This window comes from Arenibacter sp. P308M17, assembly GCF_003426735.1.
Lineage (GTDB): Bacteria > Bacteroidota > Bacteroidia > Flavobacteriales > Flavobacteriaceae > Arenibacter.
On the sequence record NZ_QVON01000006.1, the window covers coordinates 1 to 57,671 of the forward strand.

Annotated in this window: 44 protein-coding genes (1 of these 44 running past the window's edge); 29 read left to right on the forward strand and 15 right to left on the reverse strand. The window is 39.5% G+C overall.

Annotated elements, in window-relative coordinates; genetic code table 11:
• Positions 1-822 precede the first annotated feature (822 nt).
• The 7 genes from D0S24_RS14425 to D0S24_RS14455 all read left to right on the forward strand — a co-directional run bounded on the left by D0S24_RS14425 (position 823) and on the right by D0S24_RS14455 (position 9,743).
• A complete protein-coding gene (locus D0S24_RS14425; RefSeq protein ID WP_117020592.1) occupies positions 823-2,493 on the forward strand; it encodes a SulP family inorganic anion transporter in 1,671 nt (556 codons plus the stop codon).
• Between the two features lie 586 nt (positions 2,494-3,079).
• Complete coding sequence (locus D0S24_RS14430; RefSeq protein ID WP_117020593.1) at positions 3,080-3,967, forward strand: DUF4261 domain-containing protein; 888 nt, start codon at positions 3,080-3,082, stop codon at positions 3,965-3,967.
• Between the two features lie 448 nt (positions 3,968-4,415).
• Entirely contained in the window at positions 4,416-5,180 is a 765-nt protein-coding gene (locus D0S24_RS14435) for a hypothetical protein (RefSeq protein WP_117020594.1), read from the forward strand.
• A gap of 270 nt (positions 5,181-5,450) precedes the next feature.
• Positions 5,451-5,633, forward strand: coding sequence for a hypothetical protein (locus D0S24_RS14440; protein WP_117020595.1), 183 nt, complete (start codon positions 5,451-5,453; stop codon positions 5,631-5,633).
• A gap of 7 nt (positions 5,634-5,640) precedes the next feature.
• On the forward strand, positions 5,641-6,009 hold the full coding sequence (locus D0S24_RS14445; RefSeq protein WP_117020596.1) for a hypothetical protein: 369 nt from the start codon (positions 5,641-5,643) through the stop codon (positions 6,007-6,009).
• A gap of 261 nt (positions 6,010-6,270) precedes the next feature.
• Complete coding sequence (locus D0S24_RS14450; protein ID WP_117020597.1) at positions 6,271-6,744, forward strand: hypothetical protein; 474 nt, start codon at positions 6,271-6,273, stop codon at positions 6,742-6,744.
• Between the two features lie 266 nt (positions 6,745-7,010).
• A complete protein-coding gene (locus D0S24_RS14455) occupies positions 7,011-9,743 on the forward strand; it encodes a hypothetical protein (protein WP_117020598.1) in 2,733 nt (910 codons plus the stop codon).
• Positions 9,744-9,872: 129 nt separating this feature from the next.
• Here D0S24_RS14455 and D0S24_RS14460 read toward each other — a convergent pair whose 3' ends face one another.
• Complete coding sequence (locus D0S24_RS14460) at positions 9,873-10,160, reverse strand: hypothetical protein (RefSeq protein WP_147321465.1); 288 nt, start codon at positions 10,158-10,160, stop codon at positions 9,873-9,875.
• A gap of 1,301 nt (positions 10,161-11,461) precedes the next feature.
• Between D0S24_RS14460 and D0S24_RS14475 the strand changes: the two genes are divergently transcribed.
• From D0S24_RS14475 to D0S24_RS14485, 3 genes are all read left to right on the forward strand, one after another.
• On the forward strand, positions 11,462-14,365 hold the full coding sequence (locus tag D0S24_RS14475; protein ID WP_251795795.1) for a SusC/RagA family TonB-linked outer membrane protein: 2,904 nt from the start codon (positions 11,462-11,464) through the stop codon (positions 14,363-14,365).
• Between the two features lie 10 nt (positions 14,366-14,375).
• The gene (locus tag D0S24_RS14480) at positions 14,376-15,791 is read left to right on the forward strand and encodes a RagB/SusD family nutrient uptake outer membrane protein (RefSeq protein ID WP_117020603.1); all 1,416 of its coding nucleotides are present in this window, start codon (positions 14,376-14,378) and stop codon (positions 15,789-15,791) included.
• A gap of 70 nt (positions 15,792-15,861) precedes the next feature.
• Complete coding sequence (locus D0S24_RS14485) at positions 15,862-18,753, forward strand: M16 family metallopeptidase (RefSeq protein ID WP_181938109.1); 2,892 nt, start codon at positions 15,862-15,864, stop codon at positions 18,751-18,753.
• An 88-nt stretch (positions 18,754-18,841) separates the two neighbouring features.
• On the opposite strand, the gene D0S24_RS14490 is transcribed toward D0S24_RS14485, so the two are convergent.
• From D0S24_RS14490 to D0S24_RS14505, 4 genes are all read right to left on the reverse strand, one after another.
• Positions 18,842-19,126 (reverse strand): DUF6520 family protein, encoded by a 285-nt coding sequence (locus D0S24_RS14490; RefSeq protein ID WP_117020605.1) that lies wholly within the window; start codon positions 19,124-19,126, stop codon positions 18,842-18,844.
• A gap of 129 nt (positions 19,127-19,255) precedes the next feature.
• A complete protein-coding gene (locus tag D0S24_RS14495; RefSeq protein ID WP_117020606.1) occupies positions 19,256-19,720 on the reverse strand; it encodes a MauE/DoxX family redox-associated membrane protein in 465 nt (154 codons plus the stop codon).
• 81 nt (positions 19,721-19,801) lie between these two features.
• On the reverse strand, positions 19,802-20,773 hold the full coding sequence (locus D0S24_RS14500; RefSeq protein ID WP_117020607.1) for a helix-turn-helix domain-containing protein: 972 nt from the start codon (positions 20,771-20,773) through the stop codon (positions 19,802-19,804).
• Positions 20,774-20,828: 55 nt separating this feature from the next.
• The gene (locus tag D0S24_RS14505) at positions 20,829-21,230 is read right to left on the reverse strand and encodes a hypothetical protein (RefSeq protein WP_117020608.1); all 402 of its coding nucleotides are present in this window, start codon (positions 21,228-21,230) and stop codon (positions 20,829-20,831) included.
• 168 nt (positions 21,231-21,398) lie between these two features.
• Here D0S24_RS14505 and D0S24_RS14510 point away from each other — a divergent pair, with 168 nt between their 5' ends.
• From D0S24_RS14510 to D0S24_RS14565, 12 genes are all read left to right on the forward strand, one after another.
• Entirely contained in the window at positions 21,399-23,828 is a 2,430-nt protein-coding gene (locus D0S24_RS14510; RefSeq protein ID WP_251795796.1) for an aminotransferase class I/II-fold pyridoxal phosphate-dependent enzyme, read from the forward strand.
• A 23-nt stretch (positions 23,829-23,851) separates the two neighbouring features.
• Positions 23,852-24,691, forward strand: a complete 840-nt coding sequence (locus tag D0S24_RS14515; RefSeq protein WP_117020609.1) for an RteC domain-containing protein — start codon at positions 23,852-23,854, stop codon at positions 24,689-24,691.
• Positions 24,692-24,977: 286 nt separating this feature from the next.
• Positions 24,978-25,265: a helix-turn-helix domain-containing protein gene (locus tag D0S24_RS14520; RefSeq protein WP_117020854.1), complete on the forward strand. Its 288-nt coding sequence runs from the start codon at positions 24,978-24,980 to the stop codon at positions 25,263-25,265.
• The gene (locus tag D0S24_RS14525) at positions 25,265-25,939 is read left to right on the forward strand and encodes a hypothetical protein (protein ID WP_181938110.1); all 675 of its coding nucleotides are present in this window, start codon (positions 25,265-25,267) and stop codon (positions 25,937-25,939) included. Before D0S24_RS14520 ends, D0S24_RS14525 begins: the two co-directional genes overlap by 1 nt.
• Positions 25,923-26,606 (forward strand): ATPase, encoded by a 684-nt coding sequence (locus D0S24_RS14530; protein ID WP_251795797.1) that lies wholly within the window; start codon positions 25,923-25,925, stop codon positions 26,604-26,606. Before D0S24_RS14525 ends, D0S24_RS14530 begins: the two co-directional genes overlap by 17 nt.
• Before the next feature lie 10 nt (positions 26,607-26,616).
• Entirely contained in the window at positions 26,617-27,729 is a 1,113-nt protein-coding gene (locus D0S24_RS14535) for an endonuclease/exonuclease/phosphatase family protein (RefSeq protein ID WP_117020610.1), read from the forward strand.
• 533 nt (positions 27,730-28,262) lie between these two features.
• Positions 28,263-28,421 carry a hypothetical protein gene (locus tag D0S24_RS21145; protein WP_180994035.1) on the forward strand — a complete coding sequence of 53 codons (159 nt, stop codon included), beginning with the start codon at positions 28,263-28,265 and terminating at the stop codon, positions 28,419-28,421.
• Positions 28,418-28,756 (forward strand): single-stranded DNA-binding protein, encoded by a 339-nt coding sequence (locus tag D0S24_RS14545; RefSeq protein WP_117020611.1) that lies wholly within the window; start codon positions 28,418-28,420, stop codon positions 28,754-28,756. Before D0S24_RS21145 ends, D0S24_RS14545 begins: the two co-directional genes overlap by 4 nt.
• 94 nt (positions 28,757-28,850) lie before the next feature.
• Complete coding sequence (locus D0S24_RS14550) at positions 28,851-29,231, forward strand: DUF6876 family protein (protein WP_117020612.1); 381 nt, start codon at positions 28,851-28,853, stop codon at positions 29,229-29,231.
• A 394-nt stretch (positions 29,232-29,625) separates the two neighbouring features.
• On the forward strand, positions 29,626-30,180 hold the full coding sequence (locus D0S24_RS14555) for a BfmA/BtgA family mobilization protein (protein WP_181938111.1): 555 nt from the start codon (positions 29,626-29,628) through the stop codon (positions 30,178-30,180).
• 4 nt (positions 30,181-30,184) lie between these two features.
• Positions 30,185-31,210, forward strand: coding sequence for a MobB family relaxase (mobB, locus tag D0S24_RS14560; RefSeq protein ID WP_117020613.1), 1,026 nt, complete (start codon positions 30,185-30,187; stop codon positions 31,208-31,210).
• A 50-nt stretch (positions 31,211-31,260) separates the two neighbouring features.
• Complete coding sequence (locus D0S24_RS14565; RefSeq protein ID WP_117020855.1) at positions 31,261-32,859, forward strand: type IV secretory system conjugative DNA transfer family protein; 1,599 nt, start codon at positions 31,261-31,263, stop codon at positions 32,857-32,859.
• Between the two features lie 496 nt (positions 32,860-33,355).
• On the opposite strand, the gene D0S24_RS14575 is transcribed toward D0S24_RS14565, so the two are convergent.
• The 6 genes from D0S24_RS14575 to D0S24_RS14600 form a co-directional block, all read right to left on the reverse strand.
• Positions 33,356-34,339, reverse strand: coding sequence for a phosphatase PAP2 family protein (locus D0S24_RS14575; protein WP_083260551.1), 984 nt, complete (start codon positions 34,337-34,339; stop codon positions 33,356-33,358).
• 166 nt (positions 34,340-34,505) lie between these two features.
• A complete protein-coding gene (locus D0S24_RS14580) occupies positions 34,506-35,075 on the reverse strand; it encodes a phosphatase PAP2 family protein (RefSeq protein WP_251795798.1) in 570 nt (189 codons plus the stop codon).
• Positions 35,076-35,319: 244 nt separating this feature from the next.
• Entirely contained in the window at positions 35,320-35,922 is a 603-nt protein-coding gene (locus tag D0S24_RS14585; RefSeq protein WP_117020614.1) for an HD domain-containing protein, read from the reverse strand.
• 104 nt (positions 35,923-36,026) lie between these two features.
• A complete protein-coding gene (locus tag D0S24_RS14590) occupies positions 36,027-36,602 on the reverse strand; it encodes a phosphatase PAP2 family protein (protein ID WP_117020615.1) in 576 nt (191 codons plus the stop codon).
• Between the two features lie 117 nt (positions 36,603-36,719).
• Positions 36,720-37,622, reverse strand: a complete 903-nt coding sequence (locus D0S24_RS14595) for a diacylglycerol kinase family protein (RefSeq protein ID WP_117020616.1) — start codon at positions 37,620-37,622, stop codon at positions 36,720-36,722.
• Positions 37,622-39,025 carry an LTA synthase family protein gene (locus D0S24_RS14600; protein ID WP_309545100.1) on the reverse strand — a complete coding sequence of 468 codons (1,404 nt, stop codon included), beginning with the start codon at positions 39,023-39,025 and terminating at the stop codon, positions 37,622-37,624. The genes D0S24_RS14595 and D0S24_RS14600 overlap by 1 nt, the downstream gene beginning before the upstream one ends.
• A gap of 731 nt (positions 39,026-39,756) precedes the next feature.
• Between D0S24_RS14600 and D0S24_RS14605 the strand changes: the two genes are divergently transcribed.
• The 3 genes from D0S24_RS14605 to D0S24_RS14615 all read left to right on the forward strand — a co-directional run bounded on the left by D0S24_RS14605 (position 39,757) and on the right by D0S24_RS14615 (position 42,489).
• Positions 39,757-40,497, forward strand: coding sequence for a phosphatase PAP2 family protein (locus tag D0S24_RS14605; protein ID WP_117020618.1), 741 nt, complete (start codon positions 39,757-39,759; stop codon positions 40,495-40,497).
• Positions 40,498-40,766: 269 nt separating this feature from the next.
• The gene (locus tag D0S24_RS14610; protein ID WP_147321467.1) at positions 40,767-41,486 is read left to right on the forward strand and encodes a hypothetical protein; all 720 of its coding nucleotides are present in this window, start codon (positions 40,767-40,769) and stop codon (positions 41,484-41,486) included.
• A gap of 208 nt (positions 41,487-41,694) precedes the next feature.
• Positions 41,695-42,489, forward strand: coding sequence for a PepSY-like domain-containing protein (locus D0S24_RS14615; protein WP_117020620.1), 795 nt, complete (start codon positions 41,695-41,697; stop codon positions 42,487-42,489).
• An 87-nt stretch (positions 42,490-42,576) separates the two neighbouring features.
• Here D0S24_RS14615 and D0S24_RS14620 read toward each other — a convergent pair whose 3' ends face one another.
• Positions 42,577-43,044, reverse strand: a complete 468-nt coding sequence (locus tag D0S24_RS14620; RefSeq protein WP_117020621.1) for a PepSY-like domain-containing protein — start codon at positions 43,042-43,044, stop codon at positions 42,577-42,579.
• 516 nt (positions 43,045-43,560) lie between these two features.
• Here D0S24_RS14620 and D0S24_RS21415 point away from each other — a divergent pair.
• Positions 43,561-45,492, forward strand: coding sequence for a glycosyltransferase (locus tag D0S24_RS21415; protein ID WP_069858026.1), 1,932 nt, complete (start codon positions 43,561-43,563; stop codon positions 45,490-45,492).
• A gap of 817 nt (positions 45,493-46,309) precedes the next feature.
• Here D0S24_RS21415 and D0S24_RS14630 read toward each other — a convergent pair.
• Together D0S24_RS14630 and D0S24_RS14635 are read right to left on the reverse strand one after the other, a co-directional pair.
• Positions 46,310-46,762, reverse strand: a complete 453-nt coding sequence (locus tag D0S24_RS14630; RefSeq protein ID WP_069858024.1) for a PepSY-like domain-containing protein — start codon at positions 46,760-46,762, stop codon at positions 46,310-46,312.
• A 194-nt stretch (positions 46,763-46,956) separates the two neighbouring features.
• On the reverse strand, positions 46,957-49,374 hold the full coding sequence (locus tag D0S24_RS14635; protein ID WP_117020622.1) for a TonB-dependent receptor domain-containing protein: 2,418 nt from the start codon (positions 49,372-49,374) through the stop codon (positions 46,957-46,959).
• 985 nt (positions 49,375-50,359) lie between these two features.
• Between D0S24_RS14635 and D0S24_RS14640 the strand changes: the two genes are divergently transcribed.
• From D0S24_RS14640 to D0S24_RS14650, 3 genes are read left to right on the forward strand one after another with little or no spacing between them, the layout of a single operon-like run.
• Entirely contained in the window at positions 50,360-51,442 is a 1,083-nt protein-coding gene (locus tag D0S24_RS14640) for an efflux RND transporter periplasmic adaptor subunit (protein WP_117020623.1), read from the forward strand.
• A 24-nt stretch (positions 51,443-51,466) separates the two neighbouring features.
• Entirely contained in the window at positions 51,467-54,712 is a 3,246-nt protein-coding gene (locus D0S24_RS14645) for an efflux RND transporter permease subunit (RefSeq protein WP_069858020.1), read from the forward strand.
• Positions 54,702-56,153, forward strand: a complete 1,452-nt coding sequence (locus tag D0S24_RS14650) for a TolC family protein (protein ID WP_117020624.1) — start codon at positions 54,702-54,704, stop codon at positions 56,151-56,153. The genes D0S24_RS14645 and D0S24_RS14650 overlap by 11 nt, the downstream gene beginning before the upstream one ends.
• An 846-nt stretch (positions 56,154-56,999) precedes the next feature.
• On the opposite strand, the gene D0S24_RS14660 is transcribed toward D0S24_RS14650, so the two are convergent.
• Positions 57,000-57,671, reverse strand: partial view of a cell wall metabolism sensor histidine kinase WalK gene (locus D0S24_RS14660; RefSeq protein ID WP_251795799.1) — the 3' portion only. It continues 585 nt past the right edge of the window; only the last 672 of its 1,257 coding nucleotides appear in the window; the start codon falls outside the window, past its right edge — the gene reads right to left on this strand; the stop codon is at positions 57,000-57,002.

Genomic DNA, 57,671 nt, shown 5'->3' on the forward strand with positions numbered 1-57,671 from the left:
TTTTTTATACATTACATTGTTTTTTAAGATTGCATAAATTTAAGTAAAACGTATTTTGAACACGACAAAGCTTCCGACCGGTAGGGAGGATTCGTTCAACAATGTGTATAATTCATTGCTAGTTATAGCTTACTTACGAAAGTCCTCGCGGACTTTCTATCTGTGATTTATTTGCTAACTTTAGTGCTTAAACACGCAACGAAATCATACACTAGACCGTTAGCGGTAACTTGCCTTAAATAAAGAGCAGCTCCGGGACTTCCCCACTTTTTTGCTGCCTACCCCATAGTTTTACAAAACAGTGTTCAAACGGTACGTTTATCAATGCAGCAAAAAACCCACGGTCTGCATAATCTTGGGCCTGGGCTTTCCTGTTGTTGGGGATTAAAAAAACAAGAGCAGCTTTCGGGACATTCCCTTTTGCCGCCAGTACGCAAGGGGTGCGCAAGCAGTTCGCAGTTTGACCTTGGCCCGCCACTATCCGCTAGGGTTTTACAGAAGATCAAATTTTATTTATGTCCGCCAAGGTCTGCGATGGATTGAAAATGCAGCAAAACCCCGCGGATCGTTCCATTGGCTTGTCCGTTGGATCAAGGTCTGCGCTGCAAGCAACCGCTAACAGGGCCTATAATTCAGTCTTGCCTTTTTCAAATGAGAAAATTCCTTACTTTTAATCCGGCACGATTCCGAACTGAAAAATCCCAAGGGATTTCCCAGACCGAAATCATAGCCTTAACGTTGTAGCCAATGGCAAAAAAACGACAGACATCAATGAGTTAATTAATAACCGACCTTGGAACAGGAGAAATCGAAATCATACAATTGAAAAACAAAGAATTTACACCCAAGTTTATAACTCTGATCAAGGAAGGAATTAGCAGAAAACAACTTACCAAAGACGTTCTATCGGGAATTATTGTCGGTATTGTGGCTTTACCTCTAGCAATAGCCTTTGCCATTGCATCGGGTGTGTCTCCAGAAAAAGGATTGATTACCGCTATTATTGCAGGATTTGTCATTTCAATACTTAGTGGTAGCCGAGTGCAAATAGGTGGCCCTACGGGAGCATTCATCATCATTGTATTTGGCATTGTACAAGAGCATGGTGTTAGCGGATTAACCATAGCCACTTTTATGGCAGGCTTCCTGATTATTGGTCTAGGAGTTCTGAAACTTGGCAATTACCTGAAATTTATTCCATACCCTTTGATTGTAGGTTTTACAAGCGGAATAGCAGTCGTCATCTTTTCAACACAGATTAAAGATTTTTTAGGGATGGATATCGACAACATTCCTGCTGACTTTGTTGAGAAGTGGCTCGTTTACTTCCAACATCTTGACAGCATCAATTGGATGGCTTTTACTATAGCAATAGGAACTGTTTTAATTGCACTTTATTTTTATCGTATTACGACTAAAATACCAGGTTCTTTAGTGGCCATTTTACTTGCTACGTTGCTTGTTTACTTCTTTGAATTACCTGTGGAAACCATCGAAAGCAAATTTGGTGAAATTCCTAACAAGATAGCCTTGCCACAAATACCAAACATAAACTTTAAGATAATTCAACAGCTCATTGAACCTGCCATTGCGATTGCCTTATTGGGAGCTATTGAATCGCTACTCTCGGCTGTTGTTGCAGATGGTATGATTGGCGGAAAGCATCGCTCAAATATGGAACTTGTTGCACAAGGTGTTGGAAATATTTTTTCAGGACTTTTTGGAGGTATTCCAGCAACGGGAGCTATTGCTCGAACAGCCACCAATGTAAAAAATGGCGGAAGAACTCCAATTGCAGGTATTGTCCATGCCATTTTCCTGCTGCTCATTATGCTACTTTTCGCACCTATAGCCAAACTTATTCCGCTCTCTTGTTTGGCAGGAATATTAGTCGTAGTTGCTTACCACATGAGCGAATGGCGACATTTTAAAGATTTGTTGAAAAGCAATCGAATGGATATCATCGTTCTATTGACAACCTTTTTTCTTACCGTATTTTTCGATTTGATTTTGGCGATTGAAATAGGGTTGATTTTATCAAGTTTCATTTTTATGAAACGTATGAGCGAAGCAACAACTATAAATAATGCAGAAAATCTTTTCGGAGCAGCAGAATCTAATGGAGAAAAATTATTTGAAGAAGAACTGCCCTACATTCCAAAGAACACCATGCTATATGAAATAAACGGTCCGTTGTTTTTTGGAGCATCCCAGAAATTTCAAGAATTTTTGACAGACTTAAAGCAAGAACCCAAAGTTCTTATTCTAAGAATGAGAAATGTTCCGTTTATTGATGCAACTGCTGTCAATAGGTTAAAGGAATTTCATCAAAAATTGAAATCTTGTGGGACAACTATCATCATTTCAGGTGCTAATAGACAAGTAAAAGAAGAATTATTTAAATCTGAATTTTATTCACTCATTGGAAAAAACAATATTCTCGACAACATTAACCAAGCGATTGAAAGAGCAGAAAAAATAAACAAAGAATGAAAAACCACAGGCTACAACATAGGTAACCGTTGCCCAAGTCCCTAATTTCTAGAAAATCCAGTTAATTTCCCTCGGTTTTCAGTACCTCACATTCCGTTTTAATCTGTGCCACTTTTTAATGAAAACAAGAAAAAAAATTCTGGTTGGCGCGAGCGTCACGCTCGTGCCATCCTTTAACTTGCTCAGCCAAATACCGTTCCTTTCCCACCACTTTGCATACATTAACCAAAAATCCCTAAATTGGTAAGAAATAAAATAGTAATCCCCATAGTTAGTGTCCAGTCAAGCCTAAACCTACGGGTAATTTAATGTGTCTCTTGAGTCGCTCCTGCGTTGCAAAAATCCTTACGTAGCTACGGCTATGTGCGTTTTTTGCGCCTTGGCCCAACTCAAGATCCATCATTCCTTACCCGTTATTTAAACGTTGACTTGACACTAGGATAGCGCAAAACCGAGACCAACACAGTCATTCCCTCCAGGCTTTGTAAAATAGGTGACGTACAAATCCGGCTATAGTAAAGCAGCAAAATTTACTTGTTACTATATCCGTACGTTGGCCAACATTATAAAAAACCAATAGAACTGAATGAACCTATTCAAAAAAATATTCGGAAATAAACCAAAACCTGAAAACGGAGCAGATGCCCAAGAGAATGAACAGTTAGAAAACCCGACTGAATTATTTATGGTAAAACTTTTCTTTGAAGCTAAACCTATCCTTAACGATGAGCTTATTGAAAAAGAGCTGAATAACAGGTTTAAAATAATAAAATTTCCGGAAACCTCGGATAAAGCTGAAAATTCACGACATTACTTTTTCAATGATTACGAAGTGAAATTTGCTGAGGGAAATATTCCGGCTCAAGCAATTATATTTATACCTGACGAAAACAAAATTGAATATTCTGAACTGAACAATTCTTTCGGACAATCTTGGAATTGGAAACATGCAGAAGAGACAGTTAAAAAATGCTCTTACGAAATCTTATTGACAGACTTAATGTCAAGGAATTTAGATTATAAAGAACGAGTCGAATATTTTCAAAAATTTGTAGCAGGTATAGTTTCTGCAATGAGGCCAAATGCTGTATGGATTCGAAATAGTGAAGTTATTTTAGAGCCAAACGATTTTATAGAAAAGAGCAGTCATAATAACTATCAGAATGTAAATGCTTTTATGAATGTTCGCTTGTTCAATATTCAAGAAGAGGAGAGCGAAATGATTATGGATACTCTAGGTTTAAATTCACTTGGACTTCCAGATTTTGAATTTCGGTTTACGGATTATGACCCTCAACAAATAGCTGGACTTTTATTCAATTATGGTAATTATATCTTTGAAAACGGAGCTGTAATTGAGCACGGTGATACGATTGAGGGAATTAAAGAAAATGAAAAGTTGAAGTTCTGCTTGAATGATTCTCAACTTGAACCGAAAAGAATCGTTATTGAAATAATCGTGGCTAACAACTAAGTCTTCGTGTGTTCGGTACTGCCTGTCCCGCAAATAATGCGGGAGCCCAACATGAAGACCGTGTTGACTGAACCCGGATTCCATTTTCCCCTTACCATATGGCCTGCCAATTCATAATATTTCCCGGTGGTTAGTGCCACCCATTCCGTTTTAAATTGTGCCACTTTTTAACGAAATCAAGAAAAAATCCCCGTTGGCGCGGGCGTCACGCCTGTGCCTCTGCTTAACCTGGCAGGCCAACTAAACATTTGGCAGTCTCAAATACTACTCCTGTTCCAATGCTTTACATATATTAACCAAAAATCCCTAAATTGGTTAGGAATAAAAAGGATTAAAACTAATAGCAAGGTTAGCGCAAAACCGACACCGCAGAGTTAAACAGAGAACCCCGAAAAACTGCGCCATTGGTTTAGAGGTTTTAATCCTAATATGTTTTTGAATTTAAAAAATGATTAATCCATATAAAAAATACCTAGATAACTTCTTCGAAACTATAACTGATTTTAAACACACATCAAAACGCCTTAACACAGTACTTATTAATGATGTAAAAAAATATACCACAGAAGGAGCACAATATTTCTCAGGGACTTCTTTAGTTATAGGTGATTGGTCTGGACCAACCGACAACGGATGGAAACTAAATTTTCATACTGGAATTCAAAAATCAACATTCAAAGAAAACTATTCAAACGAAATTGAAAAAGTCCTATCTCGAGAATTCGGATTGGCTTATTCTCAATGTTTTGAAGCTTTTGAGACCCTTCTAAAAGACTTTATTTCAGTAAAAATATTATCTGACCAAAAGTTCAGAGAGGGTTTGCCTGCAAATAAGGATTATTCAAGAGAACGTTTAAGAGGTGGTGATGATATTTTCAAACTAGTTAAAAAAGCAGGAGGAAAAAGATTTAAAAATTATTCAAATAAAAATAATAATAACTTCAGATTCGGCGAGACCTTTAAAGTGTTCTCTGAAATCAGACACGCTATTACTCACTCACAGGGTACTCTTAATTCATCAAAAATTCCACAGGATAAATATTATCAGGCTCTTTTTGAACATTTATTGCCATCAAATAAACTTGACGAAGATACAATACAACTAAAATTTGATTATAAAACTCTTGACCGACTTCTAATCTACTTATCAGAATTTGGTTATCAAGTATTCAAAATATTGAGTGAAGAAGGCAAGTATGAATGGAAAATATAAAATACTACACACAAAACTTAAACGAATTGCGGGGCTTTTGGCTTGATCGAAAGGTCTGTGTATATTTATAAAGTCGCTAAATCTTATGGATTTAGCTTTGGACAAGAAAAAAATAAAACTAAACCCGCCCGTACCGAACGTCACGTTCGGGCGAGCAATAAGCTTTAGCTTTTTGCGTAGACGGAAACTGGCTAGCGTGCCCACTCGACCACTGCTGTCGCAGATGCCGTAGCTCCGCACTACGCTTAGCTAAACAGTTGGCAATATAAAATGAGCCTCGAAGAAATTTACCAAAAAGCAGAAAAATACGATTTAAAAGGTTCAACTGTAAATGAAAGCCTTTACATTTCTAGTCTTTTAAACGAGTTTGACAAGGCAATGATGATTGACAAACCAAAAGCAAGGGAAATATTAAAAGCTCTTAAAGTGGACGAAAACTCAATTGAAAAATAGTCACTTAATGAAATATAGCATTCCAGATAAAAGAGAATTGACAAAATCCGAGATTGAATTTCTAACTTTTCTGTTTGAAAAAGAAAAATCGGAATGGACTAATTTAATCAGAAATCTGAAAGTTATTGCAAGATGTGGTTGCGGAAAATGTCCCACTATAATATTGGGAAAAACATTTGACTCGGAAATTCAAAAAGGGAATTTAATAATTGATTACGTTGGAAAAAGTAAAAGTGGAGAATTGATTGGAATATCTGTTTTTGGAACTGAGCAAATGCCAACTGAATTGGAATTTTACTCAATAGATGGAGAATCTGAAATTTTAGAAAGGCCGGAAATTGAAACCCTGAAATCTATAACGGAAAATCTAACTTAATAAAAAATACTATTGCCAATAACTAAGCATTCCACCCGCTAATAGCGTTTTAAATTGTGCCACTTAAGGAAAGCAAGAAAAAATTCTCCCTGCACAAAACAAAAATCCCTAAATTGGAAGAAATAAAAAGGACCCAAATTAAATAGCCAGGATAGCGCAATACCGACACCGCACAGTTCAACGGCCAAACAAAATAACTGTGTTCTTGGCTTACTGATTTAATCTCATAATGTTGACAACAATTATCAAGCACAATTCTAAATGAAAAATTGGAATAATATTGGAAAAATAAAGAGTCTTGTGATTTTTATTCTCTGTATTTTATCAATAATAATTAAGGATTTTGAGAAAAAATCGGAAACAAATTATGATTTTTATATCGGAATTATTATAGTTATTTTTTTATTTAATATTTTATTTTTTCCCTTAATTACAAAGTTTTGGAGTTTGTTCGGCAATGCATTTGATAAACCGAATTGGAATGAAAATCCTATTACTTTTAAATCATCAAAAAGTTTTAATTTTTTTCAATTCATTGCTTTTTGGTTTATGAGCGCAGGATTAATTAATGTTTTATTATTTGGAATAATTAATCAACAATTTGACGGAGAAAATGCTTTATTATTTTTTGGTGGTCTCAGTTTATTTATCGGAATGAAAATTAGTGTGAAATGGTTGAATAAAGGTGCAAAGGAGAAATCAAAAACGCTGCCATTAACCAAATCCCAGAAGTGAAATAATTAATGGCTTTGTAGGCTCCCCCTTTTTTAGGGAAACCTACAGTTCTATTTAAGGAAGAACAGAAAATTTTCCCCTACACAAACCAAAAATCCCTACATTGGTAAGAAATAAAAAAGATCAAACCCAAATTACAAGGGTAGCAAAAAACTGACACCGCATAGTTCAAAAGTGAACCCAAATAAACTGTACACTTGGCTTACATGATTTAATCCTTTAATGTTGTGTGTCATGTACAAAACCGACTAAATAAAAGATAAAATATGAATAAAATACTTTCCTCTGAAATAATTTCACTTGTACATCATGTCAAACTAAATGAAAGTGGTTGGTGGGAAAAATCTATTCAAAATATTATAATCTCAACTTTTGGAGTAAATAAAAATTCACCTCAAAATGAAAGTGATATTTTTAAAAATCTAAAATCAGAACTAAATGGCAGTTTTGATAAAAACAGAATTTCAACACAAATAGAAAGCTTAAAAAGTAAAAAGCAAATAATACCTGTTTCTGAAGATTTATTTATTTTATCAGAGGAAGTATATTCTGAATTTCAAGCCTCTTTTATAAAACAAAAAGAGATTGAATTCGAAGCAGAAAAAAGGTTTAATGAACTATGCTATAAACTTTACCCAGAAACATCAGCAAAGAAACTATGGGATGATTTGAATCAGTACTTAATTATACCTCTTATTCGAGAAATAGGAGCAAAAACATACGAGCTAATTAGTGGGAAAGATACTATTTCAATTGAGCAATATGGTCAATTTCAAAAATTTGTAAGTAGATATAACGGAAATAAATCATTAGTTCATGCTTTACTTTTAAACTATTTCGATTTTAAAAATATCTATGTAAAAAATTATATTTTACACCAATTAAATGCCTATTTTTTTATTGAATCTGCAAACTTAAATACATCTGCTGTCGAAGAAATATATGCATTATCCAAATCACAAATTAATCTAAAAATATTTGTTGACACAAATTTTTTACTCACTTTACTTGATTTACACGACAACCCTTCCAATGAAGCTGCTTTTTCACTTATAGAATTAATCAACGAAATTAAGAACAAGGTAAAAGTGAAATTCTATATTCTACCAGTAACAATTTTTGAATTTCAGAATTTAATAAAACGATTTAAAGATTATTTAAAAAGAACAAAACCATCCCTAAACCAAGCAATTGCAGCTGAAAGCACTGATGATTTTTCGGGTATAATTAAAAGATACTTCCAAAAATGTCATGAAAAGCAAACAATGCTCAATATAGATGACTATTTCGACCCATATCTTGATAATTTTACTGTTAATATCAGAAAAAAAGGTCTTGAGATTCAGCAAGACAACATGGAAAACTATTCAACTGACCAAAGAGTAGTTGATGATTTGCTTGAACAAGTAGAATATCGATTTGAACGTAATGATAAAGCAGATAGATATAAAGGACTTTCTAATGAGGAGAAGGAAACAAACAAAAAAAAGATATACGATAAATTCAATCACGATTGTCAATTATGGCATTACGTAAAAGACAAAAGACCAACTTACATAGATTCACCCAAAGATGTCAAGAATTGGATTTTAACGTTAGATTTTAGCTTTCTTGAATATGACAAATTCAAACAATATAATGACTTAAACACAAAAATAAGTGTTTGTCTTCACCCTAATGAATTTATTTCAATGCTTCAATTTTGGATTCCTAGAACAGAAAAATTTGAAAATGCGATTCTTGGGAATTTTAGATTACCTTTTCTATTCAGAGAAATTGATGGAGACTCTGAGAAAATAAGTATGGAAATTTTAAGGGCTATGTCGCAGTATGAAGACAGTGAGAAATTTAATAGTGAACTAGTAACTGAAATTTTAACAAATAAAGCATTAAGACAAAAAATTAAAGTAAGTAACACAATTGAGGAAAATGCTGAATTAATTAAAGAAGAGTTATTTAAAAAATATGAGATTGCTAAAAAGCTACTATCAGAAGAAACTGAGAAAAAAGAAAGCTTATCAGGAGAGTTAAATTTAGTTAAGGATGAAATAAGTGCTTTAACAAAGAAAATTGAGGAGTTTAGAGAAGAAACTAACAACAAAATTGTAAAAGAATTTGAGTTAGTAAGAAAAAATAAAATCCAAGAGATTAAACGAAGGCAAGAATCCTTAAAAGCTAAAAAAGACCAACTCAAAAATCGTATGGATGATTTTAAGGAACAAATCAATAAGGCCGAAATAGAATTTAAACAGAGCTCAAAAACCTTTGGCTCATTTTTAAAATCGGCATATATAGGTAAAACTAAATACTTAAATGAATTACAAGTTCAAATTAGCAATAAGTACTACAACCCTTCCAAATATCAGGAAGTAAAAGAACTAGAAAGGTTAAATGTACCAGAAGTAAATGAAAAAATAATTATTTATTGTGAAAATCAAAATTCTGTTTTTTTTAACAACTTAAACTTTGATAATATTCATTTTATAGCTGAAAACAATAGCAATAGTGTTTTTATTAAGGTTTTAGCAAATCAAATTCATTTTGGAATCAGAGACAGAGATTTTTTAACAGATACTGAGATTAAAAAAATTCAAAATTCATATACCAACTACATAATTCTTGAATATTACTGTTTTGAAAATTATTTATATCATCCAGATAACATTGAGGAACTGAACAAGGAAGGATTTAATAAAGAAAGTTATATTGAAGAACTTATAAAACAGAAAAATTCAAAATATGATTCAATTCTTATAAAATTAAGGAATTCGAGAAATGGTTATCAAGAATTTAAAGTTCCCGATAATAAATTTAGAGAGAGTGATGAAATAGTTTGTAAATATTTGAAATCTGATGAAATCGAAGAATTTCTTAAATCCTTTAGTTTAAAAACCGAATTTGATAGAACAATTATATCAAAACTTCAATTGGAACAGAAGGATCTTTCTTCAACTGATTGGTTTAGAAAAAAAATGGAGAATTTACTATCATTTGGATAAAACACGAACACACTCTACTTTTCTAAGAGACTTTTATTGTTTCGCGGTCAATTTTTGGGGAAGCCTACATTTCCTCTAGGTTCTGTGTAAGCTTTCCTTAAACCGAATCGATTAAAAGTAAAAAAACAGTTATTTCCTTTTTGAATTTTTATTTTTGGAAATACCGTCCAAATTAGCATAATAATCTTCAAAATCAAACATGATTTCGAAGATATGTTTTGGATGTACTCGCAACCCTGTTGCAATTTCAATTAAAGAGGATAATTGACAGTCTGTTTTATTATTCGCGACATTACTTATCTTACCTGGGTATATATTACATTTTTTTGCAATATTGGTATAAGACGTTTCGCCTTTTAACTCTTTTATTCTTTGTGCAATTAATTCCTTAATTTTTTCGGTCTTATATTCATTCATAAATTGCAAGCTTTTATGCAATATGAATGTTCTATAAAATAAATTCATTACCGAATACGGTAACGAACGAATATTTTTATTATATTGCATCGAATTAGTATTTTTGCGATTCTTCTATAAAAAAATTAGAAGCATTCGCTTTGAATCTCGCTTTTGAAAACTGGTAATTTTTAAATGGGAACGAGATGATAAGTAAGATGCTCACGTCTATATCGGCGTGGGCTCACTTATTGTTCCCACGGTATACCAGTACCTCAAAGGCAGTAAGCTGAGTTCCGCGCCTTTTATATTTTTGGCTTTTACTCACTGTATTCTTAGCGTTGCTTTTTAGGAGCATGACAAAACCAACTTAAAACGTTAAGAGCGTTATGGAACACGGTTTTTGTACACCAATGGGGTACCGCATAGGGCAACATTTTAGCATGTTGGCCCTTACCGTGTTCGATATCCTCTTTGCCAAAAAACCAAAGAACCCTATATAGGCTTAAACCTATTACTTATTATGGGATTGGTGTTGACCCTTTTTTTCCGGAATACGAAAAATAATGTTGTCCCATAATCCACGATCCACACACTTTTGGCATCCGGCCAAATAACGACAAAGCAGCCTAAGCCCTTTGGGACCTGCCCTTATGTCCGTTCCGCCTTGTGCACACCGCGGAAAGGAAAGGGCGAAGCCCTTATTATGTATGGATCCAAGATTTTGAGATGTCACAAATCTTTTTGACCCTATTGATCAAAAATATCATTTCAACTGGCGAAGCCAAAGATCCTTATCCGCAGAATAGTGAACGAAAGCTCCGGAGCAGGAGCTGAGTTACGAAGCGACGCGGAGTTTCGATCACGGTTTTTCGACCTTGTTGTCGAAAAAATTCCTCGGAAAAGGCGCCTTTTTCTTTGTTTCGTTTCTTTTGGGCGAGCAAAAGAAATGAAAAAGGAAGGTTGATATGGAAATAATATACATTTCATCAATGAACATCAAAAGGTCAACGGATTCATTATAAACACTTATGTAATTCAAAGGGAATTATAAAATTCCCTTGATGAACCAAAATGCCTATGACATAAAAAAGCACATAAAAAAACAACCTCCCAAACCCTGTTGACGCAAACGTTTGGAAGGCATTCAAGAATTCATAGATAAAAAACCAAGTTTCATCCAATATTTCAAAATTATGCAAAATAATCTGGAGTACAGGGGCATGCTACGCCTTTGTCTAATCTTTCTTTTCAGTTTTTTTCCCCCACCTTACTTTGCCCATTTCCCCCATGGGCATTGTTTTAAGGTTTCAACTATACTAATGACCCAACAGCAGCAAATTTCCGGCACCGTTACGGACCCCTATGGCCCCATGCCGGGGGTGCACGTCCTTATCAAAGGTACAAATAAAGGCACCTTTACGGACCAGGAGGGACAATACTCCCTTTTAGTAAACAACAAGGACACCCTGGTCTTTAGCTATCTGGGCTACCACAGCCGGGAACTGCCCGTTTTGGGCCGTACCACCCTGGACATAGAGATGCAGTCCGAGATTACGGAACTGCAGGAAGTGGAGATCAATGCCGGGTATTATACGGTAAAGGAAAGGGAGCGGACGGGGAGTATTAGTAGGGTCACCGCCAAAGAGATAGAACTGCAGCCCATAGTAAGTCCGTTAGAGGCCCTTCAGGGCCACATGGCGGGGGTAGAGGTGGTGCAAAATAACGGAATTCCGGGAAATGCCCCACTCATAAGGATCAGGGGACAGAACAGCCTGCGGGATGACGGGAATTTCCCCTTATATATTATTGATGGAATGCCCATAAATTCTACTCCGATAGATGGGGGCAATAATTTTTATTTGAGCGGAATAGATCCATTGAGCACCCTTAACCTGTCCAATATTGAGAGTATTGAAGTATTGAAGGATGCGGATGCTACGGCTATCTATGGTTCGCGAGGTGCCAACGGAGTGGTACTGGTTACTACAAAAAAAGGGACTTATAGGCAAAAAACGGAAATAGAAGCAAGGTGGTACTCCGGAATGGGACAAGTATCCAATAAAGAAGACCTTTTAAGCACGGAACAATATTTGGCTATAAGAAAAACGGCATTGCAAAATGATGGCAGGCAACCCGATGAATTTTCAGATTATGATCTGTTGTTATGGGATCAACACCGCTATACGGATTGGCAGGAAGTATTGTTTGGCGGTACCTCCCAAATTACGGATTTAAATATCGCCGCATCCGGGGGCAATGGGACTACTTCCTTTAGGTTGGGAGGATCGTACCATAATGAAGGATTGGTATTTCCGGGAGACAATAGCTACCACAAAGTTACTGCAGGGTTACAACTAGACCATATTTCCGAAAACAATAAATTGCAAATGAATTTTTCCGCCAATTATGGTATTGACCAAAGTGATGTTCCCGCATATGACAATAGCTTTGTTGCAACGGCGCTCATACTTCCTCCCAATGCGCCCAGGATAAAAAACGAAGATGGCAGCCTGCATTGGGAGGAATGGCAATATTCGCAATGGGACAATCCCTATGCCGCCATTTTATATAGAAATTCCTCGGATGTAGGCCATAATCTAATAGTCAATTTAGGACTGTCCTATCAATTGTTCCATAACCTGACATTCAAGGCCAATATGGGATATAACAATATGGCCAGAGATTATAAAGCATCCTTTTCCAAGGAGCAATATAGCCCTGAAATAAGGGAAGATCAAAACCATAGTTCAAGGGAAAGACATGCCGATAGGAAATCTTGGATCATAGAGCCCCAATTTACATACCGGGCCAAAATGGGAAAGGGAACTCTAGATGGTTTGATCGGGGCCACTTTTCAGCAAAACGATTCCAAGAACCTGATCGTTACCGGGGAAGGGTTCGTATCCACTGCCTTAATTGGGGATTTGGCCGCAGCACAGAACGTTAATATCATCAACAATGAAATAAAAAGATATAAGTACAACGCGGTCTTTGCCCGTTTAGGTTATAACCACGAACAGAAGTATTTCATTAATCTTACCGGACGCCGGGATGGTTCCTCGCGTTTTGGACCCAATAAGCGCTTTGCCAATTTTTGGGCCATTGGAGGGGCCTGGATATTTTCTGGGGAGAATTTTGTAAAGCAGAACCTTCCCTTTATTAGTTTTGGGAAGTTTAGGGGGAGCTATGGCATAACAGGTAGCGACCAAATAGGGGACTATGGATATTTGGACGCCTATGAGGCCACAGCGGGGCCTAATGGTATATACCCCACCCAACTTACCAATCCCAATTATTCCTGGGAAGAAAACAAAAAACTGGAGACGGCACTGGAACTGGGCTTTCTAAATGACAGGATAACCCTAGGGGCCAGTTGGTACCGGAATCGTTCTTCCAATCAATTGGTAGGATATCCGCTGCCATCCATCACAGGGTTTAGTTCGGTGCAGGCCAATTTGCCCGCTACGGTTCAGAATACAGGATGGGAATTTGAACTTGCCACCATGAATATACGTTCCAAGAATTTTAGTTGGCAGACATTTATAAACCTGACCGTTCCAAAGAACAAACTTTTAAGTTTCCCGGATATTGAACAGACTTCCTATGCCAATATTTATAGAATAGGGCATCCGTTGAATATCCGTTTGTTGTACGAATACGAGGGTGTGGATCCAGGGACAGGCCTATACCGGGTGAAGGATGTGAACCAAGATGGGCAGTACGACTTTAACGATGCCATTGTGGTAAAAAAGTTGGGCAGGGAGTACTTTGGGGGATTGACCAATAAATTCTCCTACAAAGGCATGGAGCTACGGTTTTTATGGGAATTTGTTAAACAATCGGCGCCTGAACGGGAGACAAGTTTGCCCGGCTATAAGGCCATGCAGACCGCACAATTTTTCGGTGATTGGCAATATGGGCAAAATAACAATGTTCAGACCGTTTCAGAGTCATTTGAAGCCGGTACCGCCTATTATAATGCGCAATTAAGTGAAAGGTTTTTCAGTGATGCATCCTTTTTAAGATTGCGAACGCTAAGCCTTAGTTATGACCTGCCCACTCTACCTTTAAAGGAAATTGGATTGAAAGGCTGTAGCCTCTTTTTACAGGCCCAAAATCTTTTTACCATCACGAATTACAACAGCCTAAACGTAGAAAACCCAGGGAATGCAACACTTCCCGCGCTCAAAACCCTGACCCTAGGGGTACAAATTAACCTTTAAAAACAAAAATATGTTGAACAAAAGATATGTAAAACCCATTATACTGTGCCTTGGTTATCTGTTGACTGTTTCCTGTGAGGATTTCGTGGATTTGGAACCTCCAAATTATAAAATGGTCACGGAAACCGTTTTTGAGAATGATGATACCGCAATGGCCGCAATAACCGGTATTTATAACGAGCTCTTTTCCTCTGCGAGTTTCTCCAATGGACATATAAGCTCCGTGACCATCTTGGCAGGAATGTCTTCTGACATTTTTGAAACAACCAGTGCTACGGATACAAGATATGGCCCATTTCAACAAAACCAGATTTCATCTAGGGGGACACCTGATGCCAGTGCCAATTATGAGCTTTGGTCCAGTGCCTATAATATAGTCTATATGGCCAATAGCGTTTTGGAAGGATTATCGAATTCCGAACAATTATCCGAGGAAACACTTTCTATGGCCGAAGGGCAAGCAAGGTTCATAAGGGCCTTTACCTATTTTTATTTGGTAAACCTTTATGGTGATGTGCCATTGGTACTGACAACGGACTATGGTAAGAACGCCGTGGCCCCAAAAGTTTCGGCAGCCAAAGTATATGAACAGATAGCTACCGATCTAGACTTGGCACTATCCCTTTTGGAGGAAACGGGGGAGTACGAACATTTGGAACGCACCCACGTAAATCGCTTCGTTGTGATGGCCTTAAGGGCAAGAATTTATCTATACCAACAAAATTGGGAGAAAGCGGAAGAGTGGAGCAGTAAGGTTATTGATCAAACGGCTATCTATGAAATCCTAGAGGATTTGGACCAAGTGTTCCTAAAGAACAGTAGGGAAGCCATATGGCAAATATCCCCTGTTCCGGTAGGAAGGCGACAGACCACATATACCAGGGAGGGGTATTTTTTTAGGGGAATAAACAGCTCACGGGTGGTTCTTTCGAATGATTTTGTGGCGGCCATAAATCTGGAAGATAAAAGGTTGGCACATTGGGTGGGTTATAATGCAAGCAGGGAGTTTTATTTTCCGCAAAAATACAAAGATGGAAGCAGCAGTGGCAATATTACCGAATATTCAATGGTATTGCGGCTTGCAGAACAGTATCTGATACGTGCAGAGGCACGTGCCATGCAAGGAAATTTGCCGGGAGCCATATCAGATTTGGACAAATTACGTAATCGGGCCAATCTAGAGCTCATCGCCAATACCTTACCCGGAATCCCACAAGAGGATTTACTGGAAGAAATAATGGAAGAACGTAAACGGGAACTGTTTTCCGAATGGGGACACCGCTGGTTGGACCTAAAACGCCTCCAAAAAACAGCTGAGGTATTAAAGCCGATAAAACCACAATGGCAGGACACGGATATTTTCTATCCCATACCCGAAGAGGAACGTGAAAAAAATCCAAATATTGAACAAAATGAGGGTTATTGAGCTTTTACTTAAAGTACTGACTGTTAAAGGGGTATCTGGCTCCATTTTATTATGCAAACAACCACTTAATATGTATAAGATAACCGAAAAAATAAAGGGATATAAATACGTACTCCAAATATTTCTTTTTGTTGTAATTACCGCTATGAACGGACAAGAAGGCAATGTGCTTGATAATGGTGCTCCACTGTCATTGGACCCTTCAATCCGTTATGGGCGTTTAGGGAACGGGTTTACGTATTATATTAAGCGTGTGGAAAATGGTCCCAAGAAGATAAACATGCGATTTTATGTCAAGGTTGGGAATAACTATCAACAAGCCGAAGAATTGGATTATGCACATGCCATTGAACACCTGGCTTTTAAATGTGCCAAAGATTTTCCGGTCAACCTATTAAACGACCCTGCACTTCTGAATAGTTTGGGCATGGGCAAAAGTGATCTTTTTGCACAAACTTGGAATTATTCCACATGGTATAGGTTTGATATTCCTTCAAATAGTGAAAATGCTTTCAATACGGGCCTTAGGTGGTTTACAAACATTACGGACCTGGATCTGACCGAGGAAGCTATTATAAAGGAGAAGGGACCCTTGCTCCAAGAAATTGTTTTTCGTCAAGGCGATAACCTTCAAAAGTTTTTTGTTAAAACAAAATTGAAATCACTCTTAATCCCTTGTAGCAATGATTACTCCGATTTTTTTAAACTTAATAAGGAATATACGCCCGGGACACTTATAGATTTTTATAAAAAATGGTACCAACCAGATCGCATGGCCATAGTTCTGGTGGGGGATATTAAGAACATCGATAAAATTGAAAAGAAGGTAATCGATAATTTTTCATCCATGAACAGGGTGAAAACACCAAACAAATGGTTGGACTGTGTTCAAGAATACTTGACAGGAGAGAAACATTTTGCCTACATGGAATTGGATTCATCATATCCTGGGGGTAGTGAAGAAGTGGAGTTCTTTCTTTACCATAGGAAACCGGAGATAATCGAGAATCTTGAGAACGAGCAGAAAATCAAAGAAAGGCTGTATTGGAAATTACTTTATAAACTGATCAATCACCGATTAAATGAGTTAGAGAAAACATATGGCAATCACTTTACTTCTTCGTTTTTTACTCCCGGTCCATATTTGCCTGCAATGGAGTTAAGGATTAGGTCCAATGTGAATACGATTGGGAAAGGATTGAATAAAGTACTTTTAACATTACGACAATTAAAAAAGTTTGGACTTGAACAAAATGAATGGGACGAATTAAGAAATAATTATATCCTACTCATGGACAAGGAAGAAACTGACCGATCAGCGTATTGGTTGGAACGCATTCAGGAACACTTTGTTTATGGGGAAGCATTACCGGGGAACAATGCTATTGCCTTAAAAAAATGGCTGTCCAAACTAAGTCTCAATGAGTTTAATGCGGCGCTTGGCCGCCTTATAAGCGATGATCCGGACGATATTGGGATTATGGCACCCAAGGGGACCAAGTTTACCGAAAACCAGGTACGGGGTTGGATACAGCAGGCCCTATTACAGAGCGTAGAGCCATTTATCCGCCACGAAGTACCAAGGGAATTATTAAGTGAAGACCAAAAATCTACTTTAAAATTAAGGGGTTACAAGGTTATAGGTACTGCTTCTTCAGGGGCCGAAGAGATTGTGTTGGACAATGGAATGAAAGTAATATTGGATACTTTGACAAATAGCAAGGATAGATTTTATCTACACGGGTTCAGTCCAAATGGTGCATCATGCTTTCCTGAAAAGGCTTATTTTTCTGCTATAAATGCCCCCTACATTGTTCAAAATTCCGGAGCAGGGTCACTGAATAAATTTCAAATCAATAGCTATTTAAAGGAGCATAGCAAAGGATTGTGGATCCGACCTTATATTAATTACAACGAAACGGGTATCAAAGGAAACGCTGCCATTGATGATCTGGAAACGATGCTTCAATTGGTATACCTGTATTTTGTACACCCCAGAAAAGATGAAAATGCGTTTACGGATTGGAAAATTCAAGAAGAAAATCGCCACTTGTATCCTACATATGGTATTAGCAACCAAGATTTTGTTGTAAGGATTCGGGAGTTTTTAAAGGATCGCTCAAAAGTACCGGAAGGGACAAGGCGTTTGCATGGAATTCGTCAAACGGAGATGGGAGCGGCCTATGAAATCTATAGAGAACTCCATGGTGACGCCGAAGATTTTACTTTTATTATTAGCGGTAGTTTTTCAGTGGAGGAAGTTTTGCCATTATTGCAAAAGTATCTGGGGAATCTTCCTGTAAGGTCCAATTCTATTTTGGATGAAACTTGGTCCACCAAAGAGGTGACGCTTCCAGCAAGCCCATTATATAAAAAATTCAATCCCCATGGGATTGGAGCAGGATACAAGATGAAAAATATTTTTTATTACAGAAAGTACCTGTCCAAAGTGGATAAACCAATGCATTGGAAGGAACTAATAGACATTGAAGTGTTGGGTTATATGTTGAATTCCAAAATATTGGATTTACGCTTTTCCGTTGAGGCGGGGTTATATGATATGATAGCATTTGGTACAATTAACAAGGAGTCCTCATTTTATGATATAGGAATTTTACTGAATGTTATCCCGAGTGAATTGGAGATGTTGCGAAAGGCCTGCAAATCGCTGGTAAAAGAACTGCGTGATAAAGTTGTTGACAGAGAAGTTTTTAAGGATGTAATGCTCAATAAAGTTTATCCAAAATATAGGGTAAGTAGACAACACGATCCTGCTAGAAGAGTTGAAAAATTATATGATCATTATCGATTTAACGAAAAATGGGCAAGCCCGGTTGAAATTGAGGAATATGTAAAATCACTGATGCCCGAGGATATTATGAGATCGGCACGGAAATACCTTAGGGAAGACCATCTGATGGAATTTACATTTGAGGATGAAAATGGCAATTCCAGAAAATAGTTTCTAGAAATATTTTGTTTGAATAAAATAAGTATAACATCGGATAAGATCAATCCGATGTTATACTTGTTGTAATTAGTCCAATAATTTAAAGCCTAGGATCATCGATTGTTTGAATCGGGGCATTACTTTTTAATGGTTCATCGGTATCGGAATCATAAACTATAAACGTACCCGACAAATTTTCAATACGTACTTTACAATCTGCAGTGGATTGCGAATTACAATTGGCTTCAACATCATATGGCTGACCTTCAATAATTACATATCCGGTAGCGTAAAAATCATCGGCCGTTGCGTTCACAAATGCAAAGGACAGTGTAATGGCAAAAACAAATGCCAACATCGGTAAAATCAATTTTAAATTTTTCATGATAATATAATTTTGATTAATAATAAGTGCCTACTCTCTTGTACAGGTTTTCGGTCTTCCCCCTGCTCTTGTTGCGCAACAAAATATCTTCATCATTTTACTTTATATTATATATGGTCCCATGGCCATTTAAGGGCCTTGGTGGATATTGTTTATGGGTATATTTTTATGTTTGCGGGAGAGCAATATGACCAGTAGGGCCAATAGGAGCAATCCCATATTGAGCACCAAATGCTGTTCCCAGGACAAGAGGGAGATAATGCCCCCGCAAGAACAGGGCCTATAAGGGGCAAAAAACACAATGGCCACGGTGTAGCCGGTAAATAACAGCATAAGGCCCATTGCTCCGTAAAGACCTAACAACCGTGTCCTGGACCGGACCAATAACAGGGCTACGGCCAGCTCGGCCAAGGGAACCATCCAGGAGGCCAAAGATGCCATGGTCTCCCCACCAAGGATGGGCGAGTTCCTGATATTGTCATAGAACCTATGGCCTTCCAAGAATTTGGTGAGTCCAGCATAGGCAAAAAGGATAATGAACAGCAAACAGGCCATTTGTACAATTGTCTCCCTAAATATTTGTTGCCGTTTCATATCATTTGTATTGATATGGTAAAGTTCGGGAGTTAAAATTGCTTGTAAGGGATAAATACTTATCCCAGAGGGATTTATGTATTATATCTCTCCGGAATCGGCTTTTTTTCTGAAGATTTTAGGGGAATATCCGTACTGCTCGCTGAACGCCCTACTGAAATGGGGAACGCTTTTGAAACCAACCATCTTGGCAATGGACTTGAAGTTCAGCCGGGTATATTGTACCATGGTCTTGGCCTTTCGCAGCCTTTCCTGTACCAAATATTTAAACACCGTGGTTCCATAAAGTTCCTTAAAACCATATTTCAACTTGTACTCATTGGTGCCCAATTGGTGGGCCAGGTCCTTAAGGTTGGGCAGGTCCATCTGCAGGTTGTTGAGGATCATATCCCGTCCCTCCCTTATTTTTCGGATATCCTCATAACTCAGTCTGACCTTTGGTCTGGTTACTTTTTTTTGGGAAATTTTGCCATTGGGGTCCGGATTAATGACAGTTTGGTTCCTTTCCTTGCCATAGGTCCTGCCCGTAACGGTATGGACTACCGTGATAAGAACGTTCTGGGAACCGTCCGTTTCGGATCTGATGGATGTGATATGGCAGCGGTTGGGAACGACCAGATCTTCATTGGTCAAAAAATTAAGGAGTAGGGACATATCATAAAAACGCTTCTTGCGAAGGGTCTTCCATTTCTGTTCCCAATCTGTTTTGGAGGCTTCCGTCAATAGGTCCGAAAATGGTTTCTTGACTATATTACCGTGCAATTTGGAAAGGATGGTACAGGCCTTTTGGTTGGCCATTTGGACAATACCGTTCCCATCCAGTAAAAAACAGATCTGTACCAAATGCTCGGTGGTACTCTTGGAACTCACATATCCCTGATGGTAGAAGGATTCCTGGATCTCTTCGGCCAGCATGTTGAGCACTATGGCCAGGGCCTCCACATTGTCGTTCGTGTCCGAGGTCTCCAGGCGGTAAAAGAAATTACCTCCGGCCATTTCCAGGAGCATTTGCTGGATCTGTTGCATTCTGTGTTCGGTTCTTACGGGGGACATTACTATAGGATTGTTTGATTATGGTCAATGTTCATTATTCTGCGTATTGAATTGTTTAAAATATGGACAAGCCCATAACCATACCTATGAACCGGCCCAGATAGGCCAGTGCCTTGGAAATTTCCCGAAAGGAGGCCGTGGGGATGTCCGGATGGTTCGTCATCAGATAGAACCGTGTCATGACATCGCTCACGGGAGGTTCAATGATAAAGGCCAGGGCCTTTATCAGCAGGGACCCTTCCAGGGCCAGATAGTCCCTGGCGGCCTTGTCCACCTTGCGGAGCTGTCGGATGTCACAGATGACGGGGTAGGCCCGCTCTTCCTGGAACATCAACCGATCCCTGACGATCCGTTTAGACGCTTGGAGATCGATAAATACCCCCTTTTTGTAAATGATATGTACAATGTTGTCCACAAGCATGTACTGTGTGAAATCGTTTTCAAAATAATTTTGCATGGCATTTAAAGAAAACTGGTAAATGATATTAAATTTACATAAATATAATGATTGTGATTTTTAAAACCTTCTTTAAGCCTTATATAAAGGGAGTTTTTCTTATCCCAGAGGGATTATAACTTATCTGAGAGGGATGAATTTTGTGTTGGGTAGTACAAAATCCTACAAATGCCACTACATTTTAGGGACCAAACACAAATGACCATGGCAAAGATCAAGCACAATAATTTTTTGGACACCGTCAACGAGGTGATAACCGATGCCGCCAAACAGCGTGTTCTACACCTGTATGCGGAAGGGGAGGACTTTACGGGAAGGACCATTGGGGTCGGGGGAAATGCGCTCTATCATTTTGGGACCACAGGATATTTGGGACTGGAACAGGATCCTAGATTAAAGGTTGCCGCAGTCGGTGCCATCCAAAAGTACGGTACGCAGTTTCCCCTATCCAAATCCTATATCTCCCATCCTTTGTACAACGCCCTGGAAGAAAAAATAGGGCAAATGTACGGGCAGCCCATCATTATCACGAAGAACAGTACCCTTGGGCATCTAGGGGCCATACCCAGTGCCGTGGACGATAGGGATGCCGTTATACTGGACCACCAGGTACACTGGAGCGTTCAGAATGCCTGCAAGTTGCTAAAGAACCGAAGTATTCCTGTGGACATGGTCCGCCACAACCATTTGGACATGCTGGAGGACAAAATAAAATACTATTCCAGTAAACGGAACCGTATATGGTACATGGCCGATGGTATATATTCCATGTACGGGGACAGTGCACCGCTGCACCAACTAATGGCCCTTTCGGAAAAGTATTCCCAATTGCACTTCTATATAGATGATGTTCACGGTATGAGCTGGGCGGGGAGACATGGTACCGGTTTTGTCATGGACCAGCTAAAGGAACTTCCGGACAATATGCTGCTTTTTGGGACCTTGAGCAAGACTTTTGGGGCAAGCGGGGCGATATTGGTATGTCCTGATAAAAAGATGCACCATAGGATAAGGACCTTTGGAGGGCCCTTGACCTTTTCGGCCCAACTTGAGCCGGCATCCGTCGCAGCAGCCTCGGCTTCGGCGGACATACATCTTTCCCCGGAAATCTATGGTCTCCAGAGCGAACTGAAAGAGCGTATCCAATATTTCAACGGCCTGCTTTCAAAAACGGACCTGCCCTTGGTGGATAGGAACGATTCCCCAGTGTTCTATATTGGAACGGGGATGCCCAAAACAGGTTACAATTTTGTAAACCGATTGATGGAGGAAGGATTCTATGTCAATCTAGGATTGTTCCCAGCGGTACCCGTAAAGAACACAGGAGTACGCATTACTATTTCCAGACATAACCAAAAGAAGGAGATAACTGCCTTGGTGGAGGCCATGGCCCATCATTATCCAAAAGCCCTGGAGGAGACCGGGACCGACCTGGGCAGGGTGCGCCGTGCCTTTGCCATGGCCGTCCCTAAAACAGGGCCAAAAGTTGTGCATGGTGATCTCAATATCCAATTGGAAAATTCTATAACCGAGGTGGATAAGGAAATGTGGAACAATGTAATGGGGGCCCATGGGGTCATGGACTGGGACGGACTGTTGTTTTTGGAGAAAAGTTTTCAGGGGAACGCTCTCAAGGAACACAATTGGGAGTTCCGATACCTGATCGTAAGGGAGGACAAAGGGAATCCGATATTGGCCACGTTCATGACCGCCGGACTTTGGAAGGACGATATGCTGGCCAAGGAAAGTATATCAAAAACCTTGGAAAACATAAGAAAGTACGATCCCTATCATTTGACTTCCAGGGCAATTTCCTTAGGTTCCCTTTTCACAGAGGGGAATCACCTGTACCTGGACCGGAAGCATTCATTGAAGGATAGGGCCCTAAACGCGTTGATGTGGACCCTGGAAACCTTGGGACATAAAATGGGGTGTAAAATGACCGTTCTCCGGGATTTTGGACCGGATGAGAATCTGGGGGAATTTTTTAAAGACCAGGGATTTGTACGTATACAAATGCCTAATTCTTGTACCGTGGACCTTCGGGACCGCATGGATGTCGAAACCTATTTCTCCCGGCTTTCCGTCCGAAACCGCCGTCATTTCCGAAAAGAAATATTGGCTTTTGAACCAGAATTCGAAGTGGACATCCTGGCATCATGCCAAAAGGAACAACTGCAACAGCTTATTGCGCTTTACGGCAATGTCCATAGGAACAATCTTGGTCTGAATACCTTTTCATTTCCGCAACGGCTTTTTGAGGCCATGTCCGACAATCCACATTGGGAGTTTATCGTGCTTACGTTAAAGAAGGGCCAACAAAAACCCATCGGGGCAATGTTCTGTTATAAAAACCAGGACAAAACTTACGTCCCGGCCTTTGTAGGACTGGATTACACCTATGTGACGAGCCATTTTACCTATCGCCAATTATTGTACCAGACCATCAAAAGGGCCATCGCCCTTGGCGCTTCCCATATCGATTTTGGACTTACCGCTTCCTTTGAAAAACGTAAGCTGGGTGCAGAGGTCAACGAACGGTATGCTTTTGTACAGACTTCTGATAACTATGTTCTGGAACTTTTGGGCACCATGTAACATGAGGGATAAACCGAAAGGGGATGAAGTATCAAAGACTGGTATCGGAATTCAAGACCCAATTGGATAAGCTGGAAAACGGAAACGGCGATATTCTATTTAGGGCGGAGTCGGGCATCACCATGGTAGAACGCTACATAAAACGGCTCCAGGCCCAAATTGATAAGAAGACCTTTGATTCCCAAGTGGAGGAAATCAATTTTTTTAAGCATATCAAACCCCAGTTCTATAGCAAACTCATTTATTATGGAAGGTTGTTCAACATTGAGAGCAGAAGGCCGCGGGGCAGCAATGCCGCACAGGTGAAATACTTAAAGAACCAGATCGATAAGCTACAGATCTTCTTTAATGACAACCTGGAATTCTATAACTATTATCGCCGTGGGGCCATTTCCTTGGACGAACAGTATTTTGTAAGGGGCAATATGGACCTACGGCTGCCCCTGGAATCCTTTCATTTTATGATCGACGATCAGTTCTCCACCTGTCAGGACGGTACGGTGGCCACCATAATGGCCTATGACATGCTCATCGTATATCTACAAAGGGAGATCGATACCTTGACGACCAACATGGACGACTTAAAAGACAAACCTATGGAACGACCTTCAAAACTTTTTTGGACCGGAAGCAAGACGGACCTGATCGAGCTCCTTTATGCCCTCCACTCCATTAAATGTATAAACAGTGGGACCGCGGACATTAAAGAGCTGGCGGCCCATTTCGAACATTTCTACAATGTGGACCTTGGCAACTACTACCATACCTTTATCGAGATCAGGTCCAGGAAGACCGGTAGGACCAAGTTTCTGGACAGGCTTATCGAGATGCTGCAACAAAGGATGGAGGGTCTGGACGACTGACCCAAAATCCCCCACCTTGGGATAGAGGTGGGGGATTTCCATTTTTTACCCTTCAACATAAAATTTGGATGCTTTTTAAGGTGGACGGTGAGGTATTGATACGGCAAATCACTACAAATGCCCCTAAAAAAAAGTTCCAAAAAAATATCTCCCACCTCTATCATAGCTATGGAATTTTAACCAAAATGCCACTGCAATTTTGTAGGACGAAAATCAAATCCGGTCAGGGGCCGTCAAATTAGTTGACAGCAATGCGATGGCCCCTTTCCTTAAAAACCGTTCTACAATGTCAGCAACAATCATTACAACAGAAGATTTAAAGGAATTCAAATTGGAACTTCTCGAAGAGATCCGGGAAATGTTCAACGAAAATCGGGCCATGGTCATGAAAAAGGAGTGGCTCAAAAGCACCCAGGTCATGGATATGCTCAATATCAGCCCAGGGACCTTACAGAAATTTAGGCACAACGGCACCCTGGCCTATACCAAAATAGGAGGGCTCATTTTTTATGAGGCCGGACAGATCGAAAAGATGCTATCGGACAACCTGGTCAATAACGAAAAACTCAAATAATGAACTATATAAAGCACCTAAATGGGGTCTTTGAGCAATTTTCAAAAGATTCAAGGCTCAATCCCTCACATGTAAGCCTATATATGGCCCTGTTCCAATGTTGGAACCAGAACAGGTTTCCCGAGAGTTTTCAAGTGGACAGGGAAGAGACGATGTCCCTTGCCAAAATAGGATCCAGGACCACCTACCACCGATGCTTGACCAATTTGAGCGATTGGAACTACATCGCCTATCTGCCCTCCCATAGCCGGTTCCAGGGAAGCCGAATCATGATGCCCATTTTTGGGACAACTGCTGGACAACCCCTGGACCACCCTGAAACTAGTGGTGGACCAGCGGTGGTATCAAATATAAACATTAACAAACATAATAAAACATTAAATAAACACTCTAGAGAGTGCCGCCCAAAAAATGAACATGATGTTATTGAATTTTTCAAAATGAACAAGTGGCCGCTTACCGAGGGTTCCAAATTTTACAACCACTACCAGGGAGTGGGATGGAAGGTAGGCGGAAAATCCATGATAGAGGACTGGATGGCCATGGCCAAAAATTGGATGCTACGGGCCAAGGAACTGAAAAAAGTTGGTGCTTTTGGCGGTAGGTCCAACAAAAAGTTGAGTGCAGATTATCTGGATATCCAAACAAATAAAAACTATGGGGAACCCTTGTAATGATATGGCCGATCCACGCCCACATATCCTTGTTGTAGGGGGCACCGAATATTGCCTGGGCAGTTTTGACGGCAAGCGTATCGAATACGACTTCTCCAAGGTGCTCGCCTATCTGGATGCCAAGGGCAGGTCCCTGTTCGGGGAAAGCTTTAAGATCCGTGAAGGGGACAAGGGCACTTTTCTAAAGCTCTGTAGTTATATGGTAAAGGATATCGAGAGTTGCCGGAAAATGGAAATGGATACGGGCAAAGGTATTTTGTTGACCGGGCCGGTGGGATGTGGCAAGACGAGCATGATGCGGCTGGTACGTCACCTTGTCCCCCATAAAAGAAACTACGAAATTATTCCTTCCCGCAACATCACATTTGCCTTCAACCATATCGGGTATAAGATCATCGAGGATTATGGGAACGGCCGATTTTACTGTTTTGACGATCTCGGAGTAGAACCCATGGGCAGGTACTTTGGGGACGATTGCAATGTGATGGGCGAAGTGCTGGTCTCCCGGCACGAACTGTTCCAACGGACGAAGATCCCTACCCATATCACCACGAACCTGAATGCCGAAGAATTGGAGGAACGCTACGGAAAACGCGTCCGAAGCCGTATGCGCCAAATGTTCAATCTGATCTCTTTTGACAAGGACACCAAAGACAAACGAATCTAATACTATAAATATGAAAATAGCCAGTTTCAACATCGAAAATATATATCACCGGGACAAGGGCCTTGTACGGCCTAAGTTGAACAAATGTGTTTCCGATTGGGTATCGGAGCTCGATAGCCTAATGAACAGAATGCAAAAAAACGCAAATGATATGGATCGGATCAGGGAACTCACTTTCTTGTTGGGATTCGAAAAAACGGACCATCGACCTTTCGGGGTCCTGCGAAAAAGGCAGGGGGAACTCTTTCTGAAACCGAACGGATCCGCCCATGAGGCCAAGGCCTCGCGGCTTACCGATTGGAACGGGTGGGTGGCCCTGCAGACAATGGCCGTTCCCTATAGTTCCACCCTCAACAAGGCCAGGCTCATTGCAGCTACGGATGCGGATGTGCTCGTCCTCCAGGAAGTGGAGGATAGGGCCTCCCTGATGGATTTTAACCGTGGACTTTTAAGGGAATTTGATATGGAAGCCTACGATCAGGTGATGCATTTGGAGGGGAACGATGGCCGTGGCCTGGGAATGGCGATAATGGCGAAGAACGGTTACCGGCTGGACACACTAAAAAGCCATGGCCTGGAACTGGCCGATGGGCAGGATCCTATTTTTGAGGTGGATTGTCAGGAATATGCCGTTTTGACCCCGGAAGGCCGATCTGTTCATATTCTTTCGGTACAGTTTTCTTTGGACAGGGATACCCATAGAAAGCTTCAGGCCCAAAAGGTGGCAGATATCTATCATAAAATGAAGGATACCGGAAAGGAATTGGTCCTGGTATGCGGGACCTTGAACGATGTAGCCTATAGCGATTGCCTGTCCCCATTACTTAGGGGAACCGATCTTGAGGATGTCTCCAGGCAACCTGGATGTAAAGTGGAAAGGGACCTGGGCAAAGGTGCAGGATATTTTAGATTGGGAGCTTATGGTATGGGGGTGAATATCAGGCAAAAGGATTATATGTTGGTTTCCCCGGAAATGAAGGGGAAGCTTGCTTCCTGCGGTATTGATCGCAAAGGGATGTGGCCCGAAGGGAAAACCCGATGGCCCACTTACCCGAACCTAAAGAACAGGACCCATGCGGCAAGTTCACATCCCTTGATCTGGGGAGGGTTCAATGATATATGACCGGAACGGGATGAAGGTTTTTTCATTGGAAGGTTACCGTTTGCAGTTTATGGGGTACGCCACACCACCTCGGCACATTGCCGCTACATTCCATTTCGGGCAATAAGCCTCGGGGGGGTCTTGGACACGAGCAAGGGTTTCCTGGTCTTGCCTTGGCATCCTCCACTTCCCGACCATGAAACCCTTGCTCAAGTCCGCCTGGCCAACGGCCTAGTTAGATGGTCGTTGTCTGTGAACGCATATATCGATTTTGGTTGTACAAGGTTTTACCAGAGTGCCATCGATTCATTTTGTGCCGTTCCTTGGATGTTGGAATTCTTCCAGGATTCGTTTCCGATCTACGGCCATTCCAGCACTCGGACCTTTTTTGGATGGCGAAATAACAACATTCCCCCTTGTCCGACGGCATAAACCAGTCACGCCCATGGCGCGATCTTTTTTATACGTCTTTCCAAGTTCGAATGTTGTGTTGGGTTTTGCATCAAAAAAGGTAACGTGAGAGCTCTATGGGAAGTAGATCAAAAAAAGGAACCATGAAATCGAATCCAGATCCTAAAAAAGGAACCGCACAAAACAATCAAAAAGGCCTGCCTGCCGCAGGCAAGGAAAACGTTCGAGATATAATAAGTAGATCATTTAAATCCATTATTAACCGTCCACTGGGAGGTGGACATAATATTTTTCAATTATGAGCAAATTCAGAAACCATGTACAGTTGATCGGGAACATCGGGGAGGACCCCAAGATTACCAATCTAGACAGTGGCAAAAAGGTGGCCAGATTTCAGATGGCTACCAATGAGCGCTACAAAAATGCCAAGGGGGAGACCGTCCAGAATACGGACTGGCATACCATTGTGGCCTGGGGCAGGATCGCGGAGATCGTGGAGCAGTTCGGGGCCAAGGGCAGGGAAGTGGGAATTACCGGAAAATTGAAGTCACGCCACTTTGAAACCAAAGAAGGTAGTATGAGATATGTAACGGAAGTGGTGGCCAATGAGATCCTATTGTTGGGAAGCAGGTCCTAATGTGAGGTCTTATTAAATGCCGGGAAAACAAAGAGGGCGTTCCCGAAATTCAACGCCCTCTTATTGATCAATACTAACTCAAACTATAACTCATATGAACTTCAAAACTAGAGAAATTAAGGAACGGATACAACATTTTAACGGTTCCTTAGTACTATATCAAATTCCACTTATACGGACAAAATTTACAGAGGGCATAAGATACCTTGCACAGGCCGGAGAATGCTTTTGGTTGGTTACCGACACCTCCGTTATCGCCAAAAGCCTCATGGACAAAAGTCGATTCATTGCCATCGATTTTAGAAAGCTCAACGAGGAGGAAAAGGACATTATGGGATATGCGGCCAAAATTGATTACAGTGATGGTAATGGGCATATTTTCGAGACCCAAAAATATCATTTGACGGATTTTCCGTTGGATGAACTCAGATTGTACTTTGTGGAAGATACCCTGATGCTTCCCAGTGAATATTGAATTGTATAACGGGCGGACCGATCCTGGTACCGCCTTTTTTTTAACGATTGCTTTTCACTATCCTCACCCTTTTTCCAAATCCTTTGGAAATTCCTCAAAATTGGACTTTAAAATCTCTTAAAATTTTCCATTCCATGCCGGGTTGTGGCCAAGCGGACTACATTGGGCATAGGTCGGAAATTTTTCGCCGGCGCGAAAAAACGGAATAGCAAGAGGACAACGCGCGTTGCGACGTTGTGGAGTTTAGTTTCTGTATAAATTACTGATTATCAATTATTTAAATTGATAAACTTCAGTAATTGAGAATTTAGAATAAAGTGGTTTGCGGCAAACGGCCCGAAAACCCCCATAAACACGGCAGAATTTGCGGCAATCAACAATTTAGACAATTGGTTTGGAAACTTTCAGCAACATACGGTTCAAGAAGGATACGGCGCGGCAGTTCCAAACCTTCTCCAGGCAGTTTTTCAATACCCATACGGAAGCATTGCAAACAATGTTGGATTTCTTTATTTACAACGAGATTTCCCCAAAGGAATCTTTTGGCCCCAATGGTAGGACCATCGCCGACCTAATCAAGAAAAGGTTCAATGCCATGGCTGCCATGATGAAGAACATTGAAACGCACGGGGTACTCCCGACCAGGGCCATGTTGGAACTGCTTTTCGAACACTCGCCCCCGAAGAAACAGGGGCAGGCCCCTTTGCTTATGGTTGGAAAGAAGGCAGATCCTGAAAGGGATATGTTCTTTAAAAAGGTGGAGGAGGCCATTGTCCTAGAAAAGAATTACACCAATCTTAAACGGGATCTGAGTCAAATAAGGACTGAATTTATAAACCTTCTGGACAAGGTGGAATTGGTAAAGAGCAGCTTCGGAAAGCCCAGGTTGCAACTGGATATGACCCCAGAGGAGTTCGAGCGAGTGAAAATGAAATTAAAATCAGAATAGCATTATGTACATCAGTATTACCAAACAACATCTGGATGCTACCTTTTCCCAAAGTTCTTCGGATTATGTGGCCTATCTGGAAAAAGAGAACGAGGGAAAATTGCCCGAACATCAGGAACACTTTTTTGACCAGTACAATGAACGGATCCCACCCGAACAGGTCATCAAGGAAATAGACGGCAACACCGCCAAATTGAAAAAAAGGGAACCCAAGTTCTTTGCCCTGACCATCAATCCCAGCCAAAGGGAATTGAAGCATATTGACAACGACCCGGAACTACTCAAAAAATATGTAAGGGAGGTTATGAAGGATTATGCGGCTTCCTTTTATCGCGATACCCCGGTGTCCGTGGACAGTATCAAATATTATGCGAAGATAGAATATGAACGCACCTTTAAAGGATTTGACAGGGAAGTCAAGGAGAACCAGGTGTTCCGTGCGAAGATTGTAAGATTGGAAAATGAGATCCGTATGGTGGAACGTGGGGAGGTTTCCGGAAATGTTAAGGCTATGAGGAAGGAAATTGATAGGCTAAATGCCCAAATGCCACACCGCATTGATGGACAGGTAGTGGCGCAGGGAATGCAAAAGCCGGGATTACAGACCCATGTCCATATCATAGTGAGCAGAAAGGATGTTTCCAACAGATTTAGTCTTTCTCCCGGGAGCAAATACATGGAGTCGGAGTCCAGACTCAACGGTAAAATGGTCAAACGTGGTTTTAAACGGGACCAATTTTACGAAAATGCTGAAAAAAGGTTCGATACCCTCTTCAAATACCAACGGAACTATGTGGAATCCTATAGTGCCCGTAAGACTTTTGTCCAAGATCCCAAGATCTATTTTGCACATCTTCTGGGATTGCCCACAAACGAACGCAGTGCCGCACTTAAAATAATGGGTGCCGTCGGGGTGCATGTCCCTAAGCTCAATATTCCCACGAACAAGGTGGAAGCTGCCCTGCAGGCCATTAAACAGTTCAAGAAAGCTGTTGACGTGGCCAGATCCTCCAGTTCCATAGGCATTTAGGGATTCAATAAAATGACAACGGTTAATATCTGTAATTCAAAATGTGGGCTATGGTACTTATCACGATTGGAATCTATGTAGTGTTGATTGCAGTATTTTATCTGTCCTATACACACGACAAGAATGCTTATGTCCAAAATGTTCTGATCTTGATACTGTTGGGAGTCGCTCTACAAAACCTGCATGGCTGGCAGGTATTTGCCAAAGTGGTATTGTGGTGGTTATTGCCCTTTCAAATAGTCAATCTGGGATTTTTTATAGGTTTCAATTATCACTTCGGAATTCCTAAAAACCCTGAAAAGTTCAAGGTCAGATTCAATCTGTTGAACGGTAGTCTAGTACTTAAGAATATCCGACGGGGTGCCTCTATAATAGGGTCGGCCGGAAGTGGCAAAACGGAAAGCGTGGTCTATAGTTTTCTAAAACACTTTAGTCGAAATCAGTTTACTGGAGTCATCCATGACTACAAGGATTTTGAGATTACTGAAATGGGCTATCCTCTTTTTGGTAAGTCCGATATTCCCTTTCATATTATCTCCTTTGACGATATCCATAGCCGGGTAAATCCCATTGCGGCCCGGTATATGACGGATGAAGAAAGCGTTAATGAGATTTCAAGGGTACTTTTGGAAAACCTCTTGGAACAACGGGAGTCCATTGCCATGGGATCTTCCAAATTCTTCAACGATGCCGTTGAAGGACTTTTGGGCGGGCTGATCTGGAAATTGAAAACTGAACATGCCGAGTACTGTACTCTACCACATCTCATTGCCACCTATCAATACCTGGATACCGAAAACCTGATACATTTTCTAAGTTCCAATTATACCTCCAAGGCCATGGCGGATGCATTTATCTCCGGTAAGGATTCCGAACGACAGACCGCCGGGGTGATGGGTACCCTGGCCAATGCACTTAAAAAAATCAGTACCCAGCGTATCTTTATGGCCCTTTCGGCCGATGAAGTGCCCTTGGATATCAACAACCCGGAGCACCCATCCGTAGTTTCCATAGTGAACAATCCCAAATTTGAAACCGCCTATTCCCCGGTAATAGCTACGATAATGCATACAATAACAAAACAAATGGGCATTCGTGGGCGTCCACCCTCATTTATCCTTATGGAGGAAGCCCCTACCATTCGATTGCTAAATATGCACCGCATTCCGGCTACCTTAAGAAGTTATGACATTGCCACGATTTATGTGCTCCAGGACAAGATTCAGAACGATATGATGTACGGGGACAAGGCCAGTAGGGCCATTTTGAGCAACCTTTCCTACCAGTTCTTTGGGAAGGCCAACGACCCGGATACCGCCCGATATTACGAACGTTTTTTTGAAATTGTTAAACGGCCGACCAAGAGTGTGAGCAAGGGAGAGAATACCCTGAATTTTGATACTAGGATTACCAAAGGGGAGCGGGAGGTAAGCAAGATACGGGCGGAGGAATTTTTTAGGTTGAAGGAAGGGGAGTTCATCGCCTTCGCCGATGGTAAGGATAAAAAGGTGAGGTTTCCCAGGCCCAATATTATAACAGAACTGCCAAAACCTAGATTCCGAACCGGGGATGGCGCCATAAAAGCAAACTTCGAGCAGATCCATTTGGATGTTAGGAAGTTCCTACCGTTAATGCTGAAGAAGCCTTAATTTGATATTAACTACTGGCTTTGGAGTTATATTCGTTTTTATAGAAGGTTCGGGTTTTGTAATCTAATAGGTCAACAAAAATAGGGAAGCCATGTACTTTAATCAGGCCATCTGCGATGTTTATATCGGAACAAAAGCTGGGAAAAAATTGCCTAAAAATGGGAATTTCGTAAGCTTTTGTCGTAAACATTTTTAGTAATTAAGAATTTTATAACACTTTGTAAATGATAATCAATGTTTAGTGTATAGTAACGACCCTTTTGTGAGTTACCCACTTGCTTTACATCCATTGGTATTAAAATCAATTGTGTATATATTGTTTTTTTATGATATAAAACTCTTGTTATGGGTAACTTCATATCGGGGGAAAACTAAACATAATCTCCAATGAAATTCAAATTGGATTAGCCTCATTTGTCAAGACAGAGAGTAATTAAACTGTTAAAGTTGCTAGAAGTGCATTGATCTATGGCTTTTACATGGTTCAATCCATAAATTAAAAGGTAACCGTTACCCCAAGCGTTTTATATTGCCCAAGTTGCCCTAAACTAAATTTAGTCTTGAAATCTGGAAGATTTCTTAAACCGAAATCCTCCTTTTTTTGAACTTTATTGATTCGTCTATTGGCAGCTGATTTACCTACTACATATCCTATTAGAAGGGCAATAGGGTAATCAGATGCCCAATGAACCCTACTGCTCATCATTTCAAAAGCCATAATTCCCATTAATGTATATCCAACAGGTTTAATCCATCTTATTTCGGGATAATTAGTGGCAATTACCGTTATTGTGGCCATAAATGTGGCTAAATGTCCTGAAGGCATGGCATCATAATTGGGAGTTCTGGTTTGATATGCCCTAAAGCTAGGAAAAGGCGTCCAATGGCCACCAGGATTACCATTCTCTATTGCTGGTTCAGGACTTTGTCGGCCTGTAATTCTTTTAATGGTTTGGGTAATAATACCCATTGACAAAAGTACTTCTACTAATTCGCTTGAGGTATTTAAAGACCGATAATCATTTCCTATGGCTCCAAAAGCGTAAAAAAATCCACTTAACAACATTGTAGTGCCTCCATTCCCAATATAATATACAGCAGAGTTGATGTCGTTGGGAATTACTCGAAACGGTCCAATGTTACTATAGGAATGTTTGGCATCAAAATTAAAATTACCACCAAATTTTATGGACTCATCCAATAATTGTTGGTCAAAGGGAATTATTAAGGCCGTAGCAGCCAAGGCAGAACCAGACCACTTTAGATTCTCCTTACGTATGGCAAATTTTCCAAAATCAACAATATCCCTAGGTATGTATTTTAGCATATCAAAGAATTTAGGTTTATGGTAACTATATATTAGATTCTCCGATATCTCGATATTTTGTAAAGGCCTAATAGAATCCTTACCATTTTGTGTTAATCCGTCGTTCGCAAATGCCAGAGAAACCATTATAAAAAAGAATTGTCTTAATCTCATAGTTCCATTTTTAGTAATTGAAGAATATTTATATTAAGTCACTTTGCTTCTAATATTATAATTACCTATATGTACCCATCCTAAACTAGTGACCTTATAGTAAACATGGCAAATAAAAATACCTATAAAAATTGGCATGTTTTATTAATTCTATGACAATGCTGCCTTAGAATTTATATTTCACTCCTACCAGATAATCACCACCACCACTTTTGAAGCTCAATTCCAAATGTTCCTCCATATAAGGTGTGGTGAACAAGTATGTACTACCAATTCCAACGGCTGCTCCGGCCAGTACATCCCATCCGTCATGTCTATCATTAAGTCCTTCAAGTCTGCTATATCCAACGAATCCGGCAACTAAATAGGCGGGAATACCGTATTTCCATCCATACCTTCGTTGTAAAAAGGATGCGCCTTGAAAAGCAAAGGAGGTATGGCCGGAAGGAAAGGCGTTACCATCCAATTTTCCTTCAGGCCGGGGTTTGTTTATGCTATATTTTAAAATCCATGTGGCAATCAAATTCGTGCTGGCCGATTTAGAAAATTGCCACAATCCTTTTTTATCGTTTTTTGCTAAAATAGTTATCAGGGAAAAGGCGGATGGTGCAAACTGTGCATAATCACCGATATGTTCGATAGTTGTTTCCATAGCAATTTCACGGGGGGAATCCTTATGCTGTGCCATTATACTGTTGAACAAGAAAATCATTAGAAGAAATAATTTGGCTTTCATTTTAAAACTTTTTAGTATTATTTGATTGAGTAAATTTGAAATAAGATTGAAGTTCGGTCAATAATTTATATGGGGACAACCAGGCTTATACATGTATAATTTTGGGTATCCCAGCATTTTATTAATTGTTCGTGCATTTTGCTTTTTTTGAAATAGAAGGAACTGGGTAATTAAATTTTGAAGTTGTAATTTCTTTATTCACTCAAGTGAACCAAGATTGGATTGACTTAAATTCTTTCTGGGTTTAAGAACGGCACAATGACTCGTATTGCCTTCTTAATTCATCTAAATTTATCTGTTTTTGTGGTTCCAGTTTTAGCCGGCCATATTGCGAATGAAATCTGTGATTTTGCAGAAATTTAATGTTCAAAATAAGCCATTCTTCGTCCGTATATTCAAAACCCAGGAAGTTCTGCCATTCACGTCGTAAAAGCTTATTTTTAGTTTGATACGATTCGGTTCCTAAATGGTGCAAATCGGCATCACATATAATGGATTCATATATGTTTCTCGGATTTTGGGGTATTTTGGTTGCTTTTATAAAACCACATACTTTCTCAATGAAATCTTCATCGTACCCGTTTTTTTCCATATACAATATGGCATAAGTTGCACTAACATCCTCATGTCCATCAAATCTAAAAGCATTACCAGTATCATGAAATAACCCTGCTATTATTATAGGTTCGAGTTCTTCATAACCTATGTTTTCATAAGTTCCTATTTTTATCAGATTTTTGTACACTTCCAAAGTGTGTTCCAGATTATGGAAGGGAAGGTCTTTACAGCGGCTGTTTAGAATTATTTTTTTGGAATATTTTAATGCTTTTTTTATATTTTTTTCCATTTCATAAAATATTTGTGGATTCACCCCATGAAAGAATTAAGTTTTGTAACCCAAGTCACATTAATTAGTTAAAATAACTGTAGTCATGAATATTTTTTTCATTTTTAGAATTTGTATCTAAAACCTATGGAGATACTATCGGCATCGCTTGCGAAGGTCAGCTCCATATGTTCCTTCTGGTAAGGAGTTGTGAATAAATAGCTACTGCCGATTCCGATGACTGCACCGGCTAGTACATCCCAACCATCATGTTTCTGGGCATTGATACGGCTGTAACCGGTAAACCCAGCTAAGGCATAAGCGGGTATACCATATTTCCATCCATATCTTTTTTGGATAAATGCGGCACTCTGAAAAGTAGTGGATGTATGTCCCGATGGAAAAGCTCTCTCTCCGTTGTTATTTGGGCGACTTTTACCCGTGGCATATTTAAGGCCTATGGTAACCGCTTGGTTTAACAAGGCACTTTTGGCAAATTGCCAGGTACCTTCATAATCTTTAATGATCAAAGAAGTTGTTAGTGCAGTGGCCGGCAATGTAAACAATAATACATCACCGGTGGTTTCAATGGTTCTACTTTGAGCATGGGTCGACTTAGAGCACAATAGAAGGAAAAAAATTAAAGAAAAAAGAATCCCATTTCCAACGGTCGCACAATAATTCTTCAATTTTTTTACCATAAACTTTTTTGACAATATTGAAGTGAATGTCACTCCTTATTCGATATCTATGGTACTAAGGTAGTGGTGAAATCTAAAGATAATTTAAAGTGTTTCGAACACGCTCGATACCTTGACCTAAATAAGGTTTTCGGGAACAATAACTTCCAATTCATGTTCTTCAATTTGAATGGAAATTCTTCCGTTCGGAACTTTATGTAGTTCGCCATCGATTTGAGAATTCAAAGTGGTACCTCCCTGATTGGTCAATACCAAACTTTTTGTCTGGAAACTTTTAACTTCCTTCATTAAATGAGACTTGTTCAAAACCATTAAAACGCCGAGCAAAAGCATTTTAAACCTACCGATTTTAGATATTACCAGTACATCCAAAAGTCCATCCTGAAGAGAAGCCTTTGGGGTTAAACTTAACTTATAACCCATCTCATTGGAATTGGACGCAAATATCATGAAAGGATCTGTCAGGATGTTCAGGTCATTGATGCAAATCTGGATTTCCTTGGACGCCTTTGATTGTCTAAATGTCCTTAAACATGCCATTAAATAGCCAGTTAGAGTTCTTCTTTCTGAAGATTCATAGTTTTTTATGACACTTGCATCAAAACCGATGCCTGTATTGCTGAAGAAATATTTGTCGTTGAAACGGCCGACATCAATTCGGACCGTATGCCTGTTTTTTATCAATTCCAGTGCCCTTCGCAAATTTTTTGGAATGCTAAGATTGGATGCCAGACCATTGCCTGAACCAATAGGAATGATTCCCAATGGTATGGATGTGCCTACCAAGGAGGACGCCACTTCATTGACCGTGCCGTCACCACCACAAGCAACTATAATATCTGCACCTTCAGCAATTGATTTCTTTGTCAGTTCAATAGCATGTTTCTTGTGAGTGGAATACTTTACATGCAAATTGTGAAAAGTATTAATAAAATATTGTTCCAAGTATTCCTTGGTAAGTGGAGACTTGCCATTACCCGCTACTGGATTAATAATGAAATGGATATGCCTGAACCCCATTAGTTAGCTGCTTTTAGGCCATTGTTAATGTAGAGATAGTCGGAAACTTGGTACCATGATATTGTATTTCGTAGGAAATCATTATCCATGGGCACACTTTTCAAGCTATTGTCTGAAGATTTCCATTGGTAAAAGTTTGCCGATTTTTGATCCCCAAGTATCATCACCTTATCTTCTTTAAGTAAACCCAACTTTCTGTAGTTGCCAATAAAAGCCCTTTCATCATCAGGATTCATTTGCAGGATGTCCATACCAAATAAATTAGAAGTGTAATCCCAACCCAGCAAACCAAACAGCGTTGGGAACATATCGATCTGTGAACACAATTTGGATATTTTATTTTGAGCCATATTTGGCAAATTATATATCAACGCAGGAATATGATAATTTTCAACGTCCAATTCCCATCGGCCGGCACTACTGGCACAATGATCGCTCATGATTACAAATACGGTATTGGTAAACCAAGGTTTGGTTCTTGCCGTTTTTAGAAATTCCCCTATAGCATAATCCGTATACTTTATGGCACCGTTTCTTCCAGTGCCAGAAGGAATATCTATTTTTCCCTCGGGATAAGTATAGGGTTTATGATTTGAAGTGGTCATTACAAAATCGAAAAAAGGCTTTCCAGTTTGGTAGGCGTTATCCGCCTCTTTTATGACTTTCCTGTAAATGTCCTCGTCGCAAACACCCCAAGCGTTCTCAAACGTTACTTCATCATCTTCTATATTGGTGCGGGTTGTACTAATTCTTTTATCCAATAAAAATCCCCTACCTCGATCAATGATGTTGAAACCGTTACCTCCGAAATAGGTATTCATGTTGTCGAAGTAGCCATCACCTCCGTAAAAGAAATTTCGGTCATAACCTTTTTCCTTGAACACCTCGCCAATGGTAAATAACCCAGTATTATTTTTACGTTTTACTATGCTGCGACCTGGAGTAGGAGGAATGGACAGTGTAATGGCTTCCATACCACGTACGGTGCGTGTACCCGTGGCGAATAAATTAGTAAAAAAAATGCTTTGATTCGCCAAGGAATCCAATGTTGGGGTTATGTTCAACTCACTACCCAATGTGTTCAAATATTTTCCACTTAAACTTTCAATACAGATAAAAATAATATTGGGTCTTTGTTCAAACTTTAGACTATCTGAATTCTTTATATTTCTAAAAATTTCATATTTCGAAGGATTAACAAATGAATCTCCCTTTTTAGAGAATTCCGCTTTAACGGTTCCAAAGGCCTCATTTTCGGCAATAGTCCTATAAAATTCCTTATATGCAAGTTCATTATTGCGAAAAGCCGCAAAGAACGAATAAATACCAGCTTTGGCCAATTCATTATTATAGCGGTTTTCAGAGAAATCAGCTTGTTTGTTGGTTACAATTAGACCGCTCATCGTTGCAATAAAAACCCAAGGTAATGCAGCAATTAATCTAACTTTAAAACTAGTTTTACTGTTAAAAGTTTTACTAAAACACCCCATTCTATTTATGATAAAAATGCTTGTCAACACTAAGGTGAGCATCAAGGAAATCAAAATGGGCAATGGATAGGATTCGTTTATATTTTTTATCACCTCATATGTGTAGATCAGATAGTCGACAGCTATAAAATTAAAACGTCTTTGAAATTCGTCCCAAAAAGTGATCTCCCCAAAAAAAGAAAAGAAAAGAATCAAAATACCCGAAAATATTCCGAAATAAGTAATGGCCTTATCAACAATAGACCCGTAAAACCGAACCGGAAAAAAAACTAAATAAATAAGATATGGAATAGTAAAAAATGAAATTGTAGCGAGATCGAATAATGAACCGATAAGAAAAGTTAGACTTAATTGAGTAATGTTTTTATCAACTTCAGAGAAATTCCAAATCAAAAAACTAAGTCTAACAATGACTGATAAAATTAGGAATAGGCCAATAAAGGCTTTGAATAATGCAAAACGGGTTGGAAATAATCTGAACATTACCAGGATTTATTAATAAACACCGAAAGTAGTTCAAGAATCTAAAGGAAAATTAAAGTTTCAGAGTAGTTGTGTATAGAAACGCTAAAATTACAATTTCGGGGTCTTTAGATTGTATTAAGAATTGAACACTATGTTTAATTCCTTAAATACATTTAGTTATGAAATTAAAATATTCATATATACCATTTCTTATTTTGTCAGCAATTTCATCGCTCAATGCTCAACAAGATTCCCTAAAGTTTAAAATTCAAAAGGAACGTACATTTTTACAGAAGGCTATATTACCGACGTCTTTGATTATTGGAGGTTCTTTAATTAGTGGAAGTGGTTTGGAGAGGGGTTTTCAGAAAGACGTACGAAATGCCGTAGGGAACGATTTTGCTTTTGCCCTGGATGATTATACAAGGTACGTGCCCATAGTGGAGATGTATGCCGCTGATGCATTTGGAGTAGAATCAAAAAACCATTGGTTCGACCAATCCAAAAACCTGACCATAGCTATTATTGTTTCCGATTTTATTACATATAGACTAAAAAAATGGACGAATAAACGCCGTCCCAATGGAGGGGATATACTGCAATCATTTCCGTCTGGGCACACTTCGTTCGCATTTACGAATGCGGGTGTTTTATATCAAGAATTCATAAACACGTCGCCCTATTTGGCTTACAGTGGCTATATAATGGCAACGACTACAGGGGCTTTCAGGGTTATGAACAATGCACACTGGATCAGTGATGTAATTGTGAGTGCCGGTATAGGTATTTTGGTCACGGAATTGGTATACCTATTTGACCCCATAATTAAATGGAACCCATTTAAGAAAGTTAGAGGGATTAGTTTTATTCCCCAAATCGATAATAACCAGTATGGGTTTTATTTATGCAAAACTTTTTAATTCTTCAAACCAATAGATAACTGCAAATGAAATGGATTGATTTATCTTGTAACAGAATTACACAATGAACTAATAATATTGGATTTAAATATCTTAACACCCTAACTCTGAAAGTAGATTCAGTAATGTCAAAACACCATCATTCTCAAAACCTTCAGATTTTAATTAGAATTCCTTTAAGGTTCCTAAAGAATTAGATACTAGTATTGTTATTGAGTAATAAAGTTCGAGCTACTACTCGGTTTACTTATTGCTTTGAACAATTTTAAATGATGATTACAAAATATCGATTTCATTTTTACAGTTTCATCTTCTCCTTAATTTTTTTATTACTCTCTAATCCTGCAATGGCCCAATTTAATGCAGGTGCTTCTTATGGTATTCAAATTCCGGGCAGACAGGATTTGAAATTTAGGTATTACGAAAATGGGCGGTTGAAAAAAAATTTGAGAACAAAATATGTTAAGACAGCGATCAGGAATATCTTAAATATTAATGCTTTATATTGGAGAAATAAGTTTGGACTGCGTTTTGATTATTATAAATGGGAACATTTAAGTGTGGCTAAAGTGTTTACAACAGGGGAGTTGCCGCCTTTTTTCAAGATAGAACAAAGTAGAGAAGCAATTTTTTTAAGTCCGATGATTAGATTTGGTTGGCCGTTTAATAAATCCTCGGATATTTTAGGCAGACATTTTTCATTTGCAGGAATGGGTTTAGGTGAAGCCCTAACCGAAATCGAACCAGGCAGGACACAGTGGCGAGCTGCTTTTCAGGTTTTTTATGGAATTTCTGTTCCAATTACAGCTAAACTAAAGGTGCATGCTTCATTTAAATATCTTCTAACTCGCGATGACGATAACTTGGCACCTAAAGACAATGGATGGAAAGTGGATACTTCTGGTCGATGGCACCTATTTAGATTTGGACCACATTGGGATACTAAATATCACGTACTACAAATAGGTTTACAATGGCAACTATTCTAAAGTAGTAACATTCAGACCCTTTAGATTCTCTATAGCTTTCCTAAAGAATTCATATTTAACTTGTATGACAAACTCAAAACTTTATTTATTTAACATATCTACACTCCAATTCTTATCACCAAAATATGAAGCAAAACTAAAACCAGTGATTTGGTCCAAGCACCTATTAGTAGAATAGAACAATACCTAATTTTTAAATCAAAATAATATGAAAACATTAAATAATTTATCAATACTAGCATTTATAGGCTTGGCCTTTCTTGGTTCATGTAGCAAGAATGCTAGCCCCACGGATGGGCAGCTTGCCTTAGCAGGAATAACTGCCCTGGCCGATACAAAGATAACCTCAACTGATTTACCACAGATTGTTCAGGACTATGTGGCTACAAATTATCCCAATTCCACAGTTTCCAAATCGGAAATGGAGGATAATGGTAATTTTGAAGTAAAGCTCAATAATGGCGACGAACTTATTTTTGGTGCTGATGGAGCATTTATAGGTGTTGACGACGATATTAATGAAGATTTTGGAGATATTGCTTTGGATGCAACGGCTTTGCCACAGTCCGTTCTGGACTACGTGAAGGCAAACTTTATAGGTTTAACTATAATCAGTGCCTCGATGGAAAATAATGGACATTATGAAGTGGCACTTAGCGATTCAACTGAGCTTGTTTTTGATAGTGACGGGGTGTTTTTGGGAGTTGGGGTAGATGAGAATGAAGCCCAAGGAGATGAAAATGACAGTGACGATGTTAGTATGTATGGAGATAATCAAAATGGTGTCCAACATGAGGACGGAACGGTCATCGATGCGGCTATATTGCCGCAGTTGGCCAAGGACTTTATTTCAACAACATATCCCAGTGCTTCTATAGTAGAGGCCCGTTCGACGCCAAACGGGAGTTTTGAGGTAGAATTAAGCAATAAAATTGAGGTTATTTTCGATACCAATGGAAGTTTTGTAAATTCTGAAGACGGAAGTAGAGAGGATGGAGATTAGGCACGGTAGTAATTAGAAGTGATAAAGGGGCCCTGAAATTAGAGGGGCCTTTATTGTTGTTCCATAATTTAATAATGTACTTGATATTCAGTCATTTTCAATATTTATGCGCGAAATAAACCTATAATCATCCGGTGGAATGATTTGGTAAGTTCCATCTTTGTTGAAGTAAATACCAAATAGCTGACCCTTATTTTCGATTTCGAAAATAAAAGAAGTGGACTTTTCTGAATTCTTTTCGAAGACATTGAAAATGGTGGCGTCCGGATACATTGAGTAAATTTTATTCACTATATTCTCCGGAATATCGTCATCATGGATTTCTATTTCCATAGCCTCGAATGTTCCTGTTGGACTGAAGTTTGCCGTTATGTAATGATACTTCTCGATATAAAATGTGGCTGACCAATCATTATTAGGGGTTTTTGCCCAAACCAAATCCTTGGCACCAAAGAATCTGTCCAAAAAGGCATCTTCGACTGCTTTGGGAACCTTCTTTAAACATGACTGTAAAGCTACAAGTAACAAAATAAAAAATGCCATTTTAATTTTCATATTGCATATAATTGAATTTTATTATAAGGTTCAACGTATGTTACATTTAGTTTGAAAAACTGTTAAAATTTTACTTTTCATACTTTGAAATGCAAAATTACCTCATGATTCTAACCTTAGTCTAAAGAGAATCTAAAGGGGCTGGAAATTTCCTGAAAATTATAGCAGCTAACTAGTAAAGAAGCCTAAAGAAAATCATTTTTAATTAGGGTACTCCAATAATGAGTTTCGAAATCCGCAATACACATGGGGATCAATATTTTGGAAAGTAATCGGAACAATTCCGATTATTTAGCTTATCAGCATGCATTCAGTATGTCTTTAGAAATCCTTTAGAAAAACTTTAGAAAGCAAATCTACCTTCACTTAATATAATTGCAAATTTTAAAAGTATGGTGTTAATCTCTCGTACCTATTCTTATAAGATTCTGTTTAGGGGAATGGATTTTTTGGTACAGTGGATTAGCCCAAGATGAAAGGGAATTCTTAAATACTACAGAAACTAAATGTTGGAAAATGAATATAGGTTTTGATGCTAAACGAATATTTCATAATGGAACCGGCCTCGGGAACTATGGAAGGGATACCGTCCGAATAGTTCATGACCATACCTCCATTAACAAATTATTGCTTTACAACCCTAAACAGTCAAAGTACAGCCATATGATTCCTTTGCAAAGAATGCAAGTAATTTATCCTTATGGATATTTATGGAAAAAACTATCCTCTCTCTGGAGATTGTGGCCTGTAACCAAACAAATAGTAGAGGACAAAGTAGATATATTTCACGGATTAGCTGGAGAAATTCCATTTGGGTTAACTCAGAAAAAGATACCAACAATTGTTACAGTACATGACTTGATTTACCTTAGTCACCCACATTATTATCATTTTATTGATAGAATTATATATACTAAAAAAATCAGACATGCCGTCCAAAGAGCCGATAGAATAATTGCCATTAGTGAACATACCAAACTTGAATTGATTAAATATTTGGATGTTGCTCCGGACAAAGTGTCAGTTGTTTTACAGGGGTGCAACGAAGCCTTTAAAAAGAGTTATGAGTTAGAAGAAAAGGAGATTATAAAAAGGAAATATGATCTTCCGGAACATTTTATTTTGACTGTTGGTACAATACAGGAAAGAAAGAATGCTTTGGCAATCATTAAGGCCATATTGGGAACGGATTACCATTTGGTATTGATTGGCAATGAAAAAGGATATGCAAAGAAGATACATAAATACATAGCCGAAAACAAATTACAAGGCCAAGTTATCTTTCTTAAAAATATTGATGTATTTGATCTGGCAATCATATACCAATTAAGTACCCTTTTTTGCTACCCTTCATTATGTGAGGGTTTTGGAATTCCTATAATAGAGGCACTCTTTAGTAAAGTTCCTGTGATTACTACCAGAGGGGGATGTTTTCGTGAGGCCGGTGGACCTAGTTCGGTTTATATAGAACCTTCTAATATTGAATCCCTACGATATGAAATAGGGCGCTTAATGGGCGATAGTGACCTGCGGTATCAAATGGGAAATGAGGGATATGCCTATGTACAAAAATTCACGGATAATCATGTGGCATATAACCTTTTTGAAATCTATAATTCGGTGCTAAATGAAAATTCCTCTAACAACACTCCTCTAGAGCTAAAAGCAGATTTTCCCTCAATAGCAAAAGGCAATTTAATCACTGCATTATTAATAACTTATAATGAAGGTCACAATATTGAGGAAGTTATTGAAAATATCTCATTTGCAAATGAAATAATTATTGTGGATTCATATAGTACTGATGATACCATGGAAAGAATTAAAAAGTTCCCTCAAGTAAAGGTAATCCAGAGGGAATTTGACAATTATACGGAACAAAAATCGTATGCCTTAAAACAGGCTAGCAATGAATGGATACTTTTTTTGGACGCAGATGAAAGAATTCCCGAGAAATTGAAAATTGAGATACAGGAAATTGTTAGACAACCACACGTAAGTGAAGTAGCATTTTTTTTCTATAGAAAATTCATGTGTAAAGAAAAAGTTTTGAGATTTAGTGGATGGCAGAGTGACAAAAATTATAGACTATTTAGAAAAAGCAAGGTGCACTTTGATCCCACCAAAATAGTTCATGAGACTTTATTAGTCAATGGAAAATCAAGCTCGCTTAAGAATCGGTTAATACACTATTCTTATCGGGGATATGAAGAATATAAACTAAAAATGTTGAAATATGGACACATGAAGGCTTTGGAGGAACTCAATAAAGGTTATCATCCAAATCTTTTTCATTTTGTAGTAAAGCCCACCTACCGTTTTGTAAACAATTATATATTTCGACTAGGTATGCTAGATGGGAAAAACGGAATTATTGTTTGCTATCTGAATGCGCTTAGTGTATATCATAGATTTAAAGAACTTAAAAGACTAAGAAAAGGATATTAATGTCCTTTCCTATGTAAGCAAAAACTATTAGGAATTGAAAAAGCCTAGTGGTTGTAAGTAATTCCATATTAAAAGAAACTCTAATAATTTCTTTGGCAAAGAAACTAAATTATAAAAAGGAAATTAACGCTAAATAGAACCTTTGGTCAGAATTTAAAAAAAGTCATTCTGAAGTGAATGTGTGGCGATGATTAAGTTGAAGTTTATACTATTGTAATTATGCCAATTGGAATCGGGATAAATTAATTATCAAATTTGTTCCAGTTCAAAAAAAGTTGAGACACCAAATGCATTTCTTGGCTATATATATCTGAAAGTTAAATGTATTTAGAGAGCGGTTGACTACGCTTTTTCATATTCCATTCCTAGGTGAAAATTATTTTAGCAGACTCTAGATTATGTTGCTCTGGGAAGGGGAGCTAATGGGATTTATCCAATCACAGTAAAACTAAAGGATGAAGTATATTGCCCTTGAACTTTATGGTATGATCATAGAAATCCTATATTTAAACTTAAGAGCCAGGAGTAAAATTATCTACATATCATCGCTGTAATGGCCAACTTGAGCGAATTGATTGTACTGTAATTAAAATTACAAATATGACCAGTCCATCAGCGAAGTTTGGAAAATCAAGAAAACTATTGGTGATTGTGGGAACCCTTTGTATAAAGAATTGTACGTTATATGAATCTAAAAAACAATCAAAATCCACTAATGTAATACAGTAATAAAAAATGGTCGAAATTTTCACCCCGACCATTTGTTGCAAAAAAAAATCAACAATCAAATAAACACTTAATTTTAATTAGGTCAAGATTATTCTTGAGAAGTTACTTTTGAGATAACATTTCCTTTCAGGTCTATAGTAATTTCAGTATTCAATTCTCCTTTTTCTAGTTCAAATTCATACACTGAACCACTTTGAGTTTCTGAGATTTCGGCTTCTTCAATTTTATAACCAGAAAATTCGGTATCCAAAATTGTCTTAATGTTCGAAGGGATTGCATTTCTTTTTATTTCATGTTCGGTTTCCTTCCATGTACCATCCTCCAAAAAGTTGGCGGAATACTCCATACCTTTTATTTTGAATTCACCTTCCCATTCGGAATTGGATTCTTTTTCCCATTTGACTTTCTTTATATTCGGAAATTTTTTGGCAAAAGCTTCTTTAACTCTTATGGGAACATCTTTGTTCGTGTCAAAGGCATATATTCCTGACCCGATGACTGCCGAAAAAAGCACAGCTCCTAAAATTTTTATTTTTTTCATAATTCCTATATGTTTTAAACTTTAGGTTAAATGTACGGTCCAATTCTAAAGTTGGTTTGAAGGAAATCTAAAGGAATTAAATATTTCTAGGTTAAAAAAAATTATGGAATCATTAATATCAGCTCAGGGTCAAGATCCAAAACTAAATGCGTATCTGAGCAATTTTATAGAGAATTTAATGAGTATAACTACGACTAGAATCTATATTTGAGCCCTGCCCTTATAATCTGGGTTTCGTAATAGTTCTCATAAAGGGCTATAAAACCTTGGCCTTCCACTTCTTGACGGATACCGAAGGTGTTGAAGATATCGGCAGCCGCTAAGGTCAGTTCGCCCTTGTTGTCCCAAATATTCCTTTTAAGTCCAAAATCGACTGAGGAACGTCCCAATTGTTCGCCCTGCGGAATATTCCTTTCAGAGTAGTAAACGCCCGTCAACTGTGCGGAAACTTCCCAAGGCAGTTTGAATTCACTGGTCAGCTTGGCATCCCAGGCCTCATCACTGGATTCGGAGATAATGAAGGGCCTTTCGAACGGAAAAAGCAACATGCCTTGATAGGCATCGATGGCGTTCACATAATAGTTGACCGTGGCAGATAGTTTAAAGGAATTGGAAATATCCTGGCTTAACAATAGTTCGATGCCCGTATTGGTGGCACTGCCCGTGTTCTGGTAGATGCGGTTTACAATATCGTAGTCGGGATTGGAATCGTCGATGGCGAAAATCCGCATGTACTGGTCCTGGATGATCCTATGGTAAAGTGCCGAAAAAAGGGAACCCGTCCCCCATGAATATTTATGGGCCAGTTCAAAGGCATCCGTAAATTGTGGTCGCAGGTACGGGTTGCCCACTTTTAACAGTTCGGGGTCGTCATATTTCGGAAAGATGCGTAGTTCGGGTTCACCGGGCCGGTCGATACGCCTGTTATAGAATGCGGAAATTTTGTTGCGGTCATTGAGCTTATAGGTAACCCGCACACTCGGAAAGAATTCAAAATAGTCGTATTCGTCATTGTTGGGATAGTAGGCGTTCCTAGGATCCAAATCGTAGAACACATCGGTCTGTTCGGCCCGAAGTCCGGCTTCCACATCGTATTTTTCCTTTTCCAAAAGATAGTTGACATAGCCCGCATAAAGATTTTCGCCCCAATCGGAGAATGTTCCCAGATCGGGATAGATGATAGAATTGTTACCTGGTGTAATGGTATAATCCACGGGCAGCCGACGAATCCGCAGTTTGGTACCCAGTTCTACGCGCCCGTTTTTTAATGGCCTGACATAATCGACGGAGACACTGGTCGTATTCTCAATGGCGCGGATGTTCGTTTTGTCCCGCCCAATGCGTACCGAAGAACTGTCATTCAAGGAATAGGTTTCGTCTTCCAGTCCCTGCGTGTATTGGGCGTTGGCGCTCAAGTTATGCCCGGCCTGTTGGAACTTGTGGCGATAGTTCACCGTAGCGTTGATGTAGCGTGTAACCTCTTCTTCCTGCCAATTATAAATGCGGTTTCGGGTATCTGTATCCAGATCAATAAAGGCCACTTGGGCAGTATCGATATGTTTTTCCCTATCGTAAAGACCTGAAAAAGTGAAGCTGTTGTTCTCGTCCGGGTCGTAATCGAAACCGCCATTAATGATGGACCTGAATTGTTTTCGGTTCTCGGGAACTTGCGATATAATATTACGGCCATCATCATAGTTACGGGTCGTGAACTCGTTGTTGGGCAAGGCTTCCTGTAGAATGAATTCCGATTGCAGGAAATAGTTGATTTTGTCCTGCTTGTAGTTCAAGTTGATACTGGGAATCAATTTGGGATTTATTGAAAAACTGCCGAGATCCGACTTGGTATCTGGTTTACGTTTCCCGAGTGCGCCTAACCCAAAGGAAAGTCCTACATCGCCGTTGAAGCCCGATTGTTTTTCCTTTTTGTAAACGATATTAATGATACCCGCAAATCCGTTGGCATCATACTTTGCGGATGGATTGTTAATAATCTCGATTTTATCGATATTGGATGCAGGGATGTTGCCCAACCCCTTTTGGTTGCCAAAGCCTGTTAGGCTAGACTGCTTCCCGTCGATCAAGACCACCACTTTATCACTGCCCCGTAAGATTACTTTCCCCTCTTGGTCAAAAGTCACTCCTGGCATGGTTTTCATGGCATCCAAAACGGAACCCCCGGATTGTGCAATATTATTATCAAGATTAAAGGACTTCTTGTTAAGGTCTGAATTGGTGGTCGCTTCGGTACCTGTTACCTCCACTTCGTCCAAAGCCTCCAAAGAAGGGGCTAGCCCAACCTTGCCCAGATCGAAAACGGTGTTCAGTCCACCTGCCAATAATGTTTGTTGCGTTCCAGAATATCCTATAAATGAAAAGTAGATCACATATTTGCCCTCGGACAGTTCCTGTATTTCGAACCTACCATCGATATCTGTTATCGCTCCTGTTACCAAGGTGTTGTCTTCAAAAGTGTGAACTGCAACATTGGCAAAGGGCAGAGTTTCTTTGGTTTCGGAATCGAACAATTGACCACTGACGATTATCGTTTCTTGTGCAATTAGGAATGAAAATGAACTTAGTAAAAAAAGGAGGCTCAGCGTTTTCGACATACTTAGGATTTGGTTTGAATAAAAGCCAAAAATAAGATGGAAAATTAAAGGGAATCTAAAGTTAATGAAAATATAATTTGTAAAGGTTTTTGAACCCTAATTAAAAATCAGCAATTTAAGAAGCTTAGCTTTAGGTTTTATCTGGGTTGGAAAGGTTTGAAATAACCCACACCATCAATATTACGCATTTGGATTTCTCTTGAATATTTGAATAATATTGAAAATCTAGGCCCTAATAATAACCTAAAAAAACCTAGTAAAAAATCCTACAGGGACATCGGACGGAACGTGCTTCCCCTTAAAAAATTGGCTGAATCCTATGCTTCCGATATGGCGAGTTCTCAAAAAAAAACTAAAAATTAAACCGTATTTCTAAAAATAAAATACATTTTCACTCAAATTTAATTGATGTGAACGCATTTAAATCTTGCATTTGTAAGCAATTTTTACCTCTGTTTATTTTCTTGTCCCTCTTTGCGGGTCACAGCCTTTCTTTTGAGAATGGTCCGGAAGTTTCTTCTTTGGGAGAATTTAGAAAATCCGGACAAAGCGTACATTCACAATATGCGTCATATATTCACGGCTTGTCATTACAGGACAAGCAACATATAGTCTATACTGAAACAGAAATCCAGTCCGAACAGGAATTTGAGGAAAAGGTTTTCTTGCCATTCCAGAACTTATTACAGTTAGTCAACACTAAACTTTCCTATTACTGTAATTCGCATTATCTAAAAGCTAGAGATGTTGAGCCAAAATTCCACGGCATACCACTTTATGCCATGTACTGTAGTCGCCGGCACCATCTTTTATAACATTTTACCTGCCTAATTTATCACCATCGGCCGTTGGTCGGAGTGTACAGGAAATCCATTTGCATCAAAAGTATATCGGGGCATTACCCCAATTTAGGGTGATTCTTTGTTGAATTGACCATGGGAATCCTACTTTAATATATCCAAAAAAAATTTTAAAAATTAAAATTATGAGGGCAACCCCCATATTCATTTGCATGTTGGCTATGTCATTAATTACAGGCTGTCAGAATGAAAAAGAAAAAAAACACGAAGCGACCAAGTATCTCGTTACTAGTCCGGTTAGAAAAGATACCTCAATTACCAAAGACTATGTCTGCCAAATCCATTCTATTCGAAACATTGAACTCAGGGCCTTGGAAAAGGGCTATCTGAAACAAATTTTCGTGGATGAAGGTCAAATGGTAAGCAAAGGTCAGAAAATGTTCCATATTATGCCCAATGTATACGAGGCAGACCTCCAAAAGGCCAGCGCTGAGGCCAAAATGGCGGAGATAGAGCTTCAGAACACCCAGTTATTGGCCGATGGCAATGTAGTGTCCGAAAACGAGCTTTCAATGGCCAAGGCGAATTATGATAAGGCCAAGGCAGAAGTGGCATTGGCACGAACACATTTGGACTTTACAGACATTAGGGCTCCTTTTGACGGCATTATGGATCACCTTCATGTGCGGGAAGGGAGTCTTTTGGACGAGGGAGAACTATTGACCAGTCTTTCTGATAATAGCAAAATGTGGGTCTATTTCAATGTGCCAGAGGCGGAATACCTCGATTACATTATCAGTGCCGATAAGGACAATAAAAAGGAAGTAGGTCTTTTAATGGCCAACAATAAACTTTTCGACCAAAAAGGGATCGTCGAGACTATTGAAGGGGAGTTCAATAGCGAGACCGGGAATATCGCTTTTAGGGCCACATTTCCCAATCCTGATAAAATATTGAGACATGGCGAAACAGGAAGTATAATAATGAAGGTACCTTACCTAAATGCCCTGATCATCCCGCAAAAATGCACTTTCGAAGTATTGGATAAAAAATATGTCTTTGTGGTCGATGAGCATGGAGTCGTACATCAACGTGAAATTATAGTAACAGGAGAACTACCCAACTTGTTCATTGTCGATAAGGGGCTATTGGAAAATAATCATATCATTTTGGAGGGTATTCGAATGGTCAAGGATGGCGAGAGCGTGAAAACTGATTTCGTAGAACCAAAATCGGTCATGGCAAACTTGGCACTCTACGCTGAGTAATTATCACATTAAATTCCATAAAAGATGTTTAAAAAATTTATAAAAAGACCAGTATTGGCGATTGTCATATCGGTAATGATCGTTTTTACAGGCCTTTTGGCAATTAAGCAATTGCCCATTTCACAATTTCCCGAAATTGCTCCGACAACAGTAAATATTTTTATAGCTTATCCCGGCGCAAGTGCCGATGTATTGGTGAACTCCACGCTCATTCCATTGGAAACCGCAATCAATGGGGTTCAGGGTATGCGCTATCTGGCATCGGATGCCACCAGTGCCGGCGAAGGTACTCTTCGTGTTATTTTTGAACCGGGCACTGATCCCAACAGAGCCGTAGTCATGGTCAAGACACGTGTGGATCAAGTGATGCCCAACCTACCCGAACTGGTACAAAAGGAAGGGGTCATCATTACCCCTGTACAACCGAGTATGTTAATGTATGTCAACCTTTTTACCAAGGACGAGCACCACGACGAAAAGTTTCTATATAACTATGCGTATACCAAGATTATCCCGGAAATACAACGTATAAACGGTATTGCGAGTGCTCAGATATTGGGAAGTAGAAAATACGCTATGCGGGTATGGTTGAAACCTGATCGTATGCGTGCCTATAATGTTTCTGCCGAGGAAATCATGGAGGCCATGCAGGAACAAAGTGTTATCGCCAGACCTGGAAGAATCGGCCAAAGCTCGGGGATAACATCGCAATCCTTGGAATACGTACTCACATATGAAGGAAGATATAATCAACCGGAACAATACAAGAATATTATTGTACGCGCCAATACCGAAGGCCAGACGATTACCCTGGGCGATCTGGCCGATGTAGAACTTGGCAGCGAATTTTTTGATATCTATTCCAATCTGGATGGCCGTCCTTCCGCTTCGATTGTTCTAAAACAAACGTTGGGGAGTAACGGTAAGGATGTGATCGACGAAGTTAAATCGAAATTGTTAGAGCTAAAAAAAGACCTTCCGCCCGGATTGGACTATCAAATCAGTTATGATGTTGCCTCCTTTTTGGACGCTTCAATCCAACAGGTTTTGCACACGCTTCGGGATGCCTTCATACTAGTAGCAATAGTTGTCTTTCTGTTCTTGGGTGATTGGCGTTCGACATTGATTCCTATAATTGCTGTACCAGTCTCGTTAATTGGTGCGTTTTTCGTGATTCAGCTCTTCGGTCTTTCAATCAACCTAATTACGTTGTTCGCTTTGGTACTGGCCATCGGTATCGTAGTCGACAACGCCATCGTCGTGGTTGAGGCGGTACACGTTAAAATGGAAGAGGAACATCTGAACCCCTATAAAGCATCGACCGAAGTGCTGGGAGAAATCGGTGGTGCGATTATTGCCATTACCCTTGTCATGGTTTCCGTGTTCATACCCATTTCGTTTATGACGGGGCCTGTGGGGGTGTTTTACCGCCAGTTTTCGATTACTATGGCAGGATCCATCGTGATTTCGGCGGTTGTGGCACTTACTTTGACTCCTGTGCTATGCGCGATATTATTAAAGAACAATCATGGTAAACCTAAAAAGAAATCGCCCATCGATAAATTTATCGATTGGTTCAACAAAGGCTTTGAAAGGTTGACAGGGGGTTATGTCGGATTATTGAACAAAATCGTTACTAGAAGATTCGTCACGTTCGGCATTTTAATAGCGTTTTGCGTGGGCATCGCTTTTACCAACGAGGTATTGCCGGCCGGGTTCATTCCCAATGAGGATCAAGGCATGATCTATGCGATTATACAAACGCCCCCGGGCGCAACCTTGGAACGTACCAACGATGTTGCCCGTAAATTACAACAGATTTGTGAGGAAATGGACGGAGTGGAATCGGTATCCTCATTGGCAGGATATGAGATTATGACCGAAGGTCGTGGATCCAATGCAGGAACTTGTCTTATCAATTTGAAACCATGGGGCGAAAGGCATCATTCCGTTCATGAGATTATGGAAGAACTGGAAGAAGAAACCCAAAACCTCGGTGCGCGTATTGAATATTTTGAACCACCCGCAGTACCTGGTTTTGGTTCCTCAGGCGGGTTTTCAATGCGGTTGTTGGATAAAACCAACTCTACAGATTATCATGCCTTTGGAAAAATCAACGATGACTTTATGGAAGCTTTGGGCAAGCGAAAGGAATTGACTGGACTCTTCTCTTTTTTCTCAGCGAACTATCCGCAATACGAGCTTAAAATTAATAATAAAATAGCCATGCAGAAAGGAGTTTCTATTGGAAAGGCGATGGAAAATTTGAACATTTTGATTGGAAGTACCTATGAACAGGGCTTTATACTTTATGGCAGGTTTTTTAAGGTGTATACCCAGTCTGCTCCTGAATATCGGGCACTTCCATCTGATCTCGAAAAGCTTTTTGTGAAAAATGAAGAAGGCGAAATGGTACCCTACTCAGCTTTCATGACTATGGAAAAAAAGTTAGGGCCAAATGAAATTACCCGATACAACCTCTATAACTCGGCAACCATAAATGGATTGCCGGCAGCAGGATACACCACCGGGGATGCTCTCAATGCCATCAAAGAAGTGGCGGCCGAATCATTGCCCCATGGTTACGACATTGCCTGGGAAGGCCTTTCCTACGACGAGGCTAATAGAGGAAGCGAATCACTTTACATTTTTATCATCGTATTGATATTCGTGTATTTTGTTCTTGCCGCGCAGTATGAGAGTTTTTTACTTCCGTTCGCCGTTATCCTTTCATTACCTGTAGGGATTTTTGGATCGTTCGCATTGCTGAAAATGATGGGCCTGGCGAACGATGTTTACGCCCAAATCGGAGTGATCATGTTGGTAGGTTTGTTGGGCAAGAATGCCGTACTGATCGTTGAATTTGCGGTGCAGAAACACCGCCAAGGGGCAACCATTCTCGAAGCGGCAATCGAAGGGTCTAGGGCTAGGTTCAGACCGATTTTGATGACCTCTTTTGCGTTTGTCGCAGGCTTGATTCCCTTAGTAATTGCCACAGGTGCCGGCGCCATCGGCAACAGAACTATTGGTGGTTCCGCTTTGGGTGGAATGCTTATCGGAACCATTGGCGGCGTCTTGGTCATTCCAGGGCTATACTACATTTTTGCAAAAATGGCCGAAGGAAGGGCACTTATCAAAGATGAAGCCAGTGAACCGTTCTCAGAAGAACTGATGCGGGTCAGCGAGCAGGAAAGTAAGACAAAAGTCGCACTTCGGGAGATGAGAAAACTGTTGAAAAAATTAAACAAAAGAGGAAAAGATGATAAATAAACTAAAGAACATCTTGAAAAAAGATAAAGTTTTTTTGATGATGGCGCTAATAATAGCAGCCCTGGATTCCTGTGTTCCCACAAGGGACTTAAAAGCGGAAAGCACCAAAATCCCAAGTAGTTACCAAAACCAATCGACCGACACCTTGAATACGGCGACTGTCAAATGGAATGATTTTTTTTCAGATCCATACTTGTCGGTCTTGATTGATTCGGCCTTGATGAATAATCAAGAATTGAATATTATGCTTCAACAGGTCGATATGGCGCAAAACGAAATCAAGGCCAGAAGAGGAGAATATTTGCCCTTTGTTGATATCTATGGTGGAGTTGAAATCGAAAAGGTCGGCGAATATACCAGAAACGGTTCAGTTGAGCATAATCTTGAAATTCGGGAAGATAAAAGATTCCCGGAGCCTCTCCCAAATTTTTCGGTCGGACTAGGGGCCTCATGGGAATTGGATGTTTGGAAAAAACTACGAAACTCAAAAAAATCGGCTGTTTTGGAGTACCTGGCATCGGTCGAGGGCAAAAACTTTATGGTGACCAACCTGGTATCGGAAATCGCAGCCAGCTATTATGAACTTGTCGCATTGGACAATCAACTAGCAATTCTTGACCAGAATTTGGAGATTCAACAGAATGCCCTGAAGATGGTTAGGCTCCAGAAGCGGGCCGCAAAGGTTACGGAACTGGCCGTTCGAAGGTTCGAGGCCGAGGTATTTAAAAACCAAAGTAACAGATTCGAAATCCAGCAACAAATTGTAGAGACCGAGAGCAAAATCAATTTCTTGATCGGAAGACCTCCCCAGTCCATTAAGCGAAACTCCGATGGCTTCATCTTTATGTCACTTGATAGTATATATTTGGGCGTACCTTCCCAATTGTTGCAAAACCGTCCCGATATACGAAAAGCGGAGTTGGAGTTGGCTTCCACTAAATTGAACGTCAAAGTGGCCAAGGCCAATTTTTATCCGTCATTGGGTATAAGAGCTGGGGTTGGCCTAGAAGCGTTCAATCCCAAATACCTGACCTCGATTCCCGAATCGTTGTTGTATTCTTTGGTGGGCGATATCGTCGGACCTTTGATCAATAGAAATGCTATAAAGGCCGAATATCAGAATGCAAACAATAGGCAGTTGCAGGCCGTTTACGAATATGAAAAGGCGATTTTGAACGGCTATATCGAAGTGGCGAATCAGCTTTCCAACATTGATAACCTTAAAAGCAACTATGAATTGAAGGCGAATCAGGTACGCGCACTTACTGAATCGATTGAAATTTCACTACAGCTATTTCGATCGGCTCGAGCCGATTATATGGAGGTATTACTGGTGCAGCGAGAAGCATTGGAATCAAAAATCGAGCTAATCGAAACCAAAAAAGAGCAGATGGGAGCCAGAATAAAAATGTACCAAGCTTTGGGAGGAGGCTGGAATTGAAATTTAAAAAAAAATAAATTTTTAAAATCATCTAAAACAGTTCATAATGGATACAATAAAGTCCCTCATGGATGCCCTAATTGTGACCGGCATTTTTTTACCCTTTGTCATATTAATCCACATCAAAATAAGTCCCAAAGAAAATTGTGGAGACAAATTAAGTACTTGGTCAAATAAAACTGATTAAAGATTCAAGAAAGGGAATTTTTGTGGCAGTTGCTGAATGGGAATTTATATTGATAAAAACTGCGATTTCTTATAAGGGCTGAACGGGGTACTTTTGAGGTTAATCCAATTGATTTGGAGAACTTCATAGAATGTAAGATTTGCAATTCGGTCAAACTTTTTAGAGTTATGGACAAAAAGCGAAAATTTTGGATAAAATCGATATGAAACCCCATTTTATAAGACATGGCAAGGAGCTGAAAATTATTAATTTTTACAACCATGACCGGATTTAAAGTCAATATTTGGAAGAGAAAAGAAAGGAGAAGTGGAAAAAAATGATAATATAATACAAACTATAAACAATTTGATGAGCCAATGCCCGTGTAATTGGAAATTTAACTCTTCTTGACATCTCTATATTCAGTATTAGGTATTTCTTGAGGGTAAGGGGATCGGTTAGCATTTTTATTATTCCCAGACAAGGCGGAATCTATCGTTCAAAAGTGCGTCCTATTAAGGGAAGGATACAAAAGGGAATGGAAATTTACCTAGAAATAAGTTAGCTGTGACCTTTTCGGTATATCTGGATTGAATAAAAACCAGAAATAAGATGGCAAACTAAGGTTAATCCAAAGTTAACGTGGAATCTATGAAATCATAGAGGGTATTATTCAGTTTTCATTTGAAGGTAATGGAGAATATATGGTTGCCTTCCTCAAAATGATAGCCTATTTTGAAACCATAGTAATCGCAGATACGCTTGACAATGGCGAGGCCCAATCCCGTTGATTTTGCGGCTTCCGACTCCCTGTAAAAACGTGAATAAAGCAATTCAGGATGCTCCAATGCCTTTGCGCCTTTGTTTGAGACAGTGAGGGAATTCCCCTTGGCCGATACTTTGATTTTACCTTCTTGTGGGCTGTATTTGATGGCATTTGATATAAGATTGTTGCAAAGTACTTCGGCCAAATGGACATCCATTTTAACCCTAATTTTGTCCCTATGGGAAAACTCGATCTCAGTGCTGGATATCTCATGGAAGTTTTGGACGGTTTCCTCGATCAGTCCCGTAATGTTGACCTGATTCAAGTTTACGAACTGCTTGTTCTCGATCTTTGTCAACAAGGTCAGGCGTTTGTTCATCTGGGTCAACCGTTGGATATCCTTTTGGATGGAGGTCAGCTGGTCGAACTGAATTTCAGTAAGAGTATCGCCATTGATGAAGTTTTCAATTTTGGCTTGGATAATGGCAAGGGGTGTCTGCAGTTCATGCGAAACATCCTCTGTAAATTGTTTTAGATTCTTATAGTCCGTCCGAACCTTATCGGTCAAGATGGTTACCTCTTTGTT

Bases quoted from the DNA above. Each gene is read 5' to 3' on its own strand.
- D0S24_RS14430 (WP_117020593.1), top strand. From the start codon at position 3,080: ATGAACCTATTCAAAAAAATATTCGGAAATAAACCAAAACCTGAAAAC.
- D0S24_RS14435 (WP_117020594.1), top strand. From the start codon at position 4,416: ATGATTAATCCATATAAAAAATACCTAGATAACTTCTTCGAAACTATA.
- D0S24_RS14440 (WP_117020595.1), top strand. From the start codon at position 5,451: ATGAGCCTCGAAGAAATTTACCAAAAAGCAGAAAAATACGATTTAAAA.
- D0S24_RS14445 (WP_117020596.1), top strand. From the start codon at position 5,641: ATGAAATATAGCATTCCAGATAAAAGAGAATTGACAAAATCCGAGATT.
- D0S24_RS14450 (WP_117020597.1), top strand. From the start codon at position 6,271: ATGAAAAATTGGAATAATATTGGAAAAATAAAGAGTCTTGTGATTTTT.
- D0S24_RS14455 (WP_117020598.1), top strand. From the start codon at position 7,011: ATGAATAAAATACTTTCCTCTGAAATAATTTCACTTGTACATCATGTC.
- D0S24_RS14460 (WP_147321465.1), bottom strand. From the start codon at position 10,160: ATGAATGAATATAAGACCGAAAAAATTAAGGAATTAATTGCACAAAGA.
- D0S24_RS14475 (WP_251795795.1), top strand. From the start codon at position 11,462: ATGACCCAACAGCAGCAAATTTCCGGCACCGTTACGGACCCCTATGGC.
- D0S24_RS14480 (WP_117020603.1), top strand. From the start codon at position 14,376: ATGTTGAACAAAAGATATGTAAAACCCATTATACTGTGCCTTGGTTAT.
- D0S24_RS14485 (WP_181938109.1), top strand. From the start codon at position 15,862: ATGTATAAGATAACCGAAAAAATAAAGGGATATAAATACGTACTCCAA.
- D0S24_RS14490 (WP_117020605.1), bottom strand. From the start codon at position 19,126: ATGAAAAATTTAAAATTGATTTTACCGATGTTGGCATTTGTTTTTGCC.
- D0S24_RS14495 (WP_117020606.1), bottom strand. From the start codon at position 19,720: ATGAAACGGCAACAAATATTTAGGGAGACAATTGTACAAATGGCCTGT.
- D0S24_RS14500 (WP_117020607.1), bottom strand. From the start codon at position 20,773: ATGTCCCCCGTAAGAACCGAACACAGAATGCAACAGATCCAGCAAATG.
- D0S24_RS14505 (WP_117020608.1), bottom strand. From the start codon at position 21,230: ATGCAAAATTATTTTGAAAACGATTTCACACAGTACATGCTTGTGGAC.
- D0S24_RS14510 (WP_251795796.1), top strand. From the start codon at position 21,399: ATGCCACTACATTTTAGGGACCAAACACAAATGACCATGGCAAAGATC.
- D0S24_RS14515 (WP_117020609.1), top strand. From the start codon at position 23,852: ATGAAGTATCAAAGACTGGTATCGGAATTCAAGACCCAATTGGATAAG.
- D0S24_RS14520 (WP_117020854.1), top strand. From the start codon at position 24,978: ATGTCAGCAACAATCATTACAACAGAAGATTTAAAGGAATTCAAATTG.
- D0S24_RS14525 (WP_181938110.1), top strand. From the start codon at position 25,265: ATGAACTATATAAAGCACCTAAATGGGGTCTTTGAGCAATTTTCAAAA.
- D0S24_RS14530 (WP_251795797.1), top strand. From the start codon at position 25,923: ATGGGGAACCCTTGTAATGATATGGCCGATCCACGCCCACATATCCTT.
- D0S24_RS14535 (WP_117020610.1), top strand. From the start codon at position 26,617: ATGAAAATAGCCAGTTTCAACATCGAAAATATATATCACCGGGACAAG.
- D0S24_RS21145 (WP_180994035.1), top strand. From the start codon at position 28,263: ATGAAATCGAATCCAGATCCTAAAAAAGGAACCGCACAAAACAATCAA.
- D0S24_RS14545 (WP_117020611.1), top strand. From the start codon at position 28,418: ATGAGCAAATTCAGAAACCATGTACAGTTGATCGGGAACATCGGGGAG.
- D0S24_RS14550 (WP_117020612.1), top strand. From the start codon at position 28,851: ATGAACTTCAAAACTAGAGAAATTAAGGAACGGATACAACATTTTAAC.
- mobB (WP_117020613.1), top strand. From the start codon at position 30,185: ATGTACATCAGTATTACCAAACAACATCTGGATGCTACCTTTTCCCAA.
- D0S24_RS14565 (WP_117020855.1), top strand. From the start codon at position 31,261: ATGGTACTTATCACGATTGGAATCTATGTAGTGTTGATTGCAGTATTT.
- D0S24_RS14575 (WP_083260551.1), bottom strand. From the start codon at position 34,339: ATGAGATTAAGACAATTCTTTTTTATAATGGTTTCTCTGGCATTTGCG.
- D0S24_RS14580 (WP_251795798.1), bottom strand. From the start codon at position 35,075: ATGAAAGCCAAATTATTTCTTCTAATGATTTTCTTGTTCAACAGTATA.
- D0S24_RS14585 (WP_117020614.1), bottom strand. From the start codon at position 35,922: ATGGAAAAAAATATAAAAAAAGCATTAAAATATTCCAAAAAAATAATT.
- D0S24_RS14590 (WP_117020615.1), bottom strand. From the start codon at position 36,602: ATGGTAAAAAAATTGAAGAATTATTGTGCGACCGTTGGAAATGGGATT.
- D0S24_RS14595 (WP_117020616.1), bottom strand. From the start codon at position 37,622: ATGGGGTTCAGGCATATCCATTTCATTATTAATCCAGTAGCGGGTAAT.
- D0S24_RS14600 (WP_309545100.1), bottom strand. From the start codon at position 39,025: ATGAGCGGTCTAATTGTAACCAACAAACAAGCTGATTTCTCTGAAAAC.
- D0S24_RS14605 (WP_117020618.1), top strand. From the start codon at position 39,757: ATGAAATTAAAATATTCATATATACCATTTCTTATTTTGTCAGCAATT.
- D0S24_RS14610 (WP_147321467.1), top strand. From the start codon at position 40,767: ATGATGATTACAAAATATCGATTTCATTTTTACAGTTTCATCTTCTCC.
- D0S24_RS14615 (WP_117020620.1), top strand. From the start codon at position 41,695: ATGAAAACATTAAATAATTTATCAATACTAGCATTTATAGGCTTGGCC.
- D0S24_RS14620 (WP_117020621.1), bottom strand. From the start codon at position 43,044: ATGAAAATTAAAATGGCATTTTTTATTTTGTTACTTGTAGCTTTACAG.
- D0S24_RS21415 (WP_069858026.1), top strand. From the start codon at position 43,561: ATGAATATAGGTTTTGATGCTAAACGAATATTTCATAATGGAACCGGC.
- D0S24_RS14630 (WP_069858024.1), bottom strand. From the start codon at position 46,762: ATGAAAAAAATAAAAATTTTAGGAGCTGTGCTTTTTTCGGCAGTCATC.
- D0S24_RS14635 (WP_117020622.1), bottom strand. From the start codon at position 49,374: ATGTCGAAAACGCTGAGCCTCCTTTTTTTACTAAGTTCATTTTCATTC.
- D0S24_RS14640 (WP_117020623.1), top strand. From the start codon at position 50,360: ATGAGGGCAACCCCCATATTCATTTGCATGTTGGCTATGTCATTAATT.
- D0S24_RS14645 (WP_069858020.1), top strand. From the start codon at position 51,467: ATGTTTAAAAAATTTATAAAAAGACCAGTATTGGCGATTGTCATATCG.
- D0S24_RS14650 (WP_117020624.1), top strand. From the start codon at position 54,702: ATGATAAATAAACTAAAGAACATCTTGAAAAAAGATAAAGTTTTTTTG.